Source organism: Streptomyces aureoversilis, from assembly GCF_042657885.1.
In the GTDB taxonomy this organism is placed as follows: domain Bacteria; phylum Actinomycetota; class Actinomycetes; order Streptomycetales; family Streptomycetaceae; genus Streptomyces; species Streptomyces aureoversilis.
Map to the genome: position 1 here is coordinate 114,101 of NZ_JBHSKJ010000020.1, position 49,781 is coordinate 163,881.

Genomic DNA, 49,781 nt, shown 5'->3' on the forward strand with positions numbered 1-49,781 from the left:
GCCCAGCGCGACAAGGAGAAGTGGGGCGGTTACACCCCGGCCAAGGCACCCGGCATCTTCTTCAAGCCCGCCGAGCTCCCGGCCGCCGTCGCCAAGGCCATGTACGATCCCGCCTACCGCGTCCCGCTGTACGAGACGGCCCTGCACGACTCCCTCGTCAACGTGGAGCGCTGGGAGCTCTCCTACGACAAGCTGCCGCAGCAGAAGACGGACCGCGCCCTGCTGGCGATGCTCTACAACACCCCGCTCAACTTCGTCATCGGCGGCGACTCCCTGGAGAAGCAGGGCAGTGAGCTCGCCGCCCTGCAGAAGTACTTCTCGCCCCTCCACAAGGCGGCCGGCACCGAGCCCATGACGGACTTCCGCACCCTCACCGGCGACCGCACCGTCCAGCGCACCGCCTTCGGCGACGGCACCCTCACCGTCACCGCCAACTTCGGCACGAAGGCGTACGAGGGCCTGCCCGGCGGCTGCGTCGACGCCGAGCTGAAGGGCGACAAGAAGCCGCGGCGCCTCTGCCCCGCCACCGTGAACGTCAACCCCTAGCGCCGAGGGCCAGCACGGCCTCCACCGTGTCGGCCTCCTCCGCCCGCTTGTCCTCCCGGTACCGCACCACGCGCGCGAACCGCAGCGTCACCCCCGCCGGGTACCGGGAGGACCGCTGGAGACCGTCGAAGGCGACCTCCACCACCAGCTCCGGCCGCACGGTCACCACGAAGCCGTCGTCGCTCACCGCCAGCCCCCGCAGCCGCTCCGTCTGCCACGCCAGCATCGCGTCCGTCATGCCCTTGAACGTCTTGCCCAGCATCGCGAACGAGCCGTCCGGCCGCCGCGCACCCAGATGGAGGTTCGACAGCTTCCCCGTGCGCCGCCCGTGACCCCACTCCACCGCCAGCACCACCAGGTCCAGCGTGTGCACCGGCTTGACCTTCAGCCACGCGGCGCCCCGGCGGCCCGCCGTGTACGGCGCGTTCAGCGCCTTGACGACCACGCCCTCGTGGCCGCGCCGCAGCACCGCCTCCGCGAAGTCCCGCGCCGCGGCGCGCGCTCCGGCCTCCGCCGGGTCCGCGACCACCAGGCGCCGCACCCGCATCGGCTCCGGCACCACCCGCGCCAGCTCCGCGTGGCGCTCGGTCACCGGCAGCGCCAGCAGGTCACGGCCGTCCACGGCCAGCAGGTCGAAGAACACCGGGGACAGGGGCACCGTCACCGCGGCCCCGGCCACGTCCAGCCGCGAACCCACCCGGCCCGCCGTCTCCTGGAACGGGCGCGGCCGCCCCTGCGCGTCCAGGGCGATCACCTCGCCGTCCAGCACCGCGGAGGACACCGGCAGCTCCCGCGCCACGCGGCACAGCTCGGGCAGCCGCTCGGTGATCTCCTCCAGCTTGCGCGTCCAGATCCGCACCTCGTCGCCCGCGCGGTGCACCTGCACCCGGATCCCGTCGAGCTTCTCCTCGACGGCGCACGGCCCGAGCCGGTCCAGCGCCTCCTCGACGTCCCTGGCGGTGTGCGCCAGCATCGGCAGCACCGGGCGGCCCACCTCCAGCCGGAAGTCCGCCAGCGCCACCGGGCCCCGGGCCAGCAGCTCGCGCGCGACCGCCGCCAGGGAGCCGCCCAGCATCACGGCGCGGCGCACCTCCGCGGGATCCGCGCCGGTGGCGGCCGCGAGCCCCTCGGCCGCGAGCGCGTCGAGGGCGCCCTGCCGCAGCTCCCCGCCGAGCAGCCCCCGCAGGAAGTGCTGCTCCTGTTCCGTGGCCGCGCCCATCAGCGCGTCCACGCGGCGCTTGCGTTCGGCCTGCGCGCCCTTGCCCGCCACGGCGGCGATCCCGTCGACCGCCCGGTCGACCTCCGCGACGGTCAGCGCGGGCGCGCCCGCCGGGGGCGGGGAGGAGCGCAGCACGCTCCAGCCGATGCCGACCCTGCCCTGCGGCAGCCGCCCCGACAGGTAGGTCAGGGCGACGGGCGCCTCCCGCGGGTCCGCGCCGCGGAAGAGGCCGGCCAGCAGGGCGGTCTTCTCCGACCGCGCGGTGGTCGCGGCCACTTCGGCGGACACGCGGGCGACATCGGCCAGGAGCATGCCTTCATCGTGCAACGGGCGTGCCCGCCGCGCAGTCCGGCTCAGCCCTGCTGCCGCTCCCAGAACCCGCAGTGGTGCTCCGCGCTCAGGCGGATCTGCCGGATGCCGTCCGCGCCCGGCGCGAGGGACTGCGTCAGCCCCCGCTCGTGGAGAGCGGGCCAGTGCGGGGCACCGGAGGAGTTCGGGTCGCCCGTGCGGGCGAAGCGCGTCCAGTAGCCGACCATCCGGTCCGACAGGGCGCGCTGCGCGCTGTTCAGGGGCGGCTGGGTCGGGAAGGCGGTGAACAGGTAGGGCAGTTCGAAGGCGTGCGAGGCTCCGTAGGGGAAGCCGGGCACCACCGGCAGGCCGTCCAGGACGGGCGCGTCACGGTCGGCGAACTCGTAGGCGTACGTCGGCACCCGGCCGGCGAGCGCGCGGTCGGCCCGCACCGCCGAGCAGACGAACGTGGTGTCGGTGAGCACCGCGGACCAGGCCAGCGCGGGCGAGGCGTAGTCCGCCAGCGGGTACTCCGCCTCGACGGCGCCCGCGGCGGAGCCGAAGGAATCCGCCAGGCGGGCCCGGTAGTCCCGCTCGTCCCGCAGGGGGAACTGCTGCAGGGTCAGGCCGACGAACAGCCGCATCTCGTCGAGGTTCGTGCCCTGGATCACCGGCACCCGGTGGAAGCGGCCCGCGGTGAGGGCCTTCTCCGGATCCGTGGGCAGCAGGGCGTTGCCGTAGACGGGCCTGCTGAACGCCTGTGCCAGCTCCGGCGTCGCCAGCTTCTCCGCGCTCAGCCCGCGCAGGCAGTCCAGCGCCCCGGCCCCCCGCGGGCAGCCGAGCTGCCCGGCCGCGGTGGCACCCGCGTCCTGGAGGGTCCGCTGCGATACGGAGAACCCGGCCCCGGGTGTCCCCGGAGCGACGGCGCCGCGGGGGAAGGACGTCATGCACGACCCGCTCTGCAGGATCGCCTTGTGGAAGAGGCCGGCCGCGGTGGGCGAGGTGAGCTGGGCACAGGTGCTGATGGCCCCGGCCGACTCCCCGAACAGGGTCACGTTGTGCGGGTCGCCGCCGAAGCGGGCGGCGTTGGCCCGCACCCAGCGCAGGGCGGCCTGCTGGTCGGCGAGGCCGAAGGCGGGCGCGTCCCCGAGCTCGGGGTGGCCGAAGAAGCCGAGGGCGCCCAGCCGGTAGTTGAGCGTGACGACGACGGCGTCGCCGCGCGTGGCCAGGCGTCCGGTGTCGTACTCGCTGCCGGTGCCGCCGACGAACCCGCCGCCGTGCACCCACACCATGACGGGCCTGCCGTGGCCGGCCGCGCGGCCCGTCGGCGTGGTGACGTTGAGGTACAGGCAGTCCTCCGAGCCGGTAGCGGGACCGGTGCCGAAGATCGGCGTCTGCAGGCACTGGGAGCCGGGCTTCCCCGCGTCCCGTACGCCCTTCCAGGGCGCGGCCGGCTGCGGAGCGCGCCAGCGCAGCGGGCCGGTCGGCGGCGCGGCGAAGGGGATGCCCTCGTAGGTGGCGTACGTGCCGTGCGTTCTGCCGCGCACCGGGCCGTGGTCCGTGCCGACGACCGGCCGGTCCGGCGTGCCGGGTTCCCGGCCCGGTGGCGCGGCGGCGGCGACGGAGGCGACGGACATCAGGGCCAGGAGCAGGGCGAGGAGGGCCCCGCCCCGGCGACGGGGGAGCCGGACATGCTGCATGCGTATGTCCTTTCGGCAGGCGGGCGCGCGGTCGGGCCCGGGCACCCCGGGTAGTACCCATCCCGAACCACGGGTATCTCCGCCACCCGCCATTACCTGGCGTCACGTCATGGCCGGGGCCCGACGACCTCCGTTCCCGCGGCGACGGTGATGGCCGCCGCGGGACAGGAGTCCGCCGCGTCCAGCACCGCCTCGTCGGGCTCCGTCGCCCCTCTCAAGGGCCGGGAGCGTTCGCCGTCCAGCACGAACAGCCCCGGTGCCAGGGCCGCACAGATCCCCGAGCCGAGGCACGCGCCCCGGTCCACCGTCACCCGCCACGCCGCCGTGCCGTCCGCCGTGGCCTCCGCCGGGTCCGTCACCGGGCTCACCACCCCACCGGCATCGAGCGCGGCCCGCGGACCAGCATCCCCGTCTTCCAGACGATCTCGCCGGCCGGCCGGAGCCCGGGCAGCCGCAGGATCAGCGCCCGCAGCGCCTCCTGGAGCTCCAGCCGGGCCAGCGGGGCACCGAGGCAGTGGTGCACGCCGTGGCCGAAGCCCAGGTGCTGGTTGGCCTCCCGGCCGATGTCGAGGATCTCGGGCTCGGCGAACCGCCGGGCGTCCCGGTTGGCGGCGCCGACGGCCACCAGGACCGCGTCGCCCTTGCGCACGAGCGTGCCGCCCACCTCGACGTCCTCCAGCGCGTAGCGGGCGAACGACGCCCCCGCGCCGAGCGGGACGAAGCGCATCAGCTCCTCGACGGCGCCCGGCAGGAGGGCCGGGTCGGCGTGCAGCCGCTCCAGCGCTCCGGGGTGGTCGAAGAGGGTGAGCACGAAGTTGGGGACCTGCGTCGCGGTGGTCTCGTGGCCGGCGACGAGGATGCCCACGCAGAGCTCGATCAGCTCGCTCTCGGAGAGCCGGTCGCCCACGTCGCGCGCCTCGATCAGGGCGGTCATCAGGTCGTCGGCGGGCCGGGCGCGGTGCTCCTCGACGAGCCCGGCCATGTAGGCCCGCAGCTCGTCCCGGTTCACCGTCTTCTCCTCGGCGGTCAGCGAACTGGTCGACAGCGCGGCGTCGCTCCACTTGCGGAAGCGCGGGCGGTCCTCCTCCGGCACCCCGAGCAGCCGGCAGATCACGGCGACGGGGATCGGCAGCGCGTAGTCCTCCACCAGGTCGGCGGGCGGGCCCGCAGCGACCATCGCGTCCACCAGGCTCTCGGCGAGCGCGCGCACGTCCGGGCGAAGCTTCTCGACCCGCGGGGTGGTGAACGCCTTCGTCACCAGGGTCCGCAGCCGGGTGTGGTCGGGCGGGTCCATGCTCAGCAGGCCGGTGTCGCGCGGCCCGTTTCCCCGGCGCGGCTCGTCGTGGTGGACGCTCTCGGCCCGGCTGAACCGCCGGTCGCCGAGGACGAGCCGGGCGTCGGCGTAGCGGGTGACGAGCCAGGCGGGCTCGCCGTACTCCATGCGGACGCGCAGCAGCCCCTCGCCGCGGCGCGCCTGTGCGTACTTCCCGGACAGGGCCAGTCCGGTGGGGTCGTTGAAGGGATAGGCAGTGGGCTCGTCGTGGGTGATGGACATCCGCGCGCCTCTTTCCTGAGTGTCCCTGCTTACAGGCAAGCGTCGGCAGAGATGGGTGCCTCGGTCAACAAGGCGTCACCCTCGCGCCGCCCGGGTTCAGTCCGGCCGCCGCGCCGCCCGGGCCCGGCCCGCGCTGTCGCTGATGCGGATCAGCAGCGCCACCATCAGCCAGTTGGCGACGAGCGAGGAGCCGCTCTTGGCGAGGAACGGCAGCGCCTTGCCGGTCAGGGGGATCAGGCCCATCACCCCGCCCGCCACGACGAAGACCTGCAGGGCCAGGGCCGCCGCGAGCCCGACGGCCAGCAGCTTCCCGAAGGGGTCGCGCGCGGTCACCGCGGTGCTCAGGCCGCGCTGGGCCAGCAGCGCGTAGAGCACGAGGACGACCATCGTGCCGGCCAGGCCCAGCTCCTCGCCGACCGTGGTGAGGATGAAGTCGCTGCGGCCGGCGAAGCCGATCAGCTCGGGGTGGCCCCGGCCCAGGCCGGTGCCGGTGATCCCGCCGCTGCCGAAGCCGAACAGGGCCTTCGCGAGCTGGTCCGATCCCGCCTGCTGGCTGTGCAGCGCCTCGAACGGGTGCTGCCAGGCGTCGATCCGGCCCTTGACGTGCGGCTCCACCGAGCCGACCACGACGGCGCCGGCCGATGCCATGAGCAGGCCGCACAGCACCCAGCTGAACCGCTCGGTGGCCGCGTACAGCATCACCACGAACAGCCCGAAGAAGATCAGCGAGGTGCCCAGGTCCCGCTCGAAGACCAGGACCAGCAGGCTCAGCACCCACACCGCCAGGATCGGCGCGAGCTGCCGGCCCGGCGGCAGCCGCACGCCCAGCACCTTGCGGCCGGTGAGGGCCAGCGCGTTGCGGTGGATGACCAGGTAGCCCGCGAAGAACACCGTGATCATGGTCTTGACGAACTCGCCCGGCTGGAAGGACAGCGAGCCGAGGTAGATCCACCGCTTGGCGCCGTAGGTGTCGTCGGGGAAGAACGCCGGGGCCATCAGCAGCACCAGCGCCACGGCCATCGTCAGGTAGATGGAGCGCTGGAGCCGGCGGTGGTCCTTCAGCGCGACGAGCACGCCCACGCACAGGCCCACGCCGATGACCGTCCACATCAGCTGGTTGGAGGCCGTCGGGTCCGAGGAGTAGCGCTCGCCGTAGGAGAAGTCCAGCCGGTACAGCAGCACCAGGCCGATCCCGGACAGCAGCACGGCCAGGGGGAGGATCAGAGGATCGGCGTACGGGGCCCAGCGGCGCGCGGCCAGGTGCGGCACCAGCGCCAGGCAGGCCATCGCGCCCGCGAATCCGGCGAAGCCGCCGGGTATCCGGTCGGTCGTCGCCAGGCCGGTGTACGCGTAGCCGGAACAGCTGATCAGGACGGCCAGGCCGAGCAGCAGCGCCTCCTGGTTGCGCCGTGCCGCGGCGGACGGGTCCCGCGCCTGCGCGCGGTGCTCGTCACGGCCGGAGGGGTGCACGGAATCCACGGTCACACCGATCACTATCGTCGGCGCCGCCTGAAGGAATCCTGAGATTCCTGAGCGAACCTTCAGGAATCGGGTGTTCCGGAGTCGAGTCCTCCGGAATCGGACCGTTCGGGCGGTGCGCCCCCGGGCAGCGGGAACCACGCCACCAGGCGGGCCCCCTTCCTGCCCGGCGCCACGTCGAGGCCCCCGCCGTGGGCGCGCGCGATCTCCCGGGCGATGGCCAGCCCCAGCCCGCTGCCGCCGCTCTCCCTGGCCCGCGCGGCGTCCAGCCGGACGAAGCGCTCGAAGACGCGCTCGCGCTCCTCCTCGGGGATCCCCGGCCCGTCGTCGGCCACCTCCAGCACCGCCCGCCCCGCGGCCCCGTCGAGCGACGCCGTGATCACCACGCGCGAGGCGGCGTGCCGCAGCGCGTTGTCGACCAGGTTCGCCAGCAGGCGCTCCAGCTGCCCCGTCCGGCCGCGCAGCGGCACGGGAGCCGCGGCGCGCACCACCAGCGGCACCCGGGGGGCCGGGCGCCTGGCCGCCTCCTCGGCCGCCAGCAGCGCGAGGTCCGCGGGTTCCCCGGCCGCCATCGGCGCCCGCGCGTCGAAGCGGGCCAGGAGCAGCAGGTCCGCCGCCACGTGCTGCAGCCGCACGGTGTCCTCCAGCGCGGCCCGCACGCCCTCGGGCGACGGACCGCCGGGCGCGGCCAGCGCCACCTCCAGCCGGGAGCGCACCGCGGCCACGGGGTTGCGCAGCTCGTGCGAGGCGTCGGCGACGAACTGCCGCTGCCGGCCCACCGCGAGCTCCAGCCGGTCCAGCGTGGCGTTGACCGTACGGGCCAGCTGCGCCACCTCGTCGCCGGCCGCCGGCACTGGCACCCGCCGGTCCAGCGCGCTCGCGGTGACGGCCGCCAGCTCCGTACGGATCGTGGTCACCGGGCGCAGCGCCGCCCCCGTCACCGCCCAGGCGATGGCCGCGGCCAGGCCGATCAGCGGCGGGGCGCCCGCGAGCAGGCCCAGCGCGATGGCGTGCGTGGCGTCGTCGACGTCGTTGAGCACCGTCAGCGCGTAGACGTACCGCTCCTGCCGCTCCCCGCCCGGCCCCGGCGGCGCCGCGGCACGCACCACCACGACGCCGCCGCGGTCGCCGCCCGTCGCCGGGCCGCCGGACAGGATGCGGTGGGCCGCGTCGTGTCCCGCGTCCGGGCGCAGCGTGGCGACCTCCCGCGCGAGCGCCTCCGCCGACGGCCGCGTGGTGGCGACCACCTCCCCGTGCGCGTCGAGGACGAGCACGACGTCCACGCCCGTGCGGGGCGAGGCCAGCAGCGCGGGCAGCTCCCCGGCGTCCGCCTGCGCGGCCACCTCGCGGGCGGCCAGCTCGGTGCGGCCGGTCGTGGTGTCCAGCAGGTTGGCGCGCAGCACCGTGTACAGCCAGGTGCCGCCCACGCCCAGCACCACCGCCATCGCCAGGGCCGCCGCGGCCGCGCACCTGCCCCGCAGCGTGCGCGGCAGCCTCGGCCGGCGCGCGGCGGTCACGGGCCGCCGCCGTCCGCGGCGATGCGGTAGCCGGTGCCGTGCACGGTCACGATCGTGCGCCGGCCGAACGGCGCGTCGATCTTCCTGCGCAGCGAGGAGACGTACACCTCCACGATGTTCGGGTCGGTGTCGCCGGGGAAGTCCCACACCTCGTCGAGGATGTCGCGCTTGGCCACCGCCCGCCCGGCGTTCGCCATCAGGTACTGCAGGACGGACAGCTCGCGCGCGGTCAGCTCGATCTCCACGCCGCCTCGCAGGCAGCGCCGCGCCGCGGGGTCCAGCACCAGGTCGCCGGCGCGCAGCGGGGGTGCGCCCCCGCCGCCCCGGCGGCGGCCCAGCGCGCGCAGCCGGGCGAGCAGCACCACGAACGAGAAGGGCTTCGACAGGTAGTCGTCGGCCCCCGCGTCGAGCCCCTCCGCCTCGTCGTACTCGCCGTCCTTGGCGGTCAGCATCAGCACCGGCGTCCACTGGCCGAGCCCGCGCAGCCGCCGGCAGATCTCGTAGCCGCTCGGGCCCGGCAGCATCACGTCGAGCACGATCACGTCGTACACGCCGGTGAGCGCCGCCTCCAGGCCGCGGTGGCCGTCGTGGACGGCGTCCACCAGATGGCCCTCGGCGGCCAGCCCCTGCCGCAGGGAATCGGCCAGCCCCGTCTCGTCCTCGACTATCAGAATGCGCACGCCCCAAGCGTCACATATGCCACCAGAAGCACTTGCGGCGTGCCCTGCCGGGCTCACGCGTGATGTCCCGCACACTCGAAGACATGGCCGTAACCGCCTGATGACCGCCGGGTTGACCCGGGGGAGAGCACGCAGCAACGCACCCCGCCACAGGACGGAGCAGTGGTACATCCATGAGCAAACGCCAGAAGGGCCGCAGGCACCGCAGGGTCAACCGCACTCCGCGCCCGGTCGGCGCGGCCGTCCGCCGCCGTTCCCCGGCCGCCGCTCCGCAGCCGGCCGTCGCCCACACGGCCGCGCAGCCCGCCGCGCCGGCCGCCGCCCGGCAGCCGGTGGCGCGGAAGGCGCCGGAGCGGCCCCTGGAGCGGGCGGCGGCCCGGCAGGCCGCGGTGCCGGAGCGTGCCGCCCGGCCTGCCGCCGCCCCCGAGCTCGGCCGGCACATCGTGCGCACGTGGGAGAGCCTGCGGACGTACGGCACCGCCGGGGCGTCCCTGGAAGAGCTCTGCGCGGCGGCCGGATACCAGCCGCGCACCGTCACCAAGCACGTCCAGGGCCTCGCCGGCCACGGCCTGGCCGAGCTCCGCGACGACCGCTGGTACGCCCGCGAGCCGGCCGAAGCGCTGGCGACCCGTTAGACCGGCGCCGGCACCGCCGGGTTCCACGATCGCGGTTGCCCGCCGCGGCGGCGACCGCCCGCGACAAGGCTGCCCGTGGCCGCTGCGGCGGAAGAACCTCCCGCCGCAGCGGCCACGGGCACGGAGGGGCGGGTCCGGCGGAAGCCGGGGGCACGGGCACGACCGTTGCAGTGCCGGCTCCGGCCGCTGCGGTCGAACGCCTCCCCACCGCAGCGGCGCGCGACCACGACGCCGAGGGGCCGGCGGCATCGGAGCGGTGGCCGCGCCGTCGTCCGGGCCCGGGCCCGCCCCGGCGGGGCTAGTGCCACCGGGGGCGGCCCGGGCCGGGCCGGCCGCCGGAATCGTCGCCCGCGAGGCGACGGTCCAGGGCGGCGAGAACCGCCTCGTGCCGGGCCAGGGCATCGGCCGCGCGCTCCAGTGAGCGCGCGGCCGTCTCCGCGCGGTCCGCATGGGCGACCATCCGTTTGTGCAGGGCCGCGCCCTCCGCGCCGAGCGAGGCCACCTCCTCGGCGCTCGACCGCAGCCGGGCAGCCTGCTCCCGCAGCGAGCAGGCCTGTGCCCGGACCGGCCGCGACCAGGGCGCGTGCTCCGCGCCGCCGCCCGTCACCGGATCCCCCCGGGCCGCAGCATCCGCCAGGGCGCGAACGCGTTGCGCACCCCCCGCAGCGCCGGGGCGAGCTCCGGGTGGTGGCGCATCAGCACGTCGGTCATGCCGGTGCGGTCGATCCACTCCATGCCCTCGGGCGTGTAGACCTCCGGGCGGTAGTCCCGGGTGAAGAAGCGGTCGCTCTTCAGCCGCCGGGATGCCATCAGGACGAACACCCGGAACGCCGTGTCGCTGAACGCGAACCCCCGCGGCCGCTGCTCGGCGTACATGCCGACCATGGTGTCGATGCGGTCCAGCCTGCCGTCGTAGACCTCGCGCAGCTCGGCCGCGAGCCCCACGTCACCCCCCGTCAGCTCCTCGAAGCCGGAGACCGGCGGGCGGTGCAGCGCCGCCCGCAGCGCGGTGTAGCGCGGGACGCCCCGCTCCCGGTCGCGCAGGATGTCCACCGCGCCGACGTCCACGCGTTCGCCGGAGATCCGCGCGAGGTCGCGCAGGCAGTCGGGGTGGTTGTGCAGCGTGATGTCGCCGGGGTTCATCACGCCGAAGGAGTACAGCAGGTCGGCGAGGCCGTACTTGTCCACCGCCGGCCGGGTGGCCAGCGCCTGCAGCCCGTCGAAGCCCGTCCGCTCGATCAGCGCGCCCGTGCGGTGCGAGTGGATCGCGTACTCGTCGCGGATGAGGGGGTGCAGCCGGTAGGCGGCGACGAACTCCTCCGTCATCGAATACGGCGCGGTGTGGTGGTCCGTGGGGGAGCCGGGGATGCCGAACAGCGACTCGCCGGTGCCGAACCGGCCCACCCGGCGCCGCACCCGGGCGGGCAGGACGCCGTACCAGTTCATGTGCATGGCCGCCCGGGTGACGGGGTGGGAGACCACCCCCGGCGTCCACTCCACGGTGTGGATCTTCGCCATGACGGCGGCGTTGACGAGCCGGGCCGTCTGGAAGAGCCGCTCGTCGCCCCACGTGGGGTGGGCGGCGGCGATCCGGTCGCAGATGGCGTTGTGCTCCTTGGCGAAGAGCGTGTGCAGCAGGGACAGCCCGACCCAGTAGTTGTCGTTGAAGCCCGTGAGGTCGATGCCGGACAGCCCCGGCGCGGTCTCGTCGGGCAGCCGTCCGTCCGTCAGGGCGAGCTTGCCCCGCTCGCCCGTGCGCAGGGCCCGGCAGCGCTCCTCGCTCGAACCGTAGAGCTGGGAGCCGTCCCACCAGTGGCTGACGGTGTTCTCGTACGTGGGCGGCTGCGCCGGGCCGGTGGAGCCGGGGCGGCGGGCGGGGTCGGGGCGGGAGCGGCGTACGAGCATCGGGCACTGCGGCCAGTCGTCGTCGGCGGCCAGCGGCACGTCCAGCGGGCCGTCGGTCTTGTTCTCCCCGTGGCTGAACCAGCCGTGGTTCTGGAACTGGATCCAGGCCGCGGCCAGCAGGTTCAGCCCCGTGGCCGGGCGGAAGCCGGAGCGGCGGCGCAGCAGCTGCCGGCTGACCTCCCGGGGGCTGGGCGAGAGCAGACCGTCGTCCTCGGGCTCGGGGAAGGTCTCCGGCAGGGCGCAGTTGCGGTCGAACCGGGTGCCCGCCCGGCCCATGTCGGCATCGGCGGGGTCGTACCCCGAGCCGTCGTAGCTGCGGTGCGGGAGCAGCGCGGCGGTGGGCGTGCGGGGGCGCTCCCCGCCGGCCCCGTAGGTGTCGTGCAGGTTGTGCGCCCGCAGCACTTGCCGCTGTCTCCTGAGCTCCAGCAGCGCCAGGGGGAAGGGAAGGGAGTGCCACTCGCGGCGGCGCGGTACCGGCGTCATCGACAGTTCTCCGTGAGGGTTGCAGAAGGTGCTTCGGACACTCGGGCGCGCCGGCCTACCCGGCCGGGAGGCGGTGGACGACGGTCCGCCCGGCCCGGCCCCGGTACGGGGCGAGCAGTTCGTCCACCCGGTCGCGGGCCTCGGGGGCGGTCTTGTCGAGGCTCTGGGCGTAGGCCTCCGCGCCGTGGCACTGCGGGACGTCGTACGAGGGGTCCGCCCACGTGATCTCCAGCAGGCCCGGGTGCGGGGGGAGGGCCGGGAGGGGGCTGTGGCCTCCCAGACGGGGCGTCAGGTCGTGTTCCTCGGCGAGGGCCACTACGCGGGTGCGGGGGTCGTGCGGGCACCGGGGCCCGCCCGGGGAGCCGACGGCCACGACGTGCGTGAACCACAGGCGGGTGCCCGCCTCCGGGGCGCGGGCCAGGTGCCCGGCCGTCACGCCGCCGTGGCCGTGCCCGACGAGCGCGACCGGCATCCCTTCGGGCACCGTGCGCAGCAGGGCCTCGCGGACGGCCCGGGTGTACGGGGAGTCGCCGCGGTTCAGCCCGGCGACGGCCCCGACCAGCTCCTGCGGGGAGGCCGTGCGCGGCAGGACGAACCCCGGGCCGGGCAGCAGCACCAGGCAGCGGGCGACGCCGTCCGGGCCGGTGACGTGCCGGGTGAGCATCCTGCCGTGGCCGAGGGCCGCCAGGTTGCGCAGGTGGGCGGTGATGCCGCCGTCGTCGTCCAGGCCGTCGAGGAACGCCGGGTCCGGCGGCTCGGCGACGGCCTTCTCCCGGCTCCGGAGGAGGCCGGGCCGGGCCTCGGCGCGGGGGCCGGGCACGGAACCGGCCCCGGCCCCGGCCGCGGTGCCCGTGACGGTGTGCCAGGCCGCCGCGTCGTTGAACGGGTTGCCGTCCGTCAGCGCGCTCCAGGCGCTCACGTCGCCGAGCGCGGGGGCGAGCGCGGCCAGGGTGTGCCCGGCGCCCCGGACGCGCACGCGCTCCCCGAGGATGCGCAGGGCCAGCTCGGGCAGCCCGGCCTCGACGGCGACGAGCAGCCGCCGCACCGGGCTCTGCGCGGCGTACTCCGCGTGCCGCGTCGCGCACAGCCGGATCCGCAGCCGCAGCGCGGTGGCCGCCAGGTCGGCGGCGAGGCTCCTGCGGACGGCGACCGCTCCGGCCAGCCGGGCGATCCGGCCGGCCCGCCCCCCGTCGGGGGCGTAGCCGAGCCCCGCGGCGTCGGTGAGGCCGTGGGCCAGGGCCTGCGCCGCCCGCAGCCCGCGGCGGGGCGAGCGGCCGAGCGAGGCGAGCAGTGCGGGGTCGGTGGCGACGGCCGTGACCGCGAGCCCGGCCGCGCGGACGGCTCCCGCGGCCTCGCCCAGCTCGCGGGCCACGGCGGCGAGCCGGGCGGCCGCCGCATCCTCCGGGCCGGTCCCCGTGTCCCGGGAACCCGGCGTGCCCTCGGCCGTCATGCGCCCTCCTCCGGCGTACGGGCGGCGCGGATCCCGATCCGCAGCCGCGAGGTGTCGAAGGTGTACGGAAGCGGGTGGCCGGGGCCGAGCCGGACCCCGGCGACGGCCAGTTCGCCGCCGCGCAGCAGCTCGGCGACGAACGCCGTGGCCAGCTGCAGGCCGAGCTCCATGCCGCTGCACTGGGCCTCGCCCCGGCTGAACGGGCTGACCGCCCAGTCGCGCTCGGCGGTGCCGTCCAGCCACTTCTCGGGCGCGAACCGGTGCGCGTACCCGATCCGCTCGCCGTCGCGGGCGTGGAACGCGGCGGGCACGAGGACGTTGACCCCGCCCGGCGCGACCGAGTCCCGCCAGCGCGTCTCGCCGGTGGTCCGGCGGGCGAGGCCGGCCACCGGCGGCCACAGCCGGGCCGCCTCCTGCACGCAGGCGCGCAGGTAGGGCATGCCGAGGAAGCCGGGGACCGTGCGCGGCCCGTGGGTGCGGTCCGCCGCCCGGATCTCCTCCATCGCGCGCTCGTGGTGGCGCGGGTGCGTGGCGAGCAGGGCGAGCGTCTGCGTGGTGACGGCGCTCAGCGCACCGAGCGCCATGAACCAGTGGCTGACCTGGCACTCCGGGGCGGTCTCGGGGCCGCGGGGAGCAGCCGCGAACAGCCCCGCCAGGCTGCGCGGATCGGCCTCGTACAGATAGCGGGCCTGACGCTGCATCATCTTGCGGCGGAGCCGGCGGGTGCGGCGGGCCCGCCAGCGGCGCGCCCCCATCCAGTTGGCCTCGGCGAGCAGCCCGGCCAGGAGCCGGGAGAACTCCTCGTCGTCGGCTGCCGCCTCGCCCAGGAAGCAGCGCCGCCCCACGCGCTCGAAGCCCTCGCGCAGCGTCTCCGGGCGCAGCCCGGCCACCGCCTCGGGGCCCAGCAGGGCCGCGGCCTCCTCGCCGGCGACGCGCAGGAAGCGGTCGGCGAGGCGGTGCACCGGGCAGCCGGCGTCCAGGACCGCGTCGTTGAACATCCGGCGCACCACGCGCTGCCGGCCGTGCGAGGCCACCAGCGTCTCGGGCTGGACGGCCGCGAAGCCGCTCACCTTCTCCCAGGTGTCGACCGCGTACACCCCCACCGGTCCGGAGAGGACCTGCCGGGCGTCGTCGGCGTCCAGCACGAGGAGCGTGGGGCCGGCGGCGCCGCGCACCATGACCGGGCCGCGGCCGTACCGGCGGCGCAGGCGGCGCATGGTCTCCAGGCCGCGCCGGGACGTGTCCGCCCGGGCGAGGAGGGCGGCGATCCGGGGCCGGGAGCGGAAGACGCCCTTGAGGTAGTTGGGGAGGAAGTAGGCGAGGGTGAGCCGGAGGTTCTCACCCGCGGACGCGGTGGGCAGTGCCGTCCCCCGGCCCGTGCCGACCCCGGGCGCGCTGTAGCTGTAGAGGTGACTCATCCCTGGGCCTTCCCCCGGTTGCGCGGCCCCTCGGGCAGCGCCTCGATCGTCATGCGTCGGACCTCATGAGGTTGGAGTGATCAGTGGGAGGGGGAGCATTGCCACTTCCCGTCCGGCGGAGTCATCAGGTACGAAGATCACCCGAGTTTTCATCCCCCGGAGTGAATCGGGCGGTTGTCGTTGCCGCCCGGTGTTTGCAGCCGGGTGTTTGCGGCCCGGCGTTCGCCGCCCGGGACGCGCTCCGGCCCCGCCGCCCGGTGTGCGGGCGGCGGGGCCGGAGGCGGAAGACCGTCACAAGGCGACGGCGTGAACGGCGAGAACGGCGAAATTCAGCCTTTTCCAGACCGTGCGGCGGTCAGCGCCGTGACCTCGCCATCCCCATGCGTGCCAGGGCGAGGGCCACCAGGCAGGCCACCGCTCCGGCGACGACGTTGCTGACGACGGCGTGGGTGATGAACGCGTGCCCGGAGACGACCCAGGGGGAAATGATCGTCCAGGCACCGAGGCACAGGGCGGCCCAGCTCATCGCGTGCGTGCGCTCGTAGGCGGAGCCGAAACCACCCACCAGGCATGCGAAGGCTGCACCCACGATCACATTGTGGATGGCAAGAGTGAATGCGCCACTGAAGCCCACAATCCATGGCGAAGCGGCCAGATAGACACCGCAGAGAAGGGCGAGCGCCTCGACGGCCTGGGCGACGGGCGTGCTCGTCGCCGCTTCGGAGTGGGCGCGGAGCGCCAGGATGTCCGGGTGCTGTTCTATCCGGGGCGACGTAGGAGCGGTCACGTCAGCCACCTTCTTTCAGTGTCAGGTCGGACCTGCCTGCATTTTAACCTGATTGGAGGGATTTTCACCTGAATGGGGGTCGTCATATCTGGCGATTTCCCCTGTGTTGGGGGCCGGTTTCGGCCCGTCACCCTGAGGGAACCCGGCCAGTCGGTTTCCGGGGGTTCGGCGATGCGAGGAGGCGGCCGTGGAGCAGCTCAAGGGACAGGGCGAGCGGATGCAGCACCGGGGCGAGACCCGGGAGGAGACCGCGCGGGCCCGCCGCCCGGTCCCGGGCGAGACGCCGGAACGCACCGGCGAGGACCCCGACGCGGAGTCGCACATCATCCGCGGCCTGGACTGAACGCGGGGGCCGCAGGCCCGGGGTGCACGCCCCGGGCGGCGGCCGGCAGCGGGGCACCGGCACCGGCCGGGCCCCGGGGCCGCGGCCGTCGCGGCGGCGTCAGCCCCGCACGGGCACGAACCGCACCGGCGTGCCGGGCACGGCCTGCGCCACGGCGGCCAGTTCCGCCTCGGGCACCACGCCGACGACGGGATAGCCGCCGGTCGTCGGGTGGTCGGCGAGGAAGACGACGGGGCGGCCGTCCGGAGGCACTTGGACCGCGCCCAGCACCATCCCCTCGCTCGGGAGCTCGCCCTCCGCGGCGCGCTCCAGGGCCGGCCCTTCCGTACGCAGTCCGATCCGGTTGCTCGCGGCCGCCACCCGGAAGTCGCCCCCGGCCAGGGTGCGCAGCGCGGCGGGCGTGAACCAGTCGTCGCGCGGCCCCAGTACGACCGGCAGCACCAGGGCGCCGACCGGCGGGCCCGGCCACGGGACGGCGTCGGCCCCCGCGGACGGCCCGCAGGGCGCGCCGAGCGGAAGCTGCGCTCCCGCGGCCAGTGGTTCCGGCCCGAGCCCCGACAGCAGGTCGCGGGAGCGGCTGCCGAGGACGGGCGGCACGGCGAGGCCGCCCGCGAACGCCACGTAGCTGCGCAGCCCCCAGGAGGCCCGGCCCACGTCGAGCACCGCGCCCGCCGGGACCCGTACCGCGGCACCCCACGCCACCGGGCGGCCGTCCACCCGCACCGGGCAGGGGGCGCCGGTCACCGCGACGGTCACGGCCGCCGTGGTGCGCACGGCGCAGCCGTCGACGGTGGTCTCCAGCGCGGCGTGGCCGGCCGGGTTGCCGACGAGACGGTTGGCGAGCGCGTGCGCGGGCCGGTCCAGGGCGCCGGAGCGGCCGACGCCCAGATGCGCGTGGCCGGGCCGGCCGAGGTCCTGCACGGTCGTCAGGGCGCCGGGCCGGACGACGGTCAGGGCGGGCGCGTCGTCGGCAGGGCGGTTGTCCGTTGCGGACATGCGGCCGTCCGTTGCGGACACGCGGCCGTCCGTTCCGGGCGTTCGGCTGTCCGTTCCGGTCCCGGTCATGTGCTCACCTCGAACCGTACGCGGGTGCCGGGGGCCAGCAGCGCCGCCGGTTCCCGCGCGGCGTCCCACAGGACCGCGTCCGTACGGCCGATGAGCTGCCATCCGCCGGGGGAGGAGCGGGGGTAGACGCCGGTGTACGGGCCCGCCAGGCCGACCGCGCCGGCGGGCACGGAGGTGCGGGGCGTGGCCCGGCGCGGCACGTGCAGGCGCTCCGGCAGGCCGGTCAGATAGCCGAAGCCGGGGGCGAAGCCGCAGAACGCGACGCGGAATTCGAGACCGGAGTGAAGGCGGGCGACTTCGCCCTCGGCGACCCCCCACAGGGCGGCGACCTCCGCGAGGTCGGCCCCGTCGTAGCGGACCGGCAGGACGACGGGCTCGCTGCCGGCGGCCGCGAGCGGCGGCACGTCCCAGTGCACGATGTCGGCGGCGAGGGCCTGCGGGTCGGCCAGGCCGTCGAGGAGGACGGTCCGCGCGGCCGGCACGATCTCGGTCACGGGCGGCAGGGTCCCGTCGGCACGGCGCCGCAGCAGCTCGGCGTGCAGCGCCTGCGCCTCCTCGGTGCCCGCCACCTCGACGAGCAGGGCGTGCGGGCCGACGCGCAGGGGGCGGCAGGGCGCCGGGGCGTCCGCGCGGTGCGCGGTCATGCGAAGGCCTCGAGACGGACGCCCGCGTCCTCCAGCGCGGCGCGGACCCGGCGGGCGAGGTCCGCGGCGCCCGGGGTGTCGCCGTGGAGGCACAGGGAGCGGGCCCGGATCGTGACCTCCTCGCCCGTCAGGGACGTGACGGCCGCCTCCCGGGCCATCCGCACGGAGCGGGCGACGACGGCGTCCGGGTCGAGGACGACCGCACCGGGGGTCCGGCGCGGCACCAGAGTGCCGGCGGCCGTGTAGGCGCGGTCGGCGAACGCCTCGGTGACCACCGGCAGTCCGGCCCCGGCGGCGGCCTCGTGCAGCCGGGAGCCGGGCAGGCCCAGCACGGGCAGGGCCCCGCCCGCGCGCAGCACCCCGGCGACGACGGCCGCGGCCTGCTCGGCGTCGGCGACCGTGCGGTTGTAGAGCGCTCCGTGCGGCTTGACGTAGGCGACGTCCGAGCCGGCCGCGCGTGCGAAGGCGCGCAGGGCGCCGATCTGATAGGTGATCTCGTCGGCGAGCTCGTCCGGGGGCACGTCCATGGCGCGGCGCCCGAAACCGGCCAGGTCGCGGTAGGAGACCTGCGCGCCGATGCGCACGTCCCGCTCGGCGGCCCGCTCGCAGACCCGGCGCATGGTGGAGGGGTCGCCGGCATGGAAGCCGCAGGCGACGTTCGCGCTCGTCACCACGGACAGCAGGGCGTCGTCGTCGGTCAGGTGCCAGCGCCCGAAGCCCTCCCCGAGGTCGGCGTTGAGGTCGAGCACGGCGATGCCGTGGGCGTTCATGCGTTCTCCCCTTCCCGCTCCCGCAGAGCGCCCAGGATGAGCTCCCGGGCGTCGTCCAGATAGGTGGTCAGCTCGCTCTCCGCGCGCCCGTACTCGCCGTCCTCCAGGAGCGTCGCCAGGGCGCGGTTGCGCGCCAGGAAGGGCTCGTGGAAGCGGTGCGCCGAGGGCATCGCGTGGAAGGCCAGGCGCAGTTCGGCCATCAGCCGGTCCATCGCGGCGTCGATGCGCGGGCTGCCGGACAGGGCGGCCAGCGCGCGGTGGAAGCGCAGGTCGGCCGAGCCGACCTCCTGCCAGTCGCCCCCGGCGGCGGCGCGCTCGGCCTCGTCCACCGCCGCGGTCACGGCCTCGCGCAGCGGCCGCCCGGCCCCCGCGGCGGCCCGGACGCCGGCGCACTCCAGGGCGGCGCGCACGCGGTAGACGTCGGTGACGTCGGCGGGGTCGACGACGCGGACGAAGACGCCGCGGTTGAGCCGGTGCACGACCAGGCTCTCGTGGATGAGCAGGCGGAACGCCTCGCGCAGCGTGTTGCGCGAGACCCCGAGGTCCCGGCCGAGGGCCTCTTCCGAGAGCCGGGTGCCGGGCGGCAGACCGCCGCCCTCGATGCGGTCGCGGAGCACGTCGGCCACGCGCTGCGCAGTGGACAGGGCCATCGTCATCCCCAATACCTATTGAGAATTGTTGAACAATATCTTAGCCTCCTCGCCAATCCCCTCACCTGATCCAGTGAGGTCCGTCCGGGATCCCGGAAGGCGGAGCGCATGATCGTTCTCCTGGGCGTCCTCGTGGTCGTGCTCGGCTTCGCCACGAGACGCAACCCCCTGCTGGTCGTCGGGGCCGCCGGCATCGTCACCGGCCTCCTCGGCGGCCTCTCGCCCCAGCGCGTCCTGGCCGCCTTCGGCACCGGGTTCGCCTCCAGCCGCTCGGTGACGATCTTCGTGATCACGCTGCCCGTCATCGGCCTGCTCGAACACCACGGCCTCCAGGAACAGGCCCGCCGCCTGATCACCCGCTTCGCCGGGCTCACCGCGGGCCGCTTCCTCGCCCTCTACCTCCTGCTGCGCCAGATCGCGGCCGCCGTGGGCCTGAACAACGTCTTCGGGCACGCCCAGACCGTGCGGCCGCTCGCCGCGCCCATGGCCGAGGGCGCCGCCGAGCGCCGTCACGGGCCGCTGGGCGAGAAGGCCCGCGAGAAGGTGCGCTCGTTCGCCGCGAGCGCGGACAACGTCGGGCTCTTCTTCGGCGAGGACGTCTTCCTGGCCGTCGGCTCGATCCTGCTGATCACCGGCTTCGTCAACACCACGTACCACACGCACCTCGAACCGCTGCAGCTCGCGCTGTGGGCCGTTCCCACGGCCCTGTGCGCCCTCGCCATCCACGGCTGGCGGCTGCTGCGGCTCGACCGCCAACTGCTCGCGGGGGCCACGGGGCCCGGCCGGAACGCCGAGCCCGGGGAGAACGTCAAGTGATCAAGGCCGAGTGGTTCTACTGGCTGGTCGGCGGCATCTTCCTGGTGATGGCCGCGCAGATGCTCACCGACCGCACCAACCCCAAGCGCTTCGGCACCGCCGCCTTCTGGGGCCTGCTCGGCCTCGGGTTCGTCTACGGCACCTGGGTCGCCGACAAGTCGGCCCCCGCCGAACCCCTGGGTGCGGCCGTCCTCGTCATGGTCTGCCTCGCGGGCTTCGGCTTCACCGGCCGCGGCAAAGGGGCCGCGGCGGCGCCCGGGCAGCGCGAGGCGCGGGCCGAGCGGTGGGGCAACCGCCTCTTCGTCCCCGCGCTCACCATCCCCGTCGTCGCCCTGGTCTGCGCGGTGGGCGTCAAGAAGCTCTCCGCGAACGGCGAACCCGTCCTGCAGAAGGGCAGCGAGACCATCCTCGGACTCGGTATCGGTGCCGTCGTCGCCCTCGTGGTGGGCATGGTGATGCTGCGCGAGAAGCGGCTCTCGACGCCCGTGCACGCCGGGCGGTCCATGCTGGAGTCGATGGGCTGGGCCATGCTGCTGCCCCAGCTCCTGGCCACCCTCGGCACCATCTTCTCCGTCGCCGGCGTCGGCGACCAGGTCCGCAGGATGACCACCGCGGTGCTGCCCGACGGCTCCCTCTTCCTGGCCGTCGTCGTCTACTGCGTCGGGATGTTCCTGTTCACCGTCGTCATGGGCAACGGCTTCGCCGCCTTCCCCGTCATGACCGCGGCCGTCGGCTGGCCGGTCCTCGTCGTCCAGGAACACGGCAACGGCCCGGCCGTCCTCGCCATCGGCATGCTCGCCGGCTTCTGCGGCACGCTCGTGACGCCCATGGCCGCCAACTTCAACATCGTCCCCGCGGCCCTGCTCGAACTGAAGGACCAGTACGGGCCCATCAAGGCGCAACTTCCCACGGCCGTCGCCCTGCTCGGCTGCAATATCGCCATCATGTACCTCTTCGCCGTCTGACGGCCCCGGGAAGGGAACGACCACCATGACCCGCGTCCTGCTCACCGGTTTCGAACCCTTCGACGGAGAGGCCCTCAACCCGTCCTGGGAAGCCGTACGCGCGGCCGCGGCGCACCCGCCGGAGGGACTGGTCCTCTCCACCGCCCGGCTGCCCTGCGCCTTCGGCGCCTCCCTCGACGCCCTGCGGGAGGCCGTCGAGCGCACCGCCCCCGACGTCGTGCTGTGCGTGGGGCAGGCGGGCGGCCGCCCCGACGTCACCGTCGAGCGCATCGCCGTCAACATCGACGACGCCCGCATCCCCGACAACGCCGGCGCGCAGCCCGTCGACGAGCCCGTCGTCCCCGGCGGCCCCGCCGCCTACTTCTCCACCCTGCCCGTCAAGGCGTGCGTCGCCGCCGTACGGGAGGCCGGCCTGCCCGCCTCGGTCTCCCAGACCGCGGGCACCTTCGTCTGCAACCACGTCTTCTACGGCCTGATGCACCTCGCCGCCACCGAACGCCCCGGGCTGCGGGGCGGCTTCGTCCACGTCCCCTACACCCCCGGGCAGGTCACCGACCGGGCCCTGCCCTCCCTGCCCGTCCCCGCCGCCGCGGAGGCACTCTGTGTGATCGCCGTCACCGCCGCCGGGCGGACCACGGACATCCGTGCGGAAGGCGGAGCCACACACTAGGGACGTGGCGGACATTCCGCCCGTGCCGTTTCGTCCGTTGTCCGTGCGACCGCCTACTCTGTGCGACGTGACTTCTCCAGCCCCGGCGGCCGCTCCGCCCCAGCTCAACGGGCCGTCGCGGCCGGCACCGGGCCCGGCCGCCGACGAGGGCCTGGCCCGCCGCCTGCGCGCGCTCGCCTGCACCGCGCCGCTGCACGACCTGGACGCGCGCAAGGCCAACCTCGCGGGCGAGTACGGCGTCTACGCCATGGCGGAGGTGGCGCTCGCCGCCATCGACCTGGTCACGCTCAACATGGACTTCGACACCGGCGCCGACCACGAGCAGATAGTGGCCCGCCTGCAGCCGCGCGTCGCCGCACAGGCCCCCGGGCGCCCGCAGGCCGAGCACGAGCGGGTGGCCCGCTGGGTGCTGGAGAACCTCATCAACGTCGGCAGCGTCGACCGCGGCTTCCGCGCCGTCTACGGCACCTTCGGCGCCGACGGCGTCTACGTCCGGCGCGATTACGACTTCAAGCTCGTCGAGGAGGTGCCCGGGCCCGGCGGCACCGTCTTCCTGCGCACCACCGACGAGGCCGTCAACGTCCTCGTCGGCGCCCTCGACACCGACGTCACCAGCGCCCAGATCGCCGCCGAGGTGAAGCTGGAGGTCCTCATCAGCCGGGGCCGCCTCGCCGACGCCCAGCTCGCCGCCGAGCAGGCCCGCTACCGGACCGTGCAGTACGCCGAGACCCTCCGCAAGACCCTCGACGCCACCCGGCGCAACGTCCGCGCCGTCGACTGGCTGCGCGCCGTGCCCGACATGATCGCCGAAGCGCTCGACCACGTCGCCGACCGCTACCGCCACGAGAACGCGATCCTCACCAACATCCGCAAGGCGCGCGACGAGGCCGAGGAGCCCGAGAACAAGCGGCGCGCCGCCGAGCTCGTCGACATCGTCAAGGACTGCATCCGCCGCCACACCCAGCTGCAGTCCCGCCTGCTGGAGGCCGGGCCGCTGTTCCGCGCCGAGCAGGACCGGCAGGCGTTCGCCACCTCCGCCGGCCGGGCCGGCCTCGACCTCTACGGGCAGCTCCTCGCCCCCGTGCTGCCGCTGCCGCTGGAGCAGGCCGGGCGCGTCACCGACGCCTTCTTCGCCCGCGGCACGGGCCTGCGCACGCCCGTCTCCGTCCGCGTCGGCGACCTCGTCGACATGCTGCTCACCCCGCCCGCCGAGCGGGAGCACCTCGGGGCGGAGATGCCCGAGCCGGACCTCATCGCCACGCCGGACGACAGCCGCTTCAGCGAGGAGCAGCTGGCGAGCGCCATGGAGCTGCTCGCCCTGCCGCCCGACGCCCCGCGCCGCCTCTCCGGCCTCCTCGCCGAGGCCCGCCGCCGCGACCCCGAACTGCCCTACCTCGTCGCCCTCCTCGCCGTCCACGCCGCGAGCCCCGCGGTCGGCACGGCCTACCGCCAGGGCGAGCAGTCCCTGCTCTTCGCCGTCGACGACGGCACGGTCCTCGACGACCCCGAATTCGGCGGCGCCGACCTCATCGTCGGCACGGCCCTCCTGGACGCGGCCGGAATGGCGGCGGACCGCGCGGAGGCGTCATGACGGGGCGCCTGCGGCGTACGGCCCGGGGCCGCGCCCGGCTCGGCATGGCGGCTTGCCCGCGGGCGACGCCGACGGCGTGCGGCCGTCCCGGCACCGCCGGGCTGCACCGTACGTCTCCTCGCCGTTGCGGCGGGAAAGAAGGCATCGGCAGCCGCACCGGCACGGAGAGCCGCCTCGCGGCCGCAACGGCCGACGACGCGTTCCCGGGAAGCCGGGCTCGCCCTTCCGCCGCGACGGCGACCGGCCGCGACGGCGCATCCCGGCGTCGCCGAACCCACCGCATGACCTCTTCCGCAGGAGAAGCACACCGTGACTGAGTACGACGCCGAGGCCCCGGCCGACGAGCCCGGCACGGGCGAACCCGAGAGCGGTGAGGCGCCCGCCACCGGCGGCACCGGCACCGTGACCCCGGCGGACGCCGCGGACGCCGCGCGCCTCGTCGCGTTCGGCCTGCAGCCCAAACTCGTGCCCGCGCGGGACGCGGAGTACGCGGAGCTGCTCCGCCGCCACCGCGACGACCCCGCGTTCGCGCGCCTCGCGGACGCCGTCGCGGCCGGTCTCGGCCTGATCGTCCTGGAGGTGTCCACGCGCGCCGGCATGGCGGTGACCGCCGCCGAGGACTCCGTCTTCGCCGTCCGCATGGGCGACTACGCCCGCCGCGCCACCGTCGACTCCGGCGACCGCTTCCTGCACGGCCTCGCCCACCTCGCGGTCGCCGCCCTGGCCTTCCCCCGCCCGGAGGACCTGGCCGACGACGGCTACATCGGCCGGCTCACGGTCAACGGCGTGGACGCGTTCGTCCGGCAGGCGTGCCGCCGCCTGGAGGAGCGCGCCGCCGAACAGGGCGAGAACACCGACCCGACGACGGACGCCCCCGGCCTGGAGGCCGCCTGGCGGGTCTACGCGCGCCGCAGCGCGACCGGCGCCACCAAGGACGCCCGCCGCCTCGCCGGCTCCACCACGGGCATCATCGCCAAGGCCGTCGCCTTCCTCGTCGACTCCGGCTTCCTGCAGCGCACCGGCGACGACGCCGGCGGCGCCTACCGCACCACGGCCCGCTACCAGCTCCAGGTCCGCGACATGGCCGGCACCGCCGCCATGGCCGAGCTGCTGGAGCTCGGCATCGTGCCCGTGGGCGACGGCAGCGCGACCCTCCTCCCGCCGGACGGCGCCGACGCCCTCGACCTGGTCGCCGACGCCGGCCTGCCCTTCTTCGAGAACCAGCACAGCCCCTCCGCCTGACCACCGTCCCGCCACACACGAGAGTCCGCCATGTACGAGCTGTCCCGGGTCCGCCTCTACTCCATCGGGCCCGCCGGTGCGCGCTACGCCGACACCGTGCTGGACCTCCGGGGCGTGGGCGCGCCGGTGCCCACGCCCGCGCCGACGCAGGCGGAGTTCTTCGAGGAGGAGCCCGTCGGCCCGCCGCGCCGGCCCGCCCCGGCCGGCGTGCTCTTCCTGGAGAACGGCGGCGGCAAGTCCGTCCTCCTCAAGCTGATCTTCTCGGTCATGCTGCCCGGCCACCGCAACACCCTGGGCGGCGCCAGCTCGGGCGTGCTGCGCAAGTTCCTGCTGGCGGACGACTGCGGGCACGTGGCCCTGGAGTGGCAGCACGTCCTGACGGGCGAGACCATCGTGGTCGGCAAGGTCAGCGAGTGGCGCGGCCGCCAGGTCTCCAACGACCCGCGCAAGTTCGCCGAGGCCTGGTACTCCTTCCGCCCCGGCCCGGGCCTGAGCCTGGACGCCCTGCCCGTCGCCGAGTCCAGCGCGATGCGCTCCGCCGCCGACGGCACCTCCGGCGCGCGGGGGCGCCGCCGCACGATGAAGGGCTTCCGCGACGCCCTCACCGAGGCCGGCAAGGCCTACCCCCACCTGGACGTGGTCTGGGAGGAGATCCACGAGCGCTGGAACGAGCACCTGGGCGAGCTCGGCCTGGACCCCGAACTCTTCCGCTACCAGCGCGAGATGAACGCCGACGAGGGCGAGGCCGCGGGCCTCTTCGCCGTCAAGAACGACTCGGACTTCACCGACCTGCTGCTGCGCGCGGTCACCGACACCCGCGACACCGACGGCCTCGCCGACCTCGTGCACGGCTTCGCCCACAAGCTCGGCCGCCGCGCCGAGCTCACCGCCGAGCGGGACTTCACCGCCGGCTCCCTCGACCTGCTGTCGCGCATCGCCGAGGCGGCCGTCAAGCGCGAGCAGGCCCGCGGCGTGCACGCCGGCTCCGAGCGCCGCACCCGCGGCCTCGCCCGCCGACTGTCCGCCCGCGCCTTCGAGGAGCGCGGCCGGGCCGGCGAGCTGGCCGAGCAGGTCGCCGCCGCGGCCGACGCCGTCACCGACGCCGAGACCGGGCGCGGCCGCAGCTCCCTGGTCGCCGCCGAGATCGCCTACCGGCACGCCTCCCTGGCCCTCGCCGCGGCCGAGAAGGCCGCCGCCGCCCAGCGCCGCGAGCTCAACGACGCCCGCACCCTGCACTCCGCCTGGCAGGCCGCCGAGACCGTCCTGCGCCACCGCGCCGCCGCCGACCGCTCCGCGCGCGTCGCCGCCGCCATCCGCGAGGCCGAGCGCGACGCCGCCCCGGCGCTGGCCGCCCGCGCCCAGGCCGCCACCGAGCTCGTACGGGCCCTCAACACCGCCGCCGGGACCGGCGAGCAGCGCGCCAACGAGGAGGAGGAGCGCTCCGCCGCCCTCCAGGAGGCGAGCGAGGCCGCCCACCGCGACGCCACCGCGGCCGCCACCGAGGCCCAGCGCGCCCGCAGCGAATCCGGCCACCTGCGCCAGCGCCTGGCCGAGGTCGAGCAGGAGACCGCCGAGGCGGTCCGCGCCGGCTGGATCGACGACGACGCCGACCCGGCCCGCGCCGCCCTCGCCGCCAGCGACGCCGAGAAGCCGGCCGTCGCCGCGTACGAGTCCGCGCGGGAGACCGCCCGCCAGGCCGCCGACGCGGCCAAGGAGACGGCCGCCGCCGAGAGCCGCGCCGAGCTGGCCGCCGCCCGCGCCGCGGACGCCGCCACCGCCGCCGAGTCCGCCTACGACGCCGAGCGCCGCGCCGCCGAGTCCATCGGCGCCGAACAGCGCCTGATCGAGCTGCTGGGCCTGCCCGAGCCGGCCGCCTCCGGCCAGGTGCCCGGGCAGCGCACCGAGGCCGGCCACGGCGACGGCAGGCCGCCCGCCCCGCGCCGCTCCGCCGAGGACGCGCCGGACGACGAGGCCCCGTACTACCCCGGCGCCGTCCGGGCGGCCGCCCGCCGCAGCGACGCCGACGACCGGGCGCCCGCGCCCCGCCGCGCCGGGTCCGGCCCGCTGACCGCCGAGGAGCTCGACCGCAACGCCGACGCGCTGCGCGAGCTGCTCGACGACAGCGTCGCCTCCTCCGAGCGGCACCTGTTCGACCTGCGCACCGCCGCCGCCGACGACTCCCGCATCCTCGGCGCCCTCGGCGACGGCGGCCTGCTGCCGCCCCGCCCCGACGTCCTCGCGGCCGTGGAGTACCTGGGCGAGCACGGCATCCCCGCCCTGCCCGGCTGGCGCTACCTCGCCCAGGCCGTCGACCCGGCCCGGCACGCCGCCGTCCTCGCGGCCCGCCCCGAGCTCGTCGACGGCGTCGTCATCACCGACACCGACTCCCACGCCCGGGCCCGCGAGGTGCTGGACGCGGCCTCCCTGCTGCCCCGCTCCGCCCTCGCCGTCGGCACGTCCGAGGCCCTGCTCGCCCCCGTACCGGAGGCGGGCCGCCAGGACACCGGCGTCTTCCTCGTCGCCCCCAACCCCGCCATGCACGACGAGCGCGCGGCCGACGAGGAGCGGCACACCCTGCGCGAGCGCTCCCTCGCCCGCGACGAGGAGATCCGCGCCATAGCGGCCCGCCTCGCCGGTGACCGCACCCTCGCCGCCCGCCTCGCCTCCTGGCGCGCCGGCTGCCCCGCCGGCCGCCTCGCCGAGCTGGCCGGCGAGGCCACGCGCGCCCGCGCCGCCGCGGACACCGCCCAGGAGGAGCTGACCGGCCTGCGCGCCGCCCGCGCCGAGGCGGAGGAGACCGCCGCCGAGGCCGCCCGTGTGCGCGACGAACGGCAGGAGACCGCCCAGCGCGCCCGCCGCGCCGCCGACGCCCTCGCCGGGCTCGCCTACCGCCTGCGCGAGCGCGCCAACTGGCAGACGCGCGCCCGCGAGCTCGCCGAGGATGCCGCCGAGGCCGAGGAGCGGGCGGCCGTCTGCGTCGACCGCGCCCGCGCCGCCGACGAGGACCGCCGCGCCGCCCAGCGCGCCGCCGACGACGCCCGCCGCACGGCCCGCGCCCTGCGCGCCGAGCGCGCGGAGATCGCCGGCGCCCCCGACGAGGTCCCCGAGGCCGGCGAGGCCCCCACCGCCTCCCTGCCCGCCCTGCGCGAGGCCTACCGCGCCGCGTCCCAGGTCTACGAGAAGGTCGGCGTCGGCGCCGACCTGCGCGCCGAGCAGGCCCGCGCCGAGAGCGACGAGAGCGCCGCCCGCAACGAGCTCGACCGCCTCACCAACAAGGTGCGCACCCGCGCCGCCCAGCTCCTGGAGGGCACCGAGGGCGCCGACGGGCCCTCCCGGCAGGCCGCCGCGGCCCGCGCCGAGGAGCTCGTCCAGATGCTGGAGAGCCGCGCCTCCGCGGCCAGCGAGCAGCTGGGCCGGCTGCGCGGCGAGGCCGAGCGCCTCGCCCCCGCCGACGGCGACGCCCACACCGAGCTCCCCGAGGAGCTCGTCCCCGGCGACGCCGACCGCGCCAAGGAGCTCCTGCGCACCGCCACCGGCGAACTCGCCGCCCGCACCGACGCCCTGGAGCGCGCCCGCACCGCCCACAGCGACCTGCTGCGCGCCCACCGCTCCGCCGAGGACGCCGCCACCGGCTTCGACGACACCGCGGCCCTCCTGCGCGACCTCCTGCGCGACAACTCCCCCGAGGACGACGCCGAGCAGCCCGAGCCGTACACCGGCGGCCTGGAGGAGGCCCGCCAGGCCGCGGCCGAGGCCCGCCGCTCCCTGCGCGGCTGCGCCGGCGACCTGTCGGCCGCCGAGTCCGCGGTCCGCGAGGCGAGCGACGTCCTCGTCCGGCACGCCAACTCCACCCGCTACGAGCAGGTGCGCACCCCCGCCCGCCAGCAGATCCGCGAGCTGCCCGCGGCGGCCCTGCCCGAGCACGCCGCCGCCTGGGCCGAGGCCTTCGCCCCCCGCCTGCGGGTGCTGACCGACGAGCTGGAGCAGCTGGAGCGCAACCGCGACAGCATCGTGGACCGGCTGCGCGGCCTCGTGGAGTCCTCCCTGACCACCCTGCGCTCCGCCCAGCGCCTCTCGCGCCTGCCCGAGGGCCTGGGGGAGTGGTCGGGCCAGGAGTTCCTGCGCATCCGCTTCGACGACCCCGACCAGAGCACCCTCACCGAGCGCCTCGGCGAGGTCATCGACGAGGCGACCCGCTCGGCGGTCAAGAAGAACTCCGACCTGCGCCGCGACGGCATGTCCCTGCTCCTGCGCGGCGTCCAGGCGGCCCTGCAGCCGCGCGGCGTCGCCGTGGAGATCCTCAAGCCCGACGCGGTGCTGCGCGCCGAGCGGGTGCCGGTCCGGCAGATGGGCGACGTGTTCTCCGGCGGCCAGCTGCTCACCGCGGCCATCGCCCTGTACTGCACCATGGCCGCACTGCGCAGCAACGACCGCGGCCGCGACAAGCAGCGCCACGCGGGCACCCTGTTCCTCGACAACCCCATCGGGCGCGCCAACGCCACGTACCTGCTGGAGCTCCAGCGGGCCGTCGCCGACGCGCTCGGCGTCCAGCTGCTCTACACCACCGGCCTGTTCGACACCACGGCCCTGGCCGAGTTCCCGCTGGTCATCCGGCTGCGCAACGACGCCGACCTGAGGGCGGGCCTGAAGTACATCAGCGTGGAGGAGCACCTGCGCCCGGGCCTGCCGCAGCAGCAGGACCCCGACGAGGAGCAGGTGCACGGCCAGATCACGGCCACCCGGATGTACCGCCGCCCGCCGGAGGAGGAGCTCGCAGCGGGCGAGCAGGTACGCGCCGGCTCGTAGGCCTCAGGGATCGAGCTGCTGCAACCGCGCCGCGACCCCCGGCTCCGCGTACCGCCCCCGCAGCAGCTCCTCCACGCTGCTCCGCAGCCGCCGCAGCCCGTCGAGCTGCCCGCCGGGCCGGTGCATGGCCTCGTCGATGGCCAGCAGCTCCTCCGGCGGCACCCGCGAGACGTACGTGCGCAGCTCGGTGAGGTCCAGCCGCCGGTTGAAGTCGTGCACGGCGTCGCGCCAGCGGTGCAGCAGGGCGACGAGCTCGTCGTGCCCGGGTTCGGAGAACACCCCGGACACCAGCGCGGCGTCCGTCGCCGACTGCAGCAGCCGGGGGTAGACGCGCGCCCGGGGCGCGAACCGGTCCAGCGGCGCGAAGCCCGTGCCGACCAGCTCGGTGTTCTTCACCAGCTCGTCGGCGAGGGCGTACAGCGCCTGGGCGCGCCGCTCGCGGGCCGCCGCACGGCGCTCGGCGTAGACCCCGGTGATGGCGGCGACGAGCGCGAGCCCGGAGGCCGCGGGCTCGAAGTGCTCGTCGCGCCCCTGAGCGACGGTCAGCCACCACACGCAGATGCCGAGGGCGACCAGCAGGCAGGCGATGGTGGCGGCGGCGAAGAACTGCCGGCTGAGCCGGCCGAGGAGTCCCACTGCGCGCCCGGGCCGTCAGTCGAACGGGTTGGGGCCGGCGGGCCGGGTCCCGTCGCCGGGGGCGAGGAGCAGCAGCGTCATCCCGAACGCGGGCCCGTCGAAGGACGTGTGCCCGGCCTCGTGGGTCTCGCCGACCGTGGTGACCCGTGCGTCCACCAGCATCTTCTCCAGCCCGGTACGGGTGTACTTGCGGCTGAGGAGGAGGCGGATGGTGTCCTGGTCGGGGAAGCGGACGGTGCTGCGGTCGGGCAGCGTGAGCTGCAGCTCGGACCCCGTGCGGTTGCGGTAGATCACCTTGATCTTCAGGGCCCGGTCGTCCTCGACCAGGCCCTCGCAGGTGAGGCTGTTCATGTCGATCTGCAGATCCGTGTACTGCAGCAGGGCGCTGGTGACGAACTCCCGGAAGCGCGGGCTGTTCTCGTACTCCTGCGCGGCGGCGCGGGCCGCGGCCTCGTCCTGCCCGGCGGTGCTGGCCACCTCCAGCAGGAAGCGGTCCTGCGGCCGCAGCAGCTTCTCGGCCAGCAGCGCCAGCAGCTGGGTGTCGCTGTCGAAGTTGGCGAGGGTGTTGCCCAGCAGGGAGTACACGACGGGCTCGCTGCCGACCGTGCGGCGGATGAGGGTGCCCAGCCGGTCGAGGTTGGCGGGCATCGAGAAGTCCAGCTGGACGGGGAGCACGTCCGCCGCGGGCACGTGCAGGTGCTGCAGCGCTTCGCGCTGCGCGAGGCGCAGCATCTCGGCGCTGACGTCCACCGGTATGTAGCAGCCGCAGCGGCCGCGGCTGTCGAGGGAGCGCAGCAGGGCCTGGTCCTTCTGCCCGGTGCCGGGGCCGAGGCTCACGTAGTGCAGCGGCCCGCCGGGGAGTCTCTCGCTCAGGCCCCGCCAGCGGCGGCTGAAGGAGGCGATGCTCTCGCGCATCACGGGGTAGTACAGGTCGTTGCAGGCGTGGGCCCAGGCCACGGTGGACTCCAGGCCCCAGTAGGAGAAGCCGGAGGTGATCAGCTTTCCCGAGCCCGAGGGATCCGGGCCGCGCCGTAACCCCGCGGTCACCTGGGCCAGCTTGCCCGACTGTTCCTCACCGACCAGACACACCGTCCAGCCGGCATCCCGGAGCACCTCCGGAATGCGATGCACCGCCTGGTCCCGCTCAGCCATCCGTACATCCCCCCATGGCCCGTCCGCCCGCCCGTGCCCGGTGTACGACACCGTCAACCGCCGAACCTACCCGGCGCTTGACGATCAGGGGAAGCCGGGACGCCGGGCCCGTCTGCCCGCGCGCGCCGAACTGCTGGGCACGGACACCACTCCGTGCCTCTGCCGCCACACCTGCCGCGTGACCCACACGTCCAGCACCGCCCAGGTCGTCGCCACGACGCTCGCCAGGGTGCACAGCAGCGCCGGCAGGGCCAGCCACGAACCGGCGATCGCGAACAGCGCCGCGACCATCGCCTGCACCAGCGTCACGGCGACGAAGAGGACCGCGCGCACCGCGGCGGTGCGCACCGGATCCGGCATCCGGCGCCGGTGCGCGGGCTGCTCCACCCACAGCGGCGGTCGCGTCCGGCGCGACGGCTCGTCATGATCCCGCTCCACGACGGCTCACCCCCTCGTCGGCGGCGCCCGCCGCCTCCCGTGCCGAGGCCGGCCGCAGCGGTCCGGCTCCCTCCACAAGAGCGATGGACGGTGCCCGATAGTTCCCATGGGCAGGGAATTACCGCCATACGGGTGGCCGCCACGACGGTCCGATCACCGTACTGGCCTTCGAGTCCCGTACCCCGCAGTAGTAGGCTCACGCCGCATTGTTGTCGGAACACCACCCCACCAGAGCGGGGTTGACGTTGGGGAGGCCATGCGCTTTCGCGGGAAGTCGATCCGCCGGAAGATCGTGGCGCTGCTGCTGGTGCCGCTGGTGTCGCTCACGGGCCTGTGGGTCTTCGCCACCGTCATCACCGGCACGGAGGCGGCCCGGCTGCTCTCCGCCGCCGAGGCCATCCGCACCGCGGGCCTCCCCGCCGAGGAGCTCGTCCGCGCGCTGCAGAAGGAACGCCGCCAGACCCTCGTCCACCTCGCCGACCCGCGCCGCGCCGACAACCTCGCCGTCCTGCGCGAGCAGCAGGACGCCACCGACAAGGCGGCGGCCGGCTTCCGCCGCGGCGCCGGCAAGGTCCGCGACGACATGAGCCCCGCCACCGACGTCCGCTACCGGCGCATCGAGAAGGCCCTGGGCGACCTCGAGGTCCTGCGCGGCAAGGTCGGGGCCGGCGGCATCAGCCGCTACGGCGCCTTCCAGGCCTACAACGACCTGGTGGAGCCCTACTACGCCTTCCTCGGCAGCCTCGGCGCCTTCGAGGACGCCGAGATGGACAAGCAGGCCCGCGCCCTCATCGGCGTGGCCCGCGCCCGCGAGGCGCTCGCCCGCGAGGACGCCCTCCTCGCCGCCGCCCTCACCACCGGCACCATGAGCCGCCAGGACCTGCGGGCCGTCTCCGACCGCGTCGCCGAGCGGCAGATCCTCTACAGCACCAACCTCTCCGTGCTGCCCGCCGGCGACCAGAAGATCTTCGAGGAGTACTGGCGCGGCACCGGCCCCCACGCCCTGCGCGCCGCCGAGGACACCGCCATCCTCGCCGGCTCCTCCCGCGCCCCGCAGACCATCGACCCGATGCGCTGGGAACGAGCCGCCGGCGCCGTGCTCGACGAGCTCGCCCGGATGAACACCGAGGCCACCGACCGCTACGCGGACCGCGTCGAGCCGATCGCCGTCCGCGTCCTGACCAAGGCCGCCGTCGCCGGCGTCCTGGGCGCCGCCGCGCTCGTCTGCTCCCTCGTCATCTCCCTGCGCATCGGCCGCGGCCTGGTGCGCGACCTGCGCCGGCTGCGCAAGGAGGCCCACGAGGCCTCCGGCGTACGGCTGCCCGCCGTCATGCGCCGCCTGGCCGCGGGCGAGCGGATCGACCTCGCCGCCGAGGCCCCGCCGCGGGAGTTCGGGCCCGACGAGCTCGGCCAGGTCGGCAAGGCCCTCGACACCCTGCAGCGGGCCGCCGTCGAGGCCGCCGTCAAACAGGCCGACATGCGCCGCGGCGTCGCCGACGTCTTCGTCAACCTCGCCCGCCGCAGCCAGGTCCTGCTGCACCGTCAGCTCACCCTCCTCGACGCCATGGAGCGCCGCACCGAGGACACCGAGGAGCTCGCCGACCTCTTCCGCCTCGACCACCTCACCACCCGCATGCGCCGCCACGCCGAGGGCCTGGTGATCCTCTCCGGCGCGGCCCCCGCCCGGCAGTGGCGCAAGCCCGTGCGCCTCATGGACGTCGTCCGCGGCGCCGTCGCCGAGGTCGAGGCCTACGAGCGGATCGAGGTGCGCCGCCTGCCCCGGCTGGCCGTGCGCGGCCCCGCCGTCGGCGATCTCATCCACCTCGTCGCCGAACTCATGGAGAACGCCACCGTCTTCTCCCCGCCGCACACCGCCGTGCAGGTGCACGGCCAGCGCGTCGCCAACGGCTTCACCCTGGAGATCCACGACCGCGGCCTCGGCATGTCCCCGGACGCCCTCCTGGAGGCCAACCTCCGGCTCGCCGAGACCCCCGAGTTCGAGCTCTCCGACACCGACCGGCTCGGCCTGTTCGTCGTCAGCCGGCTCGCCCGCCGCCACGACGTGCGCGTCTCGCTCCAGACCTCCCCGTACGGCGGCACCACCGCCGTCGTCCTCATCCCCCTGGATCTGCTCACCGAGACCGACCCCCGGTCCGGGGACGAGGACACCGGCGAGCAGGTGCTCACCAAGGGCCGGGCCCCGGTGCCGCCGGCGCGGGCCGCGCTCTCCCGCGACCGGCACCCCGCGCCGGCCGGCGACCCCGTGCTCTGCCCCTTCGAACCGCGCCCGGACGAGGGCGAGGAGCACCACCAGGCGGGCGACGGACCGCTGCCGCTGCCGCGCCGCAGGCCCTCCGCCCCGGCCACGGGCCCGGCCGCCGCCCCGGCGGACCCCCCGGAGAGGCCCGGGGCCGAGCGGACGCCTCCCGGCGGGCTGCCCCGGCGCGTGCGCCAGGCGAGCCTCGCCCCCCAGCTGAAGAAGGACCCCTCCTCGGGGAAGGACGTGACGGCCACCCGCACCCACGGCGGTCCGGCCGGCCCGGACCCCGCCGGTCCGGAACCCGAGCGCGACGCCGACGAGGTGCGGGCCAGGATGGCCGCCCTCCAGCGCGGCTGGCAGCGCGGCCGGGAGCACAATGAGGCGGACGCACCGAACAGACCACCGAGAAAAACCGCACCAGGAACCACATCTGAGGGGGACGGTCGATGACCGCACCGAAGGCCGACAACGGGACAACCACCGCAGCGAACGGCGCACCGGCCGGCACGGGCGAACTGAACTGGCTCCTCGACGAACTCGTCGAGCGCGTCGGCAGCATCCGCAAGGCGCTCGTGCTCTCCGGCGACGGGCTGGCGACCGGAACCTCCAAGGACCTCTCGCGCGAGGACGGCGAGCACCTGGCGGCCGTGGCCTCCGGCTTCCACAGCCTCGCCAAGGGCGTCGGCCGGCACTTCGACGCGGGCAAGGTCCGCCAGACCGTCGTCGAGCTGGACGAGGCCTTCCTCTTCGTCACCGCCGCCGGCGACGGCAGCTGTCTGGCCGTGCTCGCCGACGCCGACTCCGACATCGGACAGGTCGCCTACGAGATGACGCTGCTCGTCAAGCGGGTGGGCGCGCACCTGGCCACCGCTCCGCGCACCGGCGTAGCCGCCGACGGGTGACCGCCGGCCTGACCGGGGACGGCTCCGGCGACGCGGACGTGCGCTGGTACGACGACGCGGCGGGCCCGGTGGTCCGCCCGTACGCCATGACCCGCGGGCGCACCCGCAGCGCGGACGGGGCCGGCCTCGACCTCATCGCGGTCGTCGTCGCCGAGGACCCGGCGGAGCACCCCGGAGCCGCCCACGCCCTCGCCGACCAGACGCTGTCCCCGGAACACCTCGACATAGCGGAGCTCACCCGGGACATGCCGCGCTCGGTCGCGGAGCTGGCGACGGGCCTCGACCTGCCCGTCGGCGTGGTGCGGGTGCTCGTCGGCGACCTGCTCGACTCCGGCCTCGTCCGGGTCACCCGTCCGGTGCCCCCGGCGGAACTCGTCGACGAAAGCATTCTGCGCGAGGTGATCGACGGGCTGCGGGCCCTCTGAGACGCGGTGTCCGGGGCGGCTCCGGGCACCGCGCACCGGAAGAGACTTGTCGTGACCACGGTCTCTACGGAACGATCACCTTCCACCGGGGGAGCGGGACACCGCGAACGCCCCCACGACCGGAGGACGAACAACCATGAGGCCCCTGCGCTCCGACCGCGGCCGTGCGCGCCCCGCGACAGCCCCGGTGGCCCTCAAGCTCCTGGTCGCCGGGGGCTTCGGGGCGGGCAAGACCACCCTCGTCGGCGCGGTCAGCGAGATCCGGCCGCTGCGCACGGAGGAGCTGCTCACCGAGGCGGGCAGGCCCGTCGACGACACCTCCGGCGTGGAGGGCAAGCGCACCACCACCGTGGCCATGGACTTCGGCCGCATCACCCTCCGCGACGACCTGGTCCTCTACCTCTTCGGCACCCCCGGCCAGGACCGCTTCTGGTTCCTGTGGGACGAGTTGGCCCGCGGCGCGCTCGGCGCCGTCGTCCTCGCCGACACCCGGCGGCTGCAGGACTGCTTCGCCGCCGTCGACTACTTCGAACGCCGCGGCATCCCCTTCACCCTCGCCGTCAACTGCTTCGACGGCGCCGAGCGCTACCCCGAGGAGGACGTCCGCGACGCCCTCGACCTCGACCCGGGCGTCCCGGTGATCCTGTGCGACGCACGGGAGAAGGAGTCGGTGAAGGGGGTGCTGGTGTCCGTGGTGCAGCAGCGGTTCACCGCGCTCGCACAGCAGGCCGGCTAGCCCTGCCGCGAAGGCTCGACCCAGCCGAGGCTCCGCTCCACCGCCTTGCGCCACACCCGGTACTCGGCCTCCCGCTCCTCCGGCGCCCGCCGGGGCGTCCACTCCGCGTCCCGCTGCCAGTGCGCCCGCAGCTCGTCCGGATCGCGCCACACACCGGTCGCGAGACCCGCCGCGTACGCCGCGCCCAGGCTCGTGGTCTCGGCGACCACCGGCCGGATCACCGGCACGCCCAGCACGTCGGCCTGGTGCTGCATCAGCAGCCCGTTGGCCGTCATCCCGCCGTCCACCTTCAGCGAGCTGATCCGCACGCCGGAGTCCTGGAACATCGCGTCCACGACCTCCCGCGTCTGCCAGCTCGTGGCCTCCAGCACCGCCCGCGCCAGGTGCGCCCGCGTGACGTAGCCGGTCAGCCCGGTGATCACGCCCCGGGCGTCCGGGCGCCAGTACGGCGCGTACAGGCCGGAGAAGGCGGGCACGATGTACGCGCCGCCGTTGTCGGGGACGCTCGCCGCCAGCGCCTCGATCTCGTCGGCCGAGCGGATCAGCCCCAGCCGGTCGCGGAACCACTGCACGAGCGCGCCCGTGACGGCGATCGACCCCTCGAGGCAGTAGACGGCCGGCTCGCCGCCCAGCCGGTAGCCCACCGTCGTCAGCAGGCCGCTCTTGGACGGCACGGGCCGCGTCCCGGTGTTCAGCAGCAGGAAGCTGCCCGTGCCGTAGGTGTTCTTGGCCTCGCCCACCCCGTAGCAGGTCTGCCCGAACACCGCCGCCTGCTGGTCGCCGAGCGCCGCCGCCACCGGCACCCCGGCCAGCGGCCCGACTGCCCTCCCGTACACCTCGCAGGAGGAACGGATCTCCGGCAGCACCGCCTCGGGGACGCCCATCTCGGCCAGGATCCCGGCGTCCCACTGGAGCGTGCCGAGATCCATCAGCAGGGTGCGCGACGCGTTCGTCACGTCCGTGACGTGGACCCCGCCGTCCGGACCGCCCGTCAGGTTCCAGATCAGCCAGGAGTCGACCGTGCCGAACGCTATCTCGCCGTTCTCGGCACGCCGCCGCAGCCCCGGCACGTGCTCCAGCAGCCAGGCGACCTTGGGCCCGGAGAAGTAGCTCGCCAGCGGCAGCCCCGTCGCCGCCCGGAACCGGTCCTGCCCGTCCGCGCCGCCGAGCTCGCGGCAGAGCGCGTCCGTACGGGTGTCCTGCCAGACGACCGCGTTGTGCACCGGCTTGCCCGTCGAGCGGTCCCACAGGACCGTCGTCTCGCGCTGGTTGGTGATGCCCAGGCCGCTCAGCTCGCCGGCCTCCAGCCCCGCCGCGGCCAGCGCACCCGCCACCACCGCCCGCACCTTCGCCCAGATCTCGGCGGCGTCGTGCTCCACCCAGCCCGGCTTGGGGAAGATCTGCCGGTGCTCGCGCCGGTCCGCGCCGACGGGCCGGCCGTCCCGGTCGAAGACGATGCAGCGGCTGGAGGTGGTGCCCTGGTCGATCGCGGCGACGTACGGACCCGTCATGGCGTCTCCTGACCTCGGAACCTGTCCGGACCTGTCAGGACGGGAAGTGTTCCCCCACCGTGACGGAGCGTCAAGGCGCGGGACGGCGCAGCACGGGGAAGTCGAAGTACGTGCCGGGGAACGGCTCCGGCTTGAAGGTGTAGTGCCACCACTCCTCCGGCAGGTTGACGAACCCCTCCCGCTCCAGCGCCGACTTCAGCAGCAGCCGGTTGGCCCGCTGCACACCCGTGATCCGCGGGTCCAGGGTGTGCGACAGGGTGTCGAAGCAGTCGAAGCCCGTCCCCATGTCCACGGAATTGTCGGGGAAACGCTGCTCCCGCGGCGCGTAGCACGGCACGAGCGGCTCCCCGGGCACGTACGGCCGCGTCGGCCAGGCCGGCAGCCTCACTATCGTGACGTCCAGCGTGCTGCCCCTGCTGTGCCCGGACTTCGCCGCGATGTACCCGTCCTCGAACAGCCGGGTCTTCTCCACGCGCGGGTAGAACTCCGCCTTCATCCGGGTGTCCGCGAGGTCCTTCGCCCACTCCACGAAGTCGTTCACCGCCCGCTGCGGCCGGTAGCAGTCGTACACCTTCAGCCCGTAGCCCCGGCGCAGCAGCGAGCGCTGCGCCCGGTGCAGGGCGTCGGCGGCCTCCCGCGTCAGGACGCACATGGGGCGCAGGTAGCCGTCGACGCGGTGGCCCGTGAAGTTGTGCACGGTCACGTACCGCATCTCCTGCAGGATCGTCGGATCCACGTCGGCGAGGGCCACGAACCCGCGGGGCGGACGCGGCTCCGCGGAGGCGGCCCGCGCCGGCGGCGCGGCGGCCGGAAGGGACAGGAGCGTCAGGAGTGCCGCGGCGGGCAGGACGAAGGCCCGCAGGGCGGCCCGGACTCGGGGTCTGTTCATGCCACCCGGATAGCAGCCGGACGGGCTCCCGGGGAAGGGCGCCCGCCCTCTCACTTCACTGCGCTCCCCTTCGCTTCGTCACGCGCCCTCTCCCCGCACGCGGACCGGATACCCCACCTCCTCCGCACCCTCCTGCTCCACGACCACCGCACCGTCCCGCCGGCGCGTGGTGAACCGCACGGCCTCCTGCGGCTCCCACCCGTCACCCCCGTCCGGGACCAGCACGCCGCCGCCCGTGCGGCCAGGAGCCGGAGCCCACACCTCCAGTTCCACCGGCCCGGACAGCCCGGAGGGGGCGGCGAGCTCGGACTGCCCGGCCGGCCCGGAAGCGCTCTCCGCAGTCCTCTGCACCGGAATCACCGAACCCGCCCGCGCCAGCACCGGGATCCGCGACAGCGGCGCGTCCAGCAGCACCTGCCCCGGCCCCTCGTGCGCCTTGCCCGTCGCCGTGTCGTACCACAGCCCGCGCGGCAGCCGCACCGCCCGCCGGTCCGCCCCCTGCTCCAGCACCGGGGCCACCAGCAGCGAATCGCCCAGCAGGAACGCGTCCTCGCAGTCCCGCAGCGCACGGTCCTCCGGCGAACGCCACCACACCGGCCGCACGTAGGGCGCCCCCGTGCGCCGCGCCAGGTGCGCGAGCGTCACGAAGTACGGCAGCAGCCGCATCCGTTCCCGCAGCGCCGCCCCCGCGTGCTCCAGGGCCTCCCCGCCGAACTCCCACGGCTCCCGGCGCCCCGCGTTGATCGCCGAATGCGTGCGGAACAGCGGCAGATAGGAGCCCAGCTGGAACCAGCGCACGTACAGCTCGGGCGAAGGGAACCCGGAGAAACCCCCGACGTCCGGGCCCGAGTACGGCACCCCGCACAGCCCCAGGCCCAGAACCAGCGACAGCGACGCCCGCAGCCCCGGCCAGCCCGTGGCCACGTCGCCCGACCACGTACCGCCGTAGCGCTGCATGCCCGCCCAGCCCGAGCGCGAGAAGAGGAACGGGCGCTCGCCCGGGCGCAGCTCGCACAGCGCCTCGTAGCCGGCCCGGGCCATGGCCAGGCCGTACACGTTGTGCGCCTCCCGGTGGTCGCCGCCGCGGCCCTCCAGCGAGTGCCGCGCCGACAGCGGCAGCGACGGATCCCCGAACGGCGCGAACGACACCGGCTCGTTCATGTCGTGCCACACGCCCGAGAACCCCTGCGCCAGCCGCTCCCCGTACAGCCCGCCCCACCACTTGCGCACCCGCGGATCGGTGAAGTCGGGGAAGACCGACTCGCCCGGCCACACCTCCCCCCGCACCCGGCGCCCCCGCGCGTCCCGCACGAACGCGTCGGCCGCCGCCCCGCTGTCGAACACCCACTGACCCGGCTCCGCCTTCACCGCCGGGTCCACGATCGACACCAGCCGCACCCCCCTCTCCCGCAGCTCCGCCGCCAGCCCCGGCAGATCGGGGAAGCGCTCCCGGTCCACCGTGAAGACGCGGTGCCCCCGGTAGTGGTCGATGTCCAGGTGCAGGGCCGACAGCGGCAGCCCGCGCTCGGCGTACCCCTCCACCACCCGCCGCACCTCGCGCTCGCTGCCGAACCCCCAGCGCGCGTGATGGTGACCGAGCGCCCACGCGGGCGGCAGCGCAGCGGACCCCGTCAGGGACGCCCAGCCGTGCAGCACCCGCGCCGGCGTCCCCACCAGCACCCAGTAGCGCAGCGGCCCCCCGTCCATCCGCACTTCGCAGCGGCCCGGCCGGTCGTGGCCCGAGCCCGCGCCCTCCTCGCCCTCCGCCAGCGTCACCCGCCCGTCCCACGAGTCGTCGTGGAACACCAGGTGCGTGCCCGCGTCCGCCACCACCAGCTGCACCGGCATCGTGATGTACAGCGGATCGTCGCCCGGCACGAAGGCGCTGTCCGGATCGGTGTTCCACAGCCGGTACGAGCCGTCCCGCAGCCGCGGACCCGCCGACCGGCCGCCCAGCCCGAAGAAGCGCGCATCCGCCGCCACCTCCGACCGCAGCGCCCACCGCGCCTCACCCGCCCCCTGCGGCTCACGCCCCTCCGCATCCGCCGGCTCCCACCAGCGCGGCGGCAGATCACGCCGCAGCAGCACGCCCCCGGGCGTCCGCACCTCCACCGTCCCGTGCCGGCCCACCACCACCAGCACGCGCTCCGACACCACCCGCCAGCCGCCGTCGGTGTCCGGCTCCAGCACCGCCCGCTCGTCCACCTCCGGCCCCGGGCCGTTCAGGGCGTACGACGGCTCCGGCCCGGCCCCGTCCCAGCCGCAGAACACCGCACCGCCCGCCGCCACCCGCACGCGCAACGACGACCGCGCGAAGCGCACCACCCCGCCGCCCGGCAGCGGCTCCGCCCCCTGTGCCGCACCCGGCACCCGCGCCCGCTCCGCACCCGGCCGCGGCAGCCCCGCTCTGTCCGCGCTCCGCCGCCGCAGCGCCGACCGCAGGGACCGTACCCCCCGCGCCGTACGGACCGTCCTCACTAACCGCAGCAGATCACGCGCATCCATGCTGCTCAGACTGCCACCCGCGCGATCGCCGGCGCCCCCCGTTCAGACGCCGTTCACCCGCGCAGGGACAAGGACGGGGTACCGGAGGAACCCGGCACGCGTGAGACGGACGGGACACGGCCCCACTCGCTGCCGGTGCGATGCGTGCCGCACTGTGCCGTCGGCTCTGGTGCGGGAGTCGATCACGTGGCATCGTCCTGGTCAGCCGTGCCACGCGCACACCCCGCCCGTGCGCGCGGCGCACGAGGACGATGCCACCACGCGATGCCCACGACGCGCAGAAGCCCGGGAGCCGCCAGATGACCACCGCACCGCAGCCCGCCGAAACGCCGGAGCCCCTGTGGACCCCCGGCGCCGACCGCGTCGCCCGCGCCCAGGTCACCCGCTTCCAGGCGTGGGCGGCGGAGCGCCACGGCGCCCCGGCCGCGGTCCCCGGCGACCCCGCCGCGAGCTACGCCGCCCTGCACCGCTGGTCCGTCGACGAGCTCGAGACCTTCTGGCAGGCCCTCGCCGAATGGTGCGGCGTCCGCTTCTCCCACCCCTACGAGCGCGTCCTCGCCGACCGCTCGATGCCCGGCGCCACCTGGTTCCCCGGAGCCACGCTGAACTACGCCGAGCACGCACTGCGCCCCGCCGAGGACCCCGCACGGGCCGGCGAACCGGCCCTGCTCGCCGTCGACGAGACCCACGAGCCCAGCCCGGTCACCTGGACCGAGCTGCGCCGCCAGGTCGCCTCGCTCGCCGCCGCGCTGCGCCGCCTGGGCGTGCGCCCCGGCGACCGCGTCTCCGGCTACCTGCCCAACATCCCGCACGCCGTCGTCGCCTTCCTCGCCACCGCGGCCGTCGGCGCCGTGTGGACCTCCTGCGCGCCCGACTTCGGCGCCCGCAGCGTCCTGGACCGCTTCCAGCAGGTCGAACCCGTCGTCCTGTTCACCGTCGACGGCTACCGCTACGGCGGCAAGGAGCACGAGCGCACCGGCACCGTCGCAGAACTCCGCACGGGTCTGCCCACCCTGCGCGCCGTCGTCCACATCCCGCTGCTCGGCACCCCGGCCCCCGAAGGCGCCCTGGAATGGGACGCACTGGTGGCCGAGGACGGGGAACCCGTCTTCGAACAGGTCCCCTTCGACCACCCGCTGTGGGTGCTGTACTCCTCCGGCACCACCGGCCTGCCCAAGGCCATCGTCCAGTCCCAGGGCGGCATCCTCCTCGAACACCTCAAGCAGCTCTCCCTGCACTGCGACCTCGGCCCCGGCGACCGCTTCTTCTGGTACACCTCCACCGGCTGGATGATGTGGAACTTCCTCGTCTCCGGCCTCCTGGTGGGCTCCACCGTCGTCCTCTACGACGGCAGCCCCGGCCACCCCGACACCGCCGCCCAGTGGCGCATCGCCGAACGCACCGGAGCGACCCTCTACGGCACCTCGGCCGCCTACGTCATGGCCTGCCGCAAGGCGGGGGTCCACCCCGGCCGGGACTTCGACCTCTCGCGCGTGAAGTGCGTGGCCACGACGGGCTCGCCACTGCCGCCCGACGGCTTCCGCTGGATTCACGACGAATTCCACCAAGAAGGCGCCGAAGACATGTGGATCGCCTCGGTCAGCGGCGGCACGGACGTCTGCAGCTGCTTCGCGGGCGCCGTCCCGACCCTGCCCGTCCACATCGGCGAGCTCCAAGCCCCCTGCCTCGGCACCGACCTGCAGGCCTGGGACCCGCACGGCAAGCCCGTCGTCGGCGAGGTCGGCGAGCTCGTCGTCACCAACCCCATGCCGTCGATGCCCATCCATTTCTGGAACGACCCCGAAGGCACCCGCTACCGCGAGAGCTACTTCGAGATGTTCCCCGGCGTCTGGCGCCACGGCGACTGGATCACCCTCACCCCGCGCGGCAGCGTCGTCATCCACGGCCGCTCCGACTCCACCCTCAACCGGCAGGGCGTCCGCATGGGCTCCGCCGACATCTACGAGGTCGTCGAACGCCTCCCCGAGATCCGCGAGTCCCTCGTCATCGGCGTCGAACAGCCGGACGGCGGCTACTGGATGCCCCTCTTCGTCCACCTCGCGCCGGGCGCACAACTGGACGACGCCCTGCTCGACCGCATCAAGCGCACCATCCGCGAGAACCTCTCGCCCCGCCACGTCCCCGACGAGGTCATCGAGGTCCCGGCGGTCCCGCACACCCTCACCGGCAAGCGCATCGAGGTCCCGGTGAAGCGCCTCCTCCAGGGCACGCCGCTGGAGAAGGCGGTGAACCCGGGCTCGGTGGACAACGCGGACCTGCTGAAGTTCTACGAGGAACTGGGCCGCAAGCGCTAGTCCGGTCACGGCTCGTCCGAGCACCATGTCAGCCCGTCCGGCGTTTGAGGACGAGCGCGCGTTCAGCGCGATAGCGGGGTCCGGGGCGGAGCCCCCGGTTACGGGAAGGGGCGGGTAGGGGAAAAGCCCCCACCCGTCACCCCCCGTACGTCGCCTGAGCCTCACCCAGCACAGAAGCAAAGTCCGCGGCAAGCCGCTCCGCTTCCACGGGCAACAGATCCGCCGTAGTGATCCGCACCCCCGGCGCGGTCCCGATCCGGAACCGCGCCCCCGCAGCCACCCACCACCCGCAAGACCGCAACCCGTTGACGACGGCGGCCTCGTCCCGCACCGGCACCCACACGTTCAGCCCCCCGCCCCCGTGCGCGGAGATCCCCCGCCGGGCCAGCTCCCCGATGAGCGCCTCGCGCCGCACGGCGTACGCGGCGCGTGCCTCGTCGACCAGCGTCCGCGCACCGGGGTCGGCGAGCAGCCCGGCCACGGCTTCCTGCAGCACGTGGCTGACCCAGCCCGAGGTCAGCAGCAGCCGCCCGTCGTGCCGCGCCAGCGTCGTCGCGTCGCAGGCCAGCGCGGCCCACCGCAGGTCCGGCCCCAGGTGCTTGGTGACGGTGCGGACCTGGGCCCAGCGGGCGAGCCGGCCCCCGGCGGTCAGACTGTGCAGGGGGGCGCCGCAGATCTCCGCGGTGTAGTCGTTCTCGACGACCAGCACTTCCGGCGCCTCCGCGAGCACCGCGGCCAGCGCGTCGCGCCGGGCGGCCGAGAAGCAGCCGCCGTACGGATTCTGCGCCCGCGGGCTGCAGATGACGGCCCGTACGCCGCCGCGCAGCGCGGCCCGCAGTTCCTCAGGCCGCATGCCCTCGTCGTCCACCCCGACCGGAACGATCCGCAGGCCCAGCGCCGGCACGAGGTCGAGCAGGTGGTGGTAGCCGGGGTCCTCCATCGCCACCGCGTCACCGGGCCGCAGCTCGGTGGAGAGCAGCCGGGCCACGCAGTCGAGCGCGCTGTGCGCGAACGTCACGTGCGCGGACGGGACGCCGTCGCGCTCGTACCAGGCGCGGGTGAGCTCCTCCAGCCGGGCCAGCCGCGGTGCCGCCCGGTGCGAGCGCGTGCTCCGGGCCATCTGCACCGGCGGCACCAGTGCGGGCAGGAACGCCGGATCGGGGTGGCCGCCGGCCAGGTCCCGCAGCCCCTCGGGCACCTTCGGCGGGCGCCGGGAGGCGACGGCGGGAGCCTCGGCGACGACGGTCCCGCCGCGCCCGCGGGTGACGACGATGCCCCGGCGGCGCAGCTCCTTGTACGTGGTGGCGACCGTCCCCGGGCTCACGCCGAGCCGCTCGGCGAGCGTGCGCACCGGGGGAAGCGAACTGCCGGGAGCGAGCGCGCCGTCGGCCACGCCGCGCTCGATGGACGCGGCAATCCCCTTGGCGTTCGTACCAGTGATCTCATATTGTGTCACCACAGAACTGAGTATGTATCAATACAATATTCGGGTCAAGGGGGATCACCACATGCAGATACCGGGGGGACCGGACGGCCGCCGCATGCTCGCCGTCACCTTCGTCGACAGGACGGGCTCCGGCCTCTGGGGCGCCACGGCCGTCCTGTACTTCACCTACGTCGCCGGGCTCGGCACCGCCCAGATCGGCCTGCTGCTCGGCGTCTCCGGCGCCATCGGCATCGCCGGCCCGCCCCTCGGCGGCCTCCTCGCCGACCGCCTCCCCCTGCGGACGCTGCTCGCCGCCGTCCAGGCCCTCCGCGCCGTCGCCTCGCTCGCCCTCCTCACCACCACGGACCTACGGCTGCTGCTCGCCATCACCGCGGTCGGCAGCCTCGGCGACCGGGCCTCCTCCGTCCTCACCAGGCTCTACGCGACCCGCATCGCCGGCCCCGACCGCAGTCGCTACCAGGCCGTCAACCGCACCGTCTCCAACGTGGGCTGGGCCGTCGGCGGCCTCGCGGCGGCCGGAGCCCTCGCCGTCGGCACCACCGCCGTCTACCGCTGGCTGCTCGTCGGCGACGCCCTGTCCTTCGTCGCCGTCGCCCTGCTCACCCTGCGCTGCGGCGAACCGCCGTCGGCCTCGCGCGTAGTGATGGCGGGCGGCCCGGCAGCCGGCGCCGGAGAGGGCCGGGCGGCCGCGGAAGCCGGGGTGGCGCGCGTCACCAACCCCTGGCGCGACCGCCGTTACCTCGCCTACACCGCCACCGAAACCTTCCTCTGCCTCGACGACTCCGTCTTCAAGGTCGGCCTCGCCCTGTGGGCCGTCACGGCCACACCCGTCCCGCACGGCGTCGTCCCCCTCCTCCTCGTCCTCAACAACGTGCTCGTGGTGTGCTTCCAGGTCCCCTTCGCCCGCTTCGGGACCACCTCCGAGAAGGCGCGCACCTCACTCTTCCCCCTGGCCGCGGCCTTCCTCGCAGGCGGAGCGGCCCTCGCCGCATCGGCCACGGACACCCGCTGGATCGCCGTCACCGCCCTGACCCTCGCCGCGACCGCCTTCACCGTCGCCGAGATGCTCCACGCCACCGTCTCCTGGGAACTGTCCGTCGCCCTCGCGCCGCCCACCGCCCAGGGCGCCTACCTCGGAGTCCACGGCCTCTCATCGGCGGTCCAGCGCAGCATCGGCCCCGTGGCCGTGACCGGCACCATCGCGGCCGGCCCCCTCGGCTGGCTCGCCTTCGGCGCCGGACTCGCCGTCATGTGCCTCGCCCAGCGCAGGCTCACCCGAGACGACGGCGGAACCGCATTGTCAGTGCCTCCCGTTACGGTGAGTGAGCACTGATCACACGCGCTCAGGGGGAGAGAAGATGGCGCATTCACGGGACGGCCGAGGACGACCGGCGGGCAGGAAGCGCCCGCACACCAAGCAACGGGACGGCAGGAAGAGACCGCCCGCCCAGCGGCGCAAGCTCAGCGCACGGCGCCTGCTGCGCCGCGAAGTCCCCAGCACCCTGGCCGTCCTGGCCGGAGCGGACGACTTCGCGGCCATGCAGGGCTACACGAGCTTCCCCTTCGACGACCACGCCACCTACATGCGGCAGGTGGAGGGCCTGCTGCGCGACTTGACCGCCCGCGGCACGCACACGAGCGTCGCCCTCTTCGACCCCGTCGCCTACGCCGAGTTCTGCACCGAATCCCACCTCGACCCCGACGCCCCGGCCAGCCGCACGCGCTACACCGCGGAGGTCGCGGCCGCCGGCACCAAGGTCACCTACGAGGGCGAGCCCCTCGCCCGCCTGCTGCCCCGGCTCGTCGCCGAAGCGGAACAGCAGGCGACGTGGGAGTACGCCTCGGCCCTGCTCACCCGCGGCGACTGCGACTCCTGCGGCGAGGACATCGGCCGCGCCGCCTTCGCCAGGGCCACCGCCCTCCTGCGCAGGATCATCCAGGCGGTCGGCCCCGGCACGCACCACCTCGTCTGCAGCATCCCGGCCGAAGGACGGACTCCGCTCGTGGCCGTGCTGCACACGGAGAGCCGTGACGACGGCCTGCTCCACCTCGGCGAGGCGGCCGCCCTCGTCTTCTGCACCGTCCTCGCGGCGGGCATCGCCACGGAACGGCCGGGCGGAGTGGTCCTGCGCAGCATGCGGCCCGATCACCGCGACACCGTCCGCGGCTGGAACCTCAAGGACGGCGGCCGGCTCCACCCGCTGACCGAAGCGGAAGTCTTCGCCGCCTACTGCACCGACGCCCGCACCGGCGAACCCGTACCGCCCGAGCCCGACGTCGACTACCGCGCGGGGCTGCCCTTGGAGGACTGAGCGACCGGCGGCCGCCGGTCAATGAACGAACGGAGAACGAACGAAGGGTGCCCCGCCGCCCGGCGGGACACCCTTCACTCCTCAGCTCACGTCACCGCGACGGTGACGGCCCGGCTCACTCGCCGGACAGCACCGCCTGCGCGGCCAGACGGGCCTCCTCGGCGGAGTCCGTCGCACGGGCCGCGGCGGCAGCGCGCTCGCACTGGGCCAGCGTGTGCTTGGCCAGGGTCGCGCGGACGTACGGAATCGACGCCGCACCCATGGACAGACTCGTCACGCCCAGACCGGTCAGCACACAGGCCAGCAGCGGGTCCGACGCGGCCTCACCGCACACGCCGCAGCTCTTGCCCTCGGCCTTGGCGGCCTCGGCGGAAGCCGCGACCAGGTCGAGCAGCGCCGGCTGCCACGGGTCCTGCAGCCGCGACACCGCACCGACCTGGCGGTCGGCGGCGAAGGTGTACTGCGCGAGGTCGTTGGTGCCCAGCGACAGGAACTCGACCTCCTGCAGGATCGAGCGGGCCCGCAGCGCGGCGGAGGGGATCTCCACCATCGCCCCGAACTTCGCCTGCAGCCCGGCCTCGCGGCACGCGTCCGCGAACGCCTTCGCGTCCGTGCGGTCGGCCACCATCGGCGCCATGACCTCGAGGTAGACCGGCAGCCCCTCGGCGGCCTTGGCCAGCGCGGTGAGCTGCGTGCGCAGCACGTCCGGGTGGTCGAGCAGGGTGCGCAGACCCCGCACGCCCAGCGCCGGGTTGGGCTCGTCGGCCGGCGTCAGGAAGTCCAGCGGCTTGTCCGCGCCCGCGTCCAGCACCCGCACGACCACACGGCCCTCGGGGAAGGCCTCCAGCACCTTGCGGTACGCCTCGACCTGCTTGGCCTCGGACGGCGCCTTCTTGCTGTCGTCCAGGAACAGGAACTCGGTACGGAACAGACCGACGCCCTCGGCACCCGCCTCGACGGCCGCCGCGACGTCCCCCGGACCGCCGACGTTCGCCAGCAGCGGCACCTTGTGCCCGTCCGACGTCGCACCCGGGCCGGACGACGCCGACAGCGCAGCCTTGCGCTCCTCGGCCGTCTTGATCAGCTCCGCGCGCTTCTCCGGGCTCGGGTCGACGAAGATGTCGCCCGTGCTGCCGTCCACGGCCACCACCGTGCCCTCGGCAAGCTCACCCGCACCCGGCAGCGCCACGACCGCCGGCACTCCGAGCGCACGCGCCAGGATGGCGCTGTGGCTGGTCGGCCCGCCCTCCTCGGTCACGAAGCCCAGCACCAGGGTCGGGTCGAGCAGGGCGGTGTCGGCGGGAGCGAGGTCCCGGGCGATCAGCACGTAGGGCTCGTCGCTGTCCGGCACGCCCGGCATCGGCACGCCCAGCAGGCGCGCGACGATGCGGTTGCGCACGTCGTCCAGGTCGGCCACGCGGCCGGCCAGGTACTCGCCGGCGTTGGCGAGCAGCGCGCGGTAGGCGGCGAAGGCGTCGTACACCGCGCGCTCCGCGGTGCTGCCGACGGTGATGCGCCGTTCGACGTCGGCCATCAGCTCGGGGTCCTGGGCCATCATGGCCTGGGCCTCCAGCACGTGCTGGGCCTCGCCACCGGCCAGGTTGCCGCGCGCGATGAGGTCGGCGGCCACAGCTTCCACGGCCTGGCGCGCGCGACCCTGCTCGCGCGGCGCCTCGTCCGTCGGAATCTGCTTGGCCGGCGGCTCCAGAACCGCCGTGCCCATGTGCCGGACCTCGCCGATCGCCACACCGTGGCTCACGCCGACGCCTCGCAGCGTTGTCTCCATTTCACCCGTCTCCGGTTGATGCGGCGGCTCGGGCCGCCGCGGTGGATGTCGTACGTGCCGCTCCCCTTTAAGGAGCGGTATCGGCTACTTCCAGCTGAAGAGCTGGTCGCCGGCCTTGACGTCGCCGTCCTCGCGGACGTCGCCGAGCGAGTCGGCGGTGGCCTCGAGGGCGACGATCGGGCAGATCGGCGACTTGCCGGCCTCTTCGACGGCGACCGGGTTCCAGCGCACGACCTCCTGGCCGCGCGTCACGGTGTCGCCCTTGTTGACGAGCAGCTCGAAGCCCTCGCCGTTGAGCTGGACGGTGTCGATGCCGAGGTGCGTCAGTACACCGTGGCCCTCGGCGTCCACGACGACGAACGCGTGCGGGTGCAGCGAAACAATGACGCCGTCGACGGGGGAGACCGCGGCGTGGGGCTCACGGACGGGGTCGACAGCGGTACCGGGTCCCACCATCGCGCCGGAGAAGACCGGATCGGGCACTGCCGCGAGTCCGATGGCGCGTCCGGCGATCGGGGACGTCACGGTGGTCATGGGAAGCCTCCCAGGTGGAGATTCGTCACGCGCCGTCACTACCTGTCCTGGACGGCGCACTGGTCGGAAGCCTAAGTCATAGGAACTGAGGGTTCCGCACGAGTGATCGGGGCCTTGGCGTGTGCGGTGCGTAATCGATTTGCCTCGCATGAGGAGGGCATGTACTGTCGGATCCCTGCCCACGACCGAGGCCCGCAGACAACTGCCGGCGAGGCGAGGGCAGCACCTATCAGAAGTGATCCTTTCTCGGGTCCACTGCTGTGCCCGTATGTCTTTATGACTGCGGAAAACAGGGTGGCGGGAGAGCGGGAAAAGTCCTGATAGAGTGTGAAACACAACGAAGGGAAGCGCCCGGAGGAAAGCCCGAGAGGGTGAGTACAAAGGAAGCGTCCGTTCCTTGAGAACTCAACAGCGTGCCAAAAGTCAACGCCAGACTATAAAATACCCCGTCCTCGGTCATCTGACCGGGACGCGGTTCCTTTGAAAGTCCTGCCGGTCCTTCGGGAGTGAGCAGGCAACACAGCGAGGACGCTGTGAACGACCGGGATTATTCCTCCTGGCCGTTCCGCTCTCGTGGTGCGAACCGGATTACCGGTAAACATTCACGGAGAGTTTGATCCTGGCTCAGGACGAACGCTGGCGGCGTGCTTAACACATGCAAGTCGAACGATGAAGCCCTTCGGGGTGGATTAGTGGCGAACGGGTGAGT

At 74.8% G+C, this 49,781-nt stretch carries 41 protein-coding genes and 1 rRNA gene (1 of these 42 cut by a window edge); 17 read left to right on the top strand and 25 right to left on the bottom strand.

Annotated features, from left to right (window positions below):
• Positions 1–546 carry the end of a glycoside hydrolase gene (locus ACFPP6_RS28980; RefSeq protein ID WP_382048450.1) on the top strand. It extends 1,452 nt beyond the left edge of the window, so the window shows 546 of its 1,998 coding nt (coding positions 1,453–1,998); the start codon falls outside the window, past its left edge; it ends in the stop codon at positions 544–546.
• Here the strand turns inward: ACFPP6_RS28980 and ACFPP6_RS28985 are convergent.
• From ACFPP6_RS28985 to ACFPP6_RS29015, 7 genes are all read right to left on the bottom strand, one after another.
• Positions 536–2,077: an ATP-dependent DNA ligase gene (locus ACFPP6_RS28985; protein ID WP_382048453.1), complete on the bottom strand. Its 1,542-nt coding sequence runs from the start codon at positions 2,075–2,077 to the stop codon at positions 536–538. The two genes, ACFPP6_RS28980 and ACFPP6_RS28985, sit on opposite strands and share 11 nt — an antisense overlap.
• Before the next feature lie 41 nt (positions 2,078–2,118).
• On the bottom strand, positions 2,119–3,753 hold the full coding sequence (locus ACFPP6_RS28990) for a carboxylesterase/lipase family protein (RefSeq protein WP_382048456.1): 1,635 nt from the start codon (positions 3,751–3,753) through the stop codon (positions 2,119–2,121).
• Between the two features lie 107 nt (positions 3,754–3,860).
• Complete coding sequence (locus ACFPP6_RS28995; RefSeq protein WP_382048459.1) at positions 3,861–4,112, bottom strand: ferredoxin; 252 nt, start codon at positions 4,110–4,112, stop codon at positions 3,861–3,863.
• A 5-nt stretch (positions 4,113–4,117) separates the two neighbouring features.
• Positions 4,118–5,308 (bottom strand): cytochrome P450, encoded by a 1,191-nt coding sequence (locus tag ACFPP6_RS29000; protein WP_382048462.1) that lies wholly within the window; start codon positions 5,306–5,308, stop codon positions 4,118–4,120.
• A 96-nt stretch (positions 5,309–5,404) separates the two neighbouring features.
• The gene (locus ACFPP6_RS29005; protein WP_382048574.1) at positions 5,405–6,787 is read right to left on the bottom strand and encodes an FtsW/RodA/SpoVE family cell cycle protein; all 1,383 of its coding nucleotides are present in this window, start codon (positions 6,785–6,787) and stop codon (positions 5,405–5,407) included.
• A gap of 62 nt (positions 6,788–6,849) precedes the next feature.
• A complete protein-coding gene (locus tag ACFPP6_RS29010) occupies positions 6,850–8,304 on the bottom strand; it encodes a sensor histidine kinase (protein ID WP_382048465.1) in 1,455 nt (484 codons plus the stop codon).
• Positions 8,301–8,984, bottom strand: a complete 684-nt coding sequence (locus ACFPP6_RS29015) for a response regulator transcription factor (protein WP_382048468.1) — start codon at positions 8,982–8,984, stop codon at positions 8,301–8,303. Before ACFPP6_RS29015 ends, ACFPP6_RS29010 begins: the two co-directional genes overlap by 4 nt.
• Before the next feature lie 173 nt (positions 8,985–9,157).
• On the opposite strand from ACFPP6_RS29015, the gene ACFPP6_RS29020 reads away from it, so the two are divergent.
• Positions 9,158–9,619, top strand: coding sequence for a hypothetical protein (locus ACFPP6_RS29020; RefSeq protein ID WP_382048471.1), 462 nt, complete (start codon positions 9,158–9,160; stop codon positions 9,617–9,619).
• Positions 9,620–9,917: 298 nt separating this feature from the next.
• Here ACFPP6_RS29020 and ACFPP6_RS29025 read toward each other — a convergent pair whose 3' ends face one another.
• From ACFPP6_RS29025 to ACFPP6_RS29045, 5 genes are all read right to left on the bottom strand, one after another.
• Positions 9,918–10,226, bottom strand: a complete 309-nt coding sequence (locus ACFPP6_RS29025; protein ID WP_382048474.1) for a hypothetical protein — start codon at positions 10,224–10,226, stop codon at positions 9,918–9,920.
• The gene (locus ACFPP6_RS29030; RefSeq protein ID WP_382048477.1) at positions 10,223–12,007 is read right to left on the bottom strand and encodes a peroxidase family protein; all 1,785 of its coding nucleotides are present in this window, start codon (positions 12,005–12,007) and stop codon (positions 10,223–10,225) included. The genes ACFPP6_RS29025 and ACFPP6_RS29030 overlap by 4 nt, the downstream gene beginning before the upstream one ends.
• A 55-nt stretch (positions 12,008–12,062) precedes the next feature.
• The gene (locus tag ACFPP6_RS29035) at positions 12,063–13,457 is read right to left on the bottom strand and encodes a hypothetical protein (RefSeq protein WP_382048480.1); all 1,395 of its coding nucleotides are present in this window, start codon (positions 13,455–13,457) and stop codon (positions 12,063–12,065) included.
• Positions 13,454–14,875, bottom strand: coding sequence for a cytochrome P450 (locus ACFPP6_RS29040; RefSeq protein ID WP_382048483.1), 1,422 nt, complete (start codon positions 14,873–14,875; stop codon positions 13,454–13,456). The genes ACFPP6_RS29035 and ACFPP6_RS29040 overlap by 4 nt, the downstream gene beginning before the upstream one ends.
• A 355-nt stretch (positions 14,876–15,230) precedes the next feature.
• Complete coding sequence (locus tag ACFPP6_RS29045; RefSeq protein WP_382048486.1) at positions 15,231–15,662, bottom strand: SPW repeat protein; 432 nt, start codon at positions 15,660–15,662, stop codon at positions 15,231–15,233.
• Between the two features lie 187 nt (positions 15,663–15,849).
• On the opposite strand from ACFPP6_RS29045, the gene ACFPP6_RS29050 reads away from it, so the two are divergent.
• Positions 15,850–16,005, top strand: a complete 156-nt coding sequence (locus ACFPP6_RS29050) for a hypothetical protein (RefSeq protein WP_160330291.1) — start codon at positions 15,850–15,852, stop codon at positions 16,003–16,005.
• 99 nt (positions 16,006–16,104) lie between these two features.
• Here the strand turns inward: ACFPP6_RS29050 and ACFPP6_RS29055 are convergent, their stop codons facing one another.
• From ACFPP6_RS29055 to ACFPP6_RS29070, 4 genes are all read right to left on the bottom strand, one after another.
• Positions 16,105–17,001 (bottom strand): 5-oxoprolinase subunit C family protein, encoded by an 897-nt coding sequence (locus tag ACFPP6_RS29055; RefSeq protein WP_382048490.1) that lies wholly within the window; start codon positions 16,999–17,001, stop codon positions 16,105–16,107.
• Between the two features lie 65 nt (positions 17,002–17,066).
• On the bottom strand, positions 17,067–17,714 hold the full coding sequence (locus tag ACFPP6_RS29060; RefSeq protein WP_382048493.1) for a 5-oxoprolinase subunit B family protein: 648 nt from the start codon (positions 17,712–17,714) through the stop codon (positions 17,067–17,069).
• Positions 17,711–18,484, bottom strand: a complete 774-nt coding sequence (locus ACFPP6_RS29065) for a LamB/YcsF family protein (protein ID WP_382048495.1) — start codon at positions 18,482–18,484, stop codon at positions 17,711–17,713. The genes ACFPP6_RS29060 and ACFPP6_RS29065 overlap by 4 nt, the downstream gene beginning before the upstream one ends.
• Positions 18,481–19,140 (bottom strand): GntR family transcriptional regulator, encoded by a 660-nt coding sequence (locus ACFPP6_RS29070; protein ID WP_382048498.1) that lies wholly within the window; start codon positions 19,138–19,140, stop codon positions 18,481–18,483. Before ACFPP6_RS29070 ends, ACFPP6_RS29065 begins: the two co-directional genes overlap by 4 nt.
• Positions 19,141–19,242: 102 nt before the next feature.
• On the opposite strand from ACFPP6_RS29070, the gene ACFPP6_RS29075 reads away from it, so the two are divergent.
• The 6 genes from ACFPP6_RS29075 (at position 19,243) to ACFPP6_RS29100 (ending at position 29,224) form a co-directional block, all read left to right on the top strand.
• Positions 19,243–19,950, top strand: a complete 708-nt coding sequence (locus ACFPP6_RS29075) for a DUF969 domain-containing protein (protein WP_382048501.1) — start codon at positions 19,243–19,245, stop codon at positions 19,948–19,950.
• Complete coding sequence (locus ACFPP6_RS29080; protein ID WP_382048504.1) at positions 19,947–20,915, top strand: DUF979 domain-containing protein; 969 nt, start codon at positions 19,947–19,949, stop codon at positions 20,913–20,915. Before ACFPP6_RS29075 ends, ACFPP6_RS29080 begins: the two co-directional genes overlap by 4 nt.
• 25 nt (positions 20,916–20,940) lie before the next feature.
• A complete protein-coding gene (gene pcp, locus ACFPP6_RS29085; protein ID WP_382048506.1) occupies positions 20,941–21,585 on the top strand; it encodes a pyroglutamyl-peptidase I in 645 nt (214 codons plus the stop codon).
• Positions 21,586–21,652: 67 nt separating this feature from the next.
• Positions 21,653–23,176 carry a hypothetical protein gene (locus ACFPP6_RS29090; RefSeq protein ID WP_382048509.1) on the top strand — a complete coding sequence of 508 codons (1,524 nt, stop codon included), beginning with the start codon at positions 21,653–21,655 and terminating at the stop codon, positions 23,174–23,176.
• Positions 23,177–23,578: 402 nt separating this feature from the next.
• Complete coding sequence (locus tag ACFPP6_RS29095; RefSeq protein WP_382048576.1) at positions 23,579–24,418, top strand: hypothetical protein; 840 nt, start codon at positions 23,579–23,581, stop codon at positions 24,416–24,418.
• A 30-nt stretch (positions 24,419–24,448) separates the two neighbouring features.
• On the top strand, positions 24,449–29,224 hold the full coding sequence (locus ACFPP6_RS29100) for a coiled-coil domain-containing protein (RefSeq protein ID WP_382048511.1): 4,776 nt from the start codon (positions 24,449–24,451) through the stop codon (positions 29,222–29,224).
• Positions 29,225–29,227: 3 nt separating this feature from the next.
• On the opposite strand, the gene ACFPP6_RS29105 is transcribed toward ACFPP6_RS29100, so the two are convergent.
• The 3 genes from ACFPP6_RS29105 to ACFPP6_RS29115 all read right to left on the bottom strand — a co-directional run bounded on the left by ACFPP6_RS29105 (position 29,228) and on the right by ACFPP6_RS29115 (position 31,450).
• On the bottom strand, positions 29,228–29,860 hold the full coding sequence (locus ACFPP6_RS29105; protein ID WP_382048514.1) for a hypothetical protein: 633 nt from the start codon (positions 29,858–29,860) through the stop codon (positions 29,228–29,230).
• Between the two features lie 15 nt (positions 29,861–29,875).
• Positions 29,876–31,012, bottom strand: a complete 1,137-nt coding sequence (locus tag ACFPP6_RS29110) for an L-histidine N(alpha)-methyltransferase (protein ID WP_382048517.1) — start codon at positions 31,010–31,012, stop codon at positions 29,876–29,878.
• Positions 31,013–31,096: 84 nt separating this feature from the next.
• The gene (locus tag ACFPP6_RS29115; protein WP_382048520.1) at positions 31,097–31,450 is read right to left on the bottom strand and encodes a hypothetical protein; all 354 of its coding nucleotides are present in this window, start codon (positions 31,448–31,450) and stop codon (positions 31,097–31,099) included.
• Between the two features lie 256 nt (positions 31,451–31,706).
• On the opposite strand from ACFPP6_RS29115, the gene ACFPP6_RS29120 reads away from it, so the two are divergent.
• The 4 genes from ACFPP6_RS29120 to ACFPP6_RS29135 all read left to right on the top strand — a co-directional run bounded on the left by ACFPP6_RS29120 (position 31,707) and on the right by ACFPP6_RS29135 (position 35,773).
• A complete protein-coding gene (locus ACFPP6_RS29120; RefSeq protein ID WP_382048522.1) occupies positions 31,707–34,160 on the top strand; it encodes a sensor histidine kinase in 2,454 nt (817 codons plus the stop codon).
• Positions 34,157–34,612 carry a roadblock/LC7 domain-containing protein gene (locus ACFPP6_RS29125; RefSeq protein ID WP_168092849.1) on the top strand — a complete coding sequence of 152 codons (456 nt, stop codon included), beginning with the start codon at positions 34,157–34,159 and terminating at the stop codon, positions 34,610–34,612. Before ACFPP6_RS29120 ends, ACFPP6_RS29125 begins: the two co-directional genes overlap by 4 nt.
• Positions 34,613–34,620: 8 nt before the next feature.
• A complete protein-coding gene (locus ACFPP6_RS29130) occupies positions 34,621–35,037 on the top strand; it encodes a DUF742 domain-containing protein (RefSeq protein WP_382048579.1) in 417 nt (138 codons plus the stop codon).
• 136 nt (positions 35,038–35,173) lie between these two features.
• Positions 35,174–35,773 (top strand): GTP-binding protein, encoded by a 600-nt coding sequence (locus tag ACFPP6_RS29135; protein WP_382048525.1) that lies wholly within the window; start codon positions 35,174–35,176, stop codon positions 35,771–35,773.
• Here ACFPP6_RS29135 and glpK read toward each other — a convergent pair.
• The 3 genes from glpK to ACFPP6_RS29150 all read right to left on the bottom strand — a co-directional run bounded on the left by glpK (position 35,770) and on the right by ACFPP6_RS29150 (position 40,678).
• Positions 35,770–37,284, bottom strand: coding sequence for a glycerol kinase GlpK (gene glpK / locus ACFPP6_RS29140; protein WP_382048528.1), 1,515 nt, complete (start codon positions 37,282–37,284; stop codon positions 35,770–35,772). The two genes, ACFPP6_RS29135 and glpK, sit on opposite strands and share 4 nt — an antisense overlap.
• A gap of 70 nt (positions 37,285–37,354) precedes the next feature.
• Positions 37,355–38,173, bottom strand: a complete 819-nt coding sequence (locus ACFPP6_RS29145) for a M15 family metallopeptidase (RefSeq protein WP_382048531.1) — start codon at positions 38,171–38,173, stop codon at positions 37,355–37,357.
• Positions 38,174–38,251: 78 nt separating this feature from the next.
• Positions 38,252–40,678 (bottom strand): glycoside hydrolase family 31 protein, encoded by a 2,427-nt coding sequence (locus ACFPP6_RS29150; RefSeq protein ID WP_382048533.1) that lies wholly within the window; start codon positions 40,676–40,678, stop codon positions 38,252–38,254.
• 299 nt (positions 40,679–40,977) lie between these two features.
• Here ACFPP6_RS29150 and ACFPP6_RS29155 point away from each other — a divergent pair, with 299 nt between their 5' ends.
• Complete coding sequence (locus ACFPP6_RS29155; RefSeq protein WP_382048536.1) at positions 40,978–42,993, top strand: acetoacetate--CoA ligase; 2,016 nt, start codon at positions 40,978–40,980, stop codon at positions 42,991–42,993.
• 136 nt (positions 42,994–43,129) lie between these two features.
• Here the strand turns inward: ACFPP6_RS29155 and ACFPP6_RS29160 are convergent, their stop codons facing one another.
• Positions 43,130–44,452 carry an aminotransferase class I/II-fold pyridoxal phosphate-dependent enzyme gene (locus ACFPP6_RS29160; RefSeq protein WP_382048539.1) on the bottom strand — a complete coding sequence of 441 codons (1,323 nt, stop codon included), beginning with the start codon at positions 44,450–44,452 and terminating at the stop codon, positions 43,130–43,132.
• A gap of 49 nt (positions 44,453–44,501) precedes the next feature.
• On the opposite strand from ACFPP6_RS29160, the gene ACFPP6_RS29165 reads away from it, so the two are divergent.
• Together ACFPP6_RS29165 and ACFPP6_RS29170 are read left to right on the top strand one after the other, a co-directional pair.
• Positions 44,502–45,773 (top strand): MFS transporter, encoded by a 1,272-nt coding sequence (locus tag ACFPP6_RS29165; protein WP_382048541.1) that lies wholly within the window; start codon positions 44,502–44,504, stop codon positions 45,771–45,773.
• Positions 45,774–45,798: 25 nt separating this feature from the next.
• Positions 45,799–46,752: a hypothetical protein gene (locus tag ACFPP6_RS29170; RefSeq protein WP_382048544.1), complete on the top strand. Its 954-nt coding sequence runs from the start codon at positions 45,799–45,801 to the stop codon at positions 46,750–46,752.
• Positions 46,753–46,867: 115 nt separating this feature from the next.
• On the opposite strand, the gene ptsP is transcribed toward ACFPP6_RS29170, so the two are convergent.
• Entirely contained in the window at positions 46,868–48,538 is a 1,671-nt protein-coding gene (gene ptsP, locus ACFPP6_RS29175) for a phosphoenolpyruvate--protein phosphotransferase (protein ID WP_179079904.1), read from the bottom strand.
• An 84-nt stretch (positions 48,539–48,622) separates the two neighbouring features.
• Positions 48,623–49,072, bottom strand: coding sequence for a PTS sugar transporter subunit IIA (locus ACFPP6_RS29180; RefSeq protein ID WP_336013561.1), 450 nt, complete (start codon positions 49,070–49,072; stop codon positions 48,623–48,625).
• 601 nt (positions 49,073–49,673) lie between these two features.
• On the opposite strand from ACFPP6_RS29180, the gene ACFPP6_RS29185 reads away from it, so the two are divergent.
• Positions 49,674–49,781 (top strand): 16S ribosomal RNA (locus tag ACFPP6_RS29185); the annotation flags it as partial.

Bases quoted from the DNA above. Each gene is read 5' to 3' on its own strand.
- ACFPP6_RS28990 (WP_382048456.1), bottom strand. From the start codon at position 3,753: ATGCAGCATGTCCGGCTCCCCCGTCGCCGGGGCGGGGCCCTCCTCGCC.
- ACFPP6_RS29155 (WP_382048536.1), top strand. From the start codon at position 40,978: ATGACCACCGCACCGCAGCCCGCCGAAACGCCGGAGCCCCTGTGGACC.
- ACFPP6_RS29145 (WP_382048531.1), bottom strand. From the start codon at position 38,173: ATGAACAGACCCCGAGTCCGGGCCGCCCTGCGGGCCTTCGTCCTGCCC.
- ACFPP6_RS29020 (WP_382048471.1), top strand. From the start codon at position 9,158: ATGAGCAAACGCCAGAAGGGCCGCAGGCACCGCAGGGTCAACCGCACT.
- ACFPP6_RS29100 (WP_382048511.1), top strand. From the start codon at position 24,449: ATGTACGAGCTGTCCCGGGTCCGCCTCTACTCCATCGGGCCCGCCGGT.
- ACFPP6_RS29070 (WP_382048498.1), bottom strand. From the start codon at position 19,140: ATGACGATGGCCCTGTCCACTGCGCAGCGCGTGGCCGACGTGCTCCGC.
- ACFPP6_RS29170 (WP_382048544.1), top strand. From the start codon at position 45,799: ATGGCGCATTCACGGGACGGCCGAGGACGACCGGCGGGCAGGAAGCGC.
- ACFPP6_RS28985 (WP_382048453.1), bottom strand. From the start codon at position 2,077: ATGCTCCTGGCCGATGTCGCCCGCGTGTCCGCCGAAGTGGCCGCGACC.
- ACFPP6_RS29040 (WP_382048483.1), bottom strand. From the start codon at position 14,875: ATGAGTCACCTCTACAGCTACAGCGCGCCCGGGGTCGGCACGGGCCGG.
- ACFPP6_RS29165 (WP_382048541.1), top strand. From the start codon at position 44,502: ATGCAGATACCGGGGGGACCGGACGGCCGCCGCATGCTCGCCGTCACC.
- glpK (WP_382048528.1), bottom strand. From the start codon at position 37,284: ATGACGGGTCCGTACGTCGCCGCGATCGACCAGGGCACCACCTCCAGC.
- ACFPP6_RS29135 (WP_382048525.1), top strand. From the start codon at position 35,174: ATGAGGCCCCTGCGCTCCGACCGCGGCCGTGCGCGCCCCGCGACAGCC.
- ACFPP6_RS29065 (WP_382048495.1), bottom strand. From the start codon at position 18,484: ATGAACGCCCACGGCATCGCCGTGCTCGACCTCAACGCCGACCTCGGG.
- ACFPP6_RS29125 (WP_168092849.1), top strand. From the start codon at position 34,157: ATGACCGCACCGAAGGCCGACAACGGGACAACCACCGCAGCGAACGGC.
- ACFPP6_RS29150 (WP_382048533.1), bottom strand. From the start codon at position 40,678: ATGGATGCGCGTGATCTGCTGCGGTTAGTGAGGACGGTCCGTACGGCG.
- ACFPP6_RS29055 (WP_382048490.1), bottom strand. From the start codon at position 17,001: ATGTCCGCAACGGACAACCGCCCTGCCGACGACGCGCCCGCCCTGACC.
- ACFPP6_RS29030 (WP_382048477.1), bottom strand. From the start codon at position 12,007: ATGACGCCGGTACCGCGCCGCCGCGAGTGGCACTCCCTTCCCTTCCCC.
- ACFPP6_RS29035 (WP_382048480.1), bottom strand. From the start codon at position 13,457: ATGACGGCCGAGGGCACGCCGGGTTCCCGGGACACGGGGACCGGCCCG.
- ACFPP6_RS29075 (WP_382048501.1), top strand. From the start codon at position 19,243: ATGATCGTTCTCCTGGGCGTCCTCGTGGTCGTGCTCGGCTTCGCCACG.
- ACFPP6_RS29110 (WP_382048517.1), bottom strand. From the start codon at position 31,012: ATGGCTGAGCGGGACCAGGCGGTGCATCGCATTCCGGAGGTGCTCCGG.
- ACFPP6_RS29060 (WP_382048493.1), bottom strand. From the start codon at position 17,714: ATGACCGCGCACCGCGCGGACGCCCCGGCGCCCTGCCGCCCCCTGCGC.
- ptsP (WP_179079904.1), bottom strand. From the start codon at position 48,538: ATGGAGACAACGCTGCGAGGCGTCGGCGTGAGCCACGGTGTGGCGATC.
- ACFPP6_RS29180 (WP_336013561.1), bottom strand. From the start codon at position 49,072: ATGACCACCGTGACGTCCCCGATCGCCGGACGCGCCATCGGACTCGCG.
- ACFPP6_RS29000 (WP_382048462.1), bottom strand. From the start codon at position 5,308: ATGTCCATCACCCACGACGAGCCCACTGCCTATCCCTTCAACGACCCC.
- pcp (WP_382048506.1), top strand. From the start codon at position 20,941: ATGACCCGCGTCCTGCTCACCGGTTTCGAACCCTTCGACGGAGAGGCC.
- ACFPP6_RS29120 (WP_382048522.1), top strand. From the start codon at position 31,707: ATGCGCTTTCGCGGGAAGTCGATCCGCCGGAAGATCGTGGCGCTGCTG.